This is a genomic window from Methylocystis silviterrae (assembly GCF_013350005.1).
Classification (GTDB): domain Bacteria; phylum Pseudomonadota; class Alphaproteobacteria; order Rhizobiales; family Beijerinckiaceae; genus Methylocystis; species Methylocystis silviterrae.
Genome location: NZ_JABVWW010000004.1, coordinates 282465 through 340135, shown reverse-complemented (window position 1 = coordinate 340135; position 57671 = coordinate 282465). Strand labels below are relative to the sequence as shown.

Annotated in this window: 46 protein-coding genes (2 of these 46 cut by a window edge); 18 read left to right on the top strand and 28 right to left on the bottom strand. The window is 62.6% G+C overall.

Translation table 11 applies throughout. The features are described 5' to 3' along the window. A protein-coding gene (locus HUN39_RS06900) for a nickel/cobalt transporter (RefSeq protein ID WP_175093715.1) crosses the window boundary here: on the bottom strand, positions 1–723 show its 5' portion. 282 nt of this gene lie to the left of the window's left edge; 723 of the gene's 1005 nt are visible here — the first part of the coding sequence; its start codon is at positions 721–723; the stop codon falls past the left edge of the window. After that, complete coding sequence (locus HUN39_RS06895) at positions 720–1433, bottom strand: DUF1007 family protein (RefSeq protein WP_175093714.1); 714 nt, start codon at positions 1431–1433, stop codon at positions 720–722. The genes HUN39_RS06900 and HUN39_RS06895 overlap by 4 nt, the downstream gene beginning before the upstream one ends. Positions 1434–1638: 205 nt before the next feature. On the opposite strand from HUN39_RS06895, the gene HUN39_RS06890 reads away from it, so the two are divergent. The 6 genes from HUN39_RS06890 (at position 1639) to HUN39_RS06865 (ending at position 9782) form a co-directional block, all read left to right on the top strand. Further along, complete coding sequence (locus tag HUN39_RS06890; RefSeq protein ID WP_175093713.1) at positions 1639–5154, top strand: indolepyruvate ferredoxin oxidoreductase family protein; 3516 nt, start codon at positions 1639–1641, stop codon at positions 5152–5154. A 206-nt stretch (positions 5155–5360) separates the two neighbouring features. Beyond that, positions 5361–6155 (top strand): cobalt-precorrin-6A reductase, encoded by a 795-nt coding sequence (locus HUN39_RS06885; protein ID WP_175093712.1) that lies wholly within the window; start codon positions 5361–5363, stop codon positions 6153–6155. Then, on the top strand, positions 6152–7609 hold the full coding sequence (locus tag HUN39_RS06880) for a cobyric acid synthase (protein ID WP_175093711.1): 1458 nt from the start codon (positions 6152–6154) through the stop codon (positions 7607–7609). Before HUN39_RS06885 ends, HUN39_RS06880 begins: the two co-directional genes overlap by 4 nt. Then, a complete protein-coding gene (gene cobD / locus HUN39_RS06875) occupies positions 7606–8631 on the top strand; it encodes a threonine-phosphate decarboxylase CobD (RefSeq protein WP_175093710.1) in 1026 nt (341 codons plus the stop codon). The genes HUN39_RS06880 and cobD overlap by 4 nt, the downstream gene beginning before the upstream one ends. Next, entirely contained in the window at positions 8621–9352 is a 732-nt protein-coding gene (bluB, locus tag HUN39_RS06870; protein ID WP_175093709.1) for a 5,6-dimethylbenzimidazole synthase, read from the top strand. The genes cobD and bluB overlap by 11 nt, the downstream gene beginning before the upstream one ends. A 142-nt stretch (positions 9353–9494) precedes the next feature. Then, complete coding sequence (locus HUN39_RS06865) at positions 9495–9782, top strand: hypothetical protein (RefSeq protein WP_175093708.1); 288 nt, start codon at positions 9495–9497, stop codon at positions 9780–9782. A 116-nt stretch (positions 9783–9898) separates the two neighbouring features. On the opposite strand, the gene HUN39_RS06860 is transcribed toward HUN39_RS06865, so the two are convergent. The 9 genes from HUN39_RS06860 to HUN39_RS06820 form a co-directional block, all read right to left on the bottom strand. Beyond that, entirely contained in the window at positions 9899–13009 is a 3111-nt protein-coding gene (locus tag HUN39_RS06860) for an efflux RND transporter permease subunit (protein ID WP_175093707.1), read from the bottom strand. Next, a complete protein-coding gene (locus HUN39_RS06855; RefSeq protein WP_175093706.1) occupies positions 13006–16143 on the bottom strand; it encodes an efflux RND transporter permease subunit in 3138 nt (1045 codons plus the stop codon). The genes HUN39_RS06860 and HUN39_RS06855 overlap by 4 nt, the downstream gene beginning before the upstream one ends. Continuing rightward, positions 16140–17408 (bottom strand): efflux RND transporter periplasmic adaptor subunit, encoded by a 1269-nt coding sequence (locus tag HUN39_RS06850; protein ID WP_175093705.1) that lies wholly within the window; start codon positions 17406–17408, stop codon positions 16140–16142. The genes HUN39_RS06855 and HUN39_RS06850 overlap by 4 nt, the downstream gene beginning before the upstream one ends. Further along, positions 17405–18970 (bottom strand): efflux transporter outer membrane subunit, encoded by a 1566-nt coding sequence (locus HUN39_RS06845; protein ID WP_175093704.1) that lies wholly within the window; start codon positions 18968–18970, stop codon positions 17405–17407. Before HUN39_RS06845 ends, HUN39_RS06850 begins: the two co-directional genes overlap by 4 nt. Before the next feature lie 289 nt (positions 18971–19259). Next, on the bottom strand, positions 19260–19832 hold the full coding sequence (locus tag HUN39_RS19465) for a DUF2147 domain-containing protein (RefSeq protein WP_175093703.1): 573 nt from the start codon (positions 19830–19832) through the stop codon (positions 19260–19262). 72 nt (positions 19833–19904) lie between these two features. Beyond that, a complete protein-coding gene (locus HUN39_RS06835; protein WP_175093702.1) occupies positions 19905–22499 on the bottom strand; it encodes an MMPL family transporter in 2595 nt (864 codons plus the stop codon). 154 nt (positions 22500–22653) lie between these two features. Continuing rightward, the gene (locus HUN39_RS06830; protein WP_232365957.1) at positions 22654–23871 is read right to left on the bottom strand and encodes a DUF1624 domain-containing protein; all 1218 of its coding nucleotides are present in this window, start codon (positions 23869–23871) and stop codon (positions 22654–22656) included. Beyond that, complete coding sequence (locus tag HUN39_RS06825) at positions 23829–24557, bottom strand: cytochrome c biogenesis CcdA family protein (RefSeq protein WP_175093701.1); 729 nt, start codon at positions 24555–24557, stop codon at positions 23829–23831. The genes HUN39_RS06830 and HUN39_RS06825 overlap by 43 nt, the downstream gene beginning before the upstream one ends. Positions 24558–24674: 117 nt before the next feature. Further along, entirely contained in the window at positions 24675–25442 is a 768-nt protein-coding gene (locus HUN39_RS06820) for a Bax inhibitor-1/YccA family protein (protein ID WP_175093700.1), read from the bottom strand. A gap of 460 nt (positions 25443–25902) precedes the next feature. Here HUN39_RS06820 and HUN39_RS06815 point away from each other — a divergent pair, with 460 nt between their 5' ends. Continuing rightward, on the top strand, positions 25903–26652 hold the full coding sequence (locus tag HUN39_RS06815) for a hypothetical protein (protein ID WP_175093699.1): 750 nt from the start codon (positions 25903–25905) through the stop codon (positions 26650–26652). A gap of 73 nt (positions 26653–26725) precedes the next feature. Here HUN39_RS06815 and HUN39_RS06810 read toward each other — a convergent pair whose 3' ends face one another. Beyond that, positions 26726–27523 carry a lytic murein transglycosylase gene (locus tag HUN39_RS06810; protein ID WP_175093698.1) on the bottom strand — a complete coding sequence of 266 codons (798 nt, stop codon included), beginning with the start codon at positions 27521–27523 and terminating at the stop codon, positions 26726–26728. A gap of 414 nt (positions 27524–27937) precedes the next feature. Between HUN39_RS06810 and HUN39_RS06805 the strand changes: the two genes are divergently transcribed. Together HUN39_RS06805 and HUN39_RS06800 are read left to right on the top strand one after the other, a co-directional pair. Further along, positions 27938–29260: a hypothetical protein gene (locus HUN39_RS06805; protein ID WP_175093697.1), complete on the top strand. Its 1323-nt coding sequence runs from the start codon at positions 27938–27940 to the stop codon at positions 29258–29260. Positions 29261–29536: 276 nt separating this feature from the next. Next, positions 29537–30913, top strand: a complete 1377-nt coding sequence (locus HUN39_RS06800; protein ID WP_175093696.1) for a tryptophanase — start codon at positions 29537–29539, stop codon at positions 30911–30913. 482 nt (positions 30914–31395) lie between these two features. Here HUN39_RS06800 and HUN39_RS06795 read toward each other — a convergent pair whose 3' ends face one another. Beyond that, positions 31396–32226: a class I SAM-dependent methyltransferase gene (locus HUN39_RS06795; protein WP_175093695.1), complete on the bottom strand. Its 831-nt coding sequence runs from the start codon at positions 32224–32226 to the stop codon at positions 31396–31398. 91 nt (positions 32227–32317) lie between these two features. After that, a complete protein-coding gene (locus HUN39_RS06790) occupies positions 32318–33088 on the bottom strand; it encodes a bestrophin-like domain (protein ID WP_175093694.1) in 771 nt (256 codons plus the stop codon). Between the two features lie 165 nt (positions 33089–33253). On the opposite strand from HUN39_RS06790, the gene HUN39_RS06785 reads away from it, so the two are divergent. From HUN39_RS06785 to HUN39_RS06775, 3 genes are all read left to right on the top strand, one after another. Continuing rightward, the gene (locus HUN39_RS06785) at positions 33254–35512 is read left to right on the top strand and encodes an HWE histidine kinase domain-containing protein (protein WP_175093693.1); all 2259 of its coding nucleotides are present in this window, start codon (positions 33254–33256) and stop codon (positions 35510–35512) included. Positions 35513–35792: 280 nt separating this feature from the next. Further along, positions 35793–36041 carry a hypothetical protein gene (locus HUN39_RS06780; protein WP_175093692.1) on the top strand — a complete coding sequence of 83 codons (249 nt, stop codon included), beginning with the start codon at positions 35793–35795 and terminating at the stop codon, positions 36039–36041. A gap of 207 nt (positions 36042–36248) precedes the next feature. Next, positions 36249–37274 carry an HAD family hydrolase gene (locus HUN39_RS06775; RefSeq protein WP_175093691.1) on the top strand — a complete coding sequence of 342 codons (1026 nt, stop codon included), beginning with the start codon at positions 36249–36251 and terminating at the stop codon, positions 37272–37274. Positions 37275–37374: 100 nt separating this feature from the next. Here HUN39_RS06775 and HUN39_RS06770 read toward each other — a convergent pair whose 3' ends face one another. The 8 genes from HUN39_RS06770 to HUN39_RS06735 form a co-directional block, all read right to left on the bottom strand. Beyond that, positions 37375–39123 carry a porin gene (locus tag HUN39_RS06770; RefSeq protein WP_175093690.1) on the bottom strand — a complete coding sequence of 583 codons (1749 nt, stop codon included), beginning with the start codon at positions 39121–39123 and terminating at the stop codon, positions 37375–37377. A 257-nt stretch (positions 39124–39380) separates the two neighbouring features. After that, complete coding sequence (locus HUN39_RS06765; RefSeq protein ID WP_175093689.1) at positions 39381–39896, bottom strand: NADH-quinone oxidoreductase subunit B family protein; 516 nt, start codon at positions 39894–39896, stop codon at positions 39381–39383. A 12-nt stretch (positions 39897–39908) separates the two neighbouring features. Next, entirely contained in the window at positions 39909–41426 is a 1518-nt protein-coding gene (locus HUN39_RS06760) for a hydrogenase large subunit (protein ID WP_232365956.1), read from the bottom strand. Between the two features lie 17 nt (positions 41427–41443). After that, positions 41444–42892 carry a hydrogenase 4 subunit F gene (locus HUN39_RS06755; RefSeq protein ID WP_175093688.1) on the bottom strand — a complete coding sequence of 483 codons (1449 nt, stop codon included), beginning with the start codon at positions 42890–42892 and terminating at the stop codon, positions 41444–41446. Next, the gene (locus HUN39_RS06750; protein ID WP_175093687.1) at positions 42889–43551 is read right to left on the bottom strand and encodes a hydrogenase-4 component E; all 663 of its coding nucleotides are present in this window, start codon (positions 43549–43551) and stop codon (positions 42889–42891) included. The genes HUN39_RS06755 and HUN39_RS06750 overlap by 4 nt, the downstream gene beginning before the upstream one ends. After that, positions 43551–44504 (bottom strand): respiratory chain complex I subunit 1 family protein, encoded by a 954-nt coding sequence (locus HUN39_RS06745; RefSeq protein ID WP_175093686.1) that lies wholly within the window; start codon positions 44502–44504, stop codon positions 43551–43553. The genes HUN39_RS06750 and HUN39_RS06745 overlap by 1 nt, the downstream gene beginning before the upstream one ends. Beyond that, positions 44501–46498 (bottom strand): hydrogenase 4 subunit B, encoded by a 1998-nt coding sequence (hyfB, locus tag HUN39_RS06740; protein ID WP_175093685.1) that lies wholly within the window; start codon positions 46496–46498, stop codon positions 44501–44503. Before hyfB ends, HUN39_RS06745 begins: the two co-directional genes overlap by 4 nt. A 57-nt stretch (positions 46499–46555) precedes the next feature. Continuing rightward, positions 46556–48346 (bottom strand): SulP family inorganic anion transporter, encoded by a 1791-nt coding sequence (locus HUN39_RS06735; RefSeq protein ID WP_210266868.1) that lies wholly within the window; start codon positions 48344–48346, stop codon positions 46556–46558. 263 nt (positions 48347–48609) lie between these two features. On the opposite strand from HUN39_RS06735, the gene HUN39_RS06730 reads away from it, so the two are divergent. Both HUN39_RS06730 and HUN39_RS06725 read left to right on the top strand, forming a co-directional pair. Continuing rightward, entirely contained in the window at positions 48610–49329 is a 720-nt protein-coding gene (locus HUN39_RS06730) for a response regulator (protein WP_175093684.1), read from the top strand. Then, positions 49326–50762, top strand: coding sequence for an ATP-binding protein (locus HUN39_RS06725; RefSeq protein WP_175093683.1), 1437 nt, complete (start codon positions 49326–49328; stop codon positions 50760–50762). The genes HUN39_RS06730 and HUN39_RS06725 overlap by 4 nt, the downstream gene beginning before the upstream one ends. Before the next feature lie 98 nt (positions 50763–50860). Here the strand turns inward: HUN39_RS06725 and HUN39_RS06720 are convergent, their stop codons facing one another. Continuing rightward, entirely contained in the window at positions 50861–51277 is a 417-nt protein-coding gene (locus HUN39_RS06720) for an Lrp/AsnC family transcriptional regulator (protein WP_018407344.1), read from the bottom strand. 133 nt (positions 51278–51410) lie between these two features. Between HUN39_RS06720 and HUN39_RS06715 the strand changes: the two genes are divergently transcribed. Continuing rightward, entirely contained in the window at positions 51411–52475 is a 1065-nt protein-coding gene (locus HUN39_RS06715) for an ornithine cyclodeaminase (protein WP_175093682.1), read from the top strand. Then, the gene (locus tag HUN39_RS06710) at positions 52472–53428 is read left to right on the top strand and encodes a dimethylarginine dimethylaminohydrolase family protein (protein ID WP_175093681.1); all 957 of its coding nucleotides are present in this window, start codon (positions 52472–52474) and stop codon (positions 53426–53428) included. Before HUN39_RS06715 ends, HUN39_RS06710 begins: the two co-directional genes overlap by 4 nt. Here the strand turns inward: HUN39_RS06710 and HUN39_RS06705 are convergent. The 3 genes from HUN39_RS06705 to HUN39_RS06695 are packed head-to-tail and all read right to left on the bottom strand — an operon-like array spanning position 53412 to position 54576. Continuing rightward, positions 53412–53969, bottom strand: a complete 558-nt coding sequence (locus tag HUN39_RS06705; protein WP_175093680.1) for a peroxiredoxin — start codon at positions 53967–53969, stop codon at positions 53412–53414. The two genes, HUN39_RS06710 and HUN39_RS06705, sit on opposite strands and share 17 nt — an antisense overlap. A gap of 29 nt (positions 53970–53998) precedes the next feature. Then, complete coding sequence (locus tag HUN39_RS06700; RefSeq protein WP_175093679.1) at positions 53999–54340, bottom strand: antibiotic biosynthesis monooxygenase family protein; 342 nt, start codon at positions 54338–54340, stop codon at positions 53999–54001. Further along, positions 54337–54576: a hypothetical protein gene (locus tag HUN39_RS06695; protein ID WP_232365955.1), complete on the bottom strand. Its 240-nt coding sequence runs from the start codon at positions 54574–54576 to the stop codon at positions 54337–54339. The genes HUN39_RS06700 and HUN39_RS06695 overlap by 4 nt, the downstream gene beginning before the upstream one ends. Before the next feature lie 400 nt (positions 54577–54976). Here HUN39_RS06695 and HUN39_RS06690 point away from each other — a divergent pair, with 400 nt between their 5' ends. Next, positions 54977–55267, top strand: a complete 291-nt coding sequence (locus HUN39_RS06690; RefSeq protein ID WP_175093677.1) for a hypothetical protein — start codon at positions 54977–54979, stop codon at positions 55265–55267. A gap of 19 nt (positions 55268–55286) precedes the next feature. Next, entirely contained in the window at positions 55287–56030 is a 744-nt protein-coding gene (locus HUN39_RS06685) for an SOS response-associated peptidase (protein WP_175093676.1), read from the top strand. Here the strand turns inward: HUN39_RS06685 and HUN39_RS06680 are convergent. Next, a complete protein-coding gene (locus HUN39_RS06680) occupies positions 56000–56842 on the bottom strand; it encodes a GNAT family N-acetyltransferase (protein ID WP_175093675.1) in 843 nt (280 codons plus the stop codon). The two genes, HUN39_RS06685 and HUN39_RS06680, sit on opposite strands and share 31 nt — an antisense overlap. Before the next feature lie 53 nt (positions 56843–56895). Then, positions 56896–57671: the 3' portion of a ribose-phosphate diphosphokinase gene (gene prs / locus HUN39_RS06675; protein WP_175093674.1), read on the bottom strand. It continues 745 nt past the right edge of the window; the window shows 776 of its 1521 coding nt (coding positions 746–1521); the start codon falls outside the window, past its right edge — the gene reads right to left on this strand; it ends in the stop codon at positions 56896–56898.

Below are 57671 nucleotides of genomic sequence, written 5' to 3'. Positions count from 1 at the left end.
GCAGGGGCGCAGGCCGGCGGCGACGATAGTCGCGGCGGCGTCGGCGAGGCGAAACTTCGGTCCTCCCAATGTCGAAGGGTCCGGCGCGTGGCGGCAGGTCGCGTCATGCACATGCGTCGGGTCGTCGATGGCCTCGCAAACGAAGCCGCGCGCCGTCGGGGCGATTGCGGGCATGCGGAGGGCGGCCGATAGCGCGTGGCCTTTCACCCAGGCGAGGCGCGCGCCGAGCGCCGCGACCGCCGCATAGCTTGCAAGCTCGATGAAGTGGGTCGCGTCGCTCATCTGATTCGCGGTCGCCCGGAACAACGCCGCCGCCGCGCCGACGACGGCGATGGCGACCAGTCCTTGCAGCAGCGCGGCGAGCGCCGCGAGCAGCAGACCGCGGCGCAGCGCCGTTTCATTGGCAAGCATGTAGGATGCAAGCACCGCTTTGCCGTGGCCGGGTCCGGCGGCGTGAAAAGCGCCATAGGCGAAACTCGCCGCAGCGAGCGCGAAGAACGCGGAAGGATCGGTCTTCAGCGCGCGCACGGCTGCGTGCAGCTCAGCGTGGAACTTGCTTTGCCATGCCAGGATAAGCCCGGCGACGCCTGTCGCCGCCGCGGTCGATTCTTGCGCGCCGACCGCAAATGGATGGCGCGGCGCGCCCCAGGCCGATGCGGCGGCGATCACGGCCAGCGCCGCGGCGGTCACGCCGAGCCAAACCGCCCTCTGTCCAATCTTCACGGACAGGCCACGATCGCGCGCGTCGCCAGCTTCATGCCGAAATCGGCGCCTGGCGACAGGTTCTGAAAAAACGCTTCGCTCAGTTTCTGGTTTTCAGTCGCCACGAGCGGCGCAGGTTCGACGAGACTGAGCGAGCATCCGCCCGGCGCTCCGGCGAGCGTCACGGGATCTTTCTTCTCGAGTCCGAAGGAGACGAAATAGGTGGGGTCATAGACCTGAAAGGAGAACGGCTTCTTCGCCGCGATCGGCGTCTCCAGCGGCAGGAAGAAGCGCAGGGTGACGATCTTCTTGTCATTGGCTTCGAGCGCCACATTTTCCGGCTGCTTGAACGCGAGCTTGGCGCTGTTCTGCTTGGCGAAGGTGAAAAACTCGAATTCGGCCAGCGACTCGACGTTCGTCCTGGCGAGCGGCGCAAGTTCTTCCCGGGTGGGCGGCTTGCCGTCCTTGCCCAGCCCCTGCACCGCATAGGCCGAATACATCTCGTCGAATTCCCAGGCGTGCCGAACGCCCGCGATCTTGCCGTCTGGCGCGAATACGACTTCGCTGCGCACCGCGACCCAGACATGCGGATGGGCCGAGGCCGCGCCAATCCCCGTCGCCATGGTCAAAAGGATGAGAACCGAGTTGATTTTCAGCTTCATGCGAGTCTCGCGCTTAGGCGGCGAAGGCGGCGAAAACGCGGCGCAGGCTCCCGCTTCGAGCCTGTGCATGCTAGCAGATCCGTCCTTGAAAAGGCGCTTCCGTGTGGCATAAGGTGGCGGATATAGAATCGGCGCTACTGGGCGCCTCTGCGGCGGAAGGCCGCGACCAGCTGGGTCTTTAAACCGGATTCGTTCACGGGTTGATCCTTGCTTTAGCGTGTGAGCGCAAGAGTCCCAAGCGCGCTTCGCCCCGATTTCTCGCAGGAGAGCAGTAATGGCAGACATAGCCGCCGGCGACGCAAAGACCGGCTCCGCCTTCGCCGAGGCGTCGCTCTCCGATCGATTTGATCTCGACAGGTCGCGCGTTCTAATCACCGGCACCCAGGCGATCGTGCGTATGCTCCTTATGCAGAAGGAGGCGGACCGCCGCGCCGGACTGAACACCGCGGGCTTCGTCACCGGCTACCGCGGCTCGCCGCTCGGCGGCGTCGACGCGCAGATGCACAAGGCCAAGGCGCTCTTCGACGCCAATAATATCTTGTATATGCCCGGGCTCAACGAGGATCTCGCCGCGACCGCCATCTGGGGCGCGCAGCAGGCCGAGATGCGCGGCGAAGGCAGATACGACGGCGTCTTCTCGCTCTGGTACGGCAAAGGTCCAGGCATCGACCGCAGCGGCGACGCCTTCCGCCACGTCAATCTTGCCGGCACGTCGCGCCATGGCGGCGCGCTGGCCCTCATGGGCGACGATCACACCGCCGAATCCTCAACCACCGCGCATCAGTCCGACTACCATTTCGTCGATGTGATGATCCCCATCCTGTCGCCGGCCGGCGTGCAGGAAATTCTCGATTACGGGCTTTACGGCTTCGCCCTGTCGCGTTTCGCGGGCGTGTGGGTCGGTTTGAAGCTCCTCAAGGATACGGTCGAGTCGACGGCCTCGATCGACGGTTCGCTCGACCGCATCCGCCCGATCGTCCCCCCATCTTTCTTCTTGCCGCCGGGCGGCCTCAACATCCGCCCCGGCGATCCGGTTCTCGCGCAGGAAGAGCGGATGCAGGAGAGCAAGCGCGACGCGATGCTCGCTTTCATTCGCGCCAATCGGTTGAACCGCATTATTACGTCCGGCGGCGCCAATCCGAAGATCGGCGTCATCACCGTCGGCAAGTCCTATCTCGACGTGCGCCAGGCGATGGACGATCTTGGCCTCGACGAGGTGAAGGCGAACGATCTCGGTCTGCGCCTTTACAAGATCGCCGCGCCCTGGCCGCTGGAGCCGCAGGGTCTGCGTGAATTCGCCCGCGGCCTCGACCTCATCATCGTCGTCGAGGAAAAACGCTCGCTCATTGAGGTGCAGCTGCGCGAGGAACTGTACGGCGCGCCGCATCAGCCGCTCTGCATCGGCAAGAAGGATGAGCGCGGCGAATGGCTGTTCCCGGTCAAAGGCGCGCTCGACTCCAATGACGTCGCCATCGCCATCGGCCGACGGCTTTTGAAATATCATTCGCTCGATGAGCTGGAGGCGCGCGTGCGCCGGCTCGAGAAGCTGCAGGATCGCCGCCGGACGATGACTGACGTCACCGTTCGCGTGCCGCATTTCTGCGCCGGCTGTCCGCATTCGACCTCGACCCATGTGCCCGAGGGCTCGCGCGCCTACACCGGCATCGGCTGCCATTACATGGCGCAGTGGATGGACCGCTCGACGGAAGGCTACACCCATATGGGCGGCGAAGGCGCGAACTGGATCGGCGAAGCGCCGTTCTCGACGCGCAAGCATATGTTCCAAAATCTCGGCGACGGCACCTATAATCATTCGGGATCGCTCGCCATCCGCTTTGCCGTCGCGACCAACACCAACATCACCTTCAAGATTCTCTTCAACGGCGTCGTCGCGATGACCGGCGGCCAGAAGCATGAAGGCGAGCTGACCGTCGAAACGATCGCGCGGCAGGTCGCGGCCGAAGGCGTGCAGAAGATCGCCCTTGTCTCCGATGAGCCTGGCAAATATGCGCCGACGATCGGCTGGCCGCCGGGCCTGACGATCCATCATCGCAATGTCCTCAACGAAGTGCAGCGCGATCTGGCGCAAACGGACGGCGTCACCGTACTGATCTATGATCAGACCTGCGCGACGGAAAAGCGTCGCCTGCGCAAGCGCGGGTTGATGAACGATCCGGATTCGCGCGTCATCATCAACGAACTCGTGTGCGAGGGCTGCGGCGACTGCGGCACGGCGTCGAACTGCGTCGCGGTGCAGCCGGTCGAAACCGAATTCGGCCGCAAGCGGCGCATCGACCAGTCCGCCTGCAACAAGGACTTTTCCTGTCTCGAGGGGTTCTGCCCGAGCTTCGTCACCGTACATGGCGGGCGCATGAAAAAGGCGCCGCTGCCCTCGACGCAGGACGACGGCGGACTGCCGGCGTTGCCGGAGCCTGCGATCGCCGAGATCGGCGCCGTGCCCTACGGCGTTCTCATCGCCGGGCTTGGCGGCACGGGCGTCGTCACTGTATCCGCCATTCTCGGCATGGCTGCGCATCTCGAGGGCAAAGGCGTCGGCGTCATTGACATGGCCGGCCTCGCGCAGAAGGGCGGGGCGGTCTATTGCCACGTGAAGATCGGCCGCGCGCCGGCGGACGTTCACGCCATCCGCATCGCTGCGGGCGAAGCCGATCTTCTGCTGGGCTGCGACCTCGTCGTCGCCGGCGCGAAACAGGTGCTCGCCGCCGTCGAGCAGGGCAAGACGGCGGTGCTCGTCAACAGCGCCGAAGTGTTCCCTGGCGATATCGAGCGCAATCCCGACTTCGTGCTGCCTTCGGAAGAGATCAAGCAGGCGATCCGCCGGGCCGCAGGGCCGGAGTCGACCTTCATCGACACCACGGCGCTGGCGCAGGCGCTGCTCGGCGACTCGATCGCCGCAAATATTTTCATCCTCGGCTACGCTTGGCAGAAAGGCTATCTGCCGCTGTCGGAGGCGGCGATCCTGCGCGCCATCGAACTGAACGGCGAATCCGTGCCGATGAATCAATCGGCCTTCTTGTGGGGGCGGCGCGCCGCGCATGATCTGAGCAGCGTGCTCGCCACCGTTAAGTCGCTGCGCCAGCCCAATGGCGATCGCGAGAAAGCGAAGACGCTCGAGGAAATCATCGAACGTCGCGCGGCTTTTCTCGTCGGTTACCAGAACGAAGCCTACGCCGCCCGCTTTCGCGCGCGCGTCGAAAAGATCGCGAGGCTGGAAGCTTTGCGCGCGCCAGGCTCGCGCGAACTCACCGAGGCGGTCGCCCGCTATCTCTTCAAGCTGATGGCGGCGAAAGACTATTATGAGGTTGCGCGGCTATACACAGACGGCGCTTTCCAACGTCAGCTCGAGGACACTTTCGAGGGGGATCTGCGCCTCGAACTGCATCTTGCGCCCAACTTCCCGTCCCTTCAGCGCAAGACCGACTTCGGCGGCTCGCGCAAGATCACCTTCGGTCCCTGGATGTTCAAGGTGCTGCGCGTGTTGGCGAGGATGAAGACCTTGCGCAACACATGGTTCGACGTCTTCCGTTTCGACCACGACCGGGTGGTCGAGGGCAGGTTGCTGAAGGATTACGAAGCGCTGCTCGATGAATTTTCTGCTTCGCTGACGCGGGAAAACCACGCGGGCGCCGTGGCGCTGGCGCGCCTGCCGGAATACATCCGCGGATTTGGCCACATCAAGGCCCGCCACATCGCGGCGGCGGACGCCGAGCGCGAGCGGCTCATGGCCGAATATCGCCAGCCAAGCGCGGTGAAACTCGCTGCCGAGTGAGTCCGCCGGGATTAAGCGGTGATATAAATCCGACCGCCAGCGCCTCGGGATTGTCATTCCCGACAGGCCAAAGGCCTGATCGGGAATCCAAAAGCGACAAGACCAGGCTCGGATTTGGCCCTGGATTCCCGATCGCGCTTCCGCGCGTCGGGAATGACATCTGCGAAGCGGTAATCAGTTCTTCTACGATGTGAGTGAATGGATCGATGGAATTCGGCGTGAGACAGGCGGATTCAACGCCATCTCTTTTCTCCGCAGCGATCGAGCATCGCCGCGCGCTTGTGCTCGGCGGCTCGAGCGAAGCGCGCGCGCTTGCGACGCGTATCGCCGCCGACCCGCGTCTCGACGGCGTCATTTCGCTTGCCGGACGCACCAGCGCGCCGATCGCGCATGATCTGCCGGTTCGCGTGGGCGGCTTCGGCGGCGTCGAAGGATTGACGCGCTATCTCGTCGAGGAGCGCATTTCGCATGTCGTCGACGCGACGCATCCCTTCGCCGCGCGCATCTCCGCCAACGCCCGGGCCGCCTGCGCCGTCGCCGGCGCGCCGCTGCTCGTCCTGACGCGCCCGCCATGGATCTGTGCGCAGGGCGATCGCTGGATCGATGTCGACGACAACGCCGCGGCGGCGCGCGCGCTCGGCGCGGCGCCACGCCGGGTCTTTCTCGCGATCGGCCGGCAGGGCGTCGCCGATTTTCGCGCCGCGCCGCAGCACGACTACTTGCTGCGGGTGATCGAGCCGCCGCAGGCCGGCGATCTGCCGCCGTCCTGCGAGGTGATCTTCGGCCGCGGTCCCTTTGCGCTCGAGGATGAGATCGCGCTGATGCGCGACAGGCGCATCGAGATCGTCGTCACCAAGAATAGCGGCGGCGCGCTCGCCTACGCGAAGATCGAAGCGGCGCGGACGCTCGGGCTTGACGTCGTCATGATCGCGCGTCCGGCAAGCGCGGACGCCGCAACGACGCATAGCATCGACGCGGCGATGGCTTTCCTCGCTTCATGAGCCGCACGCTGATGATTCAAGGCACGGGTTCAGACGTCGGCAAGTCGCTGCTCGTCGCCGGGCTCGCGCGCGCCTTCGCTAATCGCGGCGTCAGGGTCGCGCCCTTTAAACCACAGAACATGTCGAACAACGCCGCGGTGACGAGCGACGGCGGCGAGATCGGCCGGGCTCAGGCCTTGCAGGCGCGCGCCGCGCGGCTTACGCCTCGCATCGACATGAATCCCGTGCTGCTCAAACCGCAAGGCGCCTCGGGCGCGCAAATCATCGTGCAGGGACGCGTCGTCGGCCAGGCGAAGGCGCGCGACTATCAGGATTTGAAGCCGCGCCTGATGCGGCCTGTGCTCGAGAGCTACGCGCGGCTGAAAGCTGAAGCCGAGCTTGTCATCGTCGAAGGCGCCGGCAGCGCCGCCGAAATCAATCTACGCCAGAACGACATCGCGAATATGGGCTTCGCCCGCGAAGCCGACGTTCCGGTCGTGCTGGTCGGCGACATCGACCGCGGCGGCGTCATCGCGCAACTCGTCGGCTGCAAGGCGGCGCTCGGCGATGACGACGCGGCGATGATCGAAGGGTTTATCGTCAACAAGTTTCGCGGCGACGCCTCGCTGTTCGACGATGGCCTGCGTTTCGTCGAAGCGCGGACCGGCTGGCGTTCGCTCGGCCTCGTGCCTTTTTTCGAGGCCGCCGCGAGGCTTCCGGCGGAGGACGCATTCGGGTTGCGTATGCGAGGCCACGATCAGCGCGATGGCGTGACGATCGCCGCTCCGCTGCTCCCGCATATCGCCAATTTCGACGATCTCGATCCGCTGAAAGCCGAGCCCGGCGTGCGCGTGGTCTTCCTCAAGGATGGAGAGCCGCTGCCGCCGGAAACGCAGCTCGTCATCCTGCCGGGATCGAAAGCGACGATCGCAGATCTCGCGGCGCTGCGCGCCAATGGCTGGGACATCGACATTCTCGCGCATGTGCGCCGCGGCGGCCGCGTTTTCGGCATTTGCGGCGGCTATCAGATGCTCGGCCGCGTGATCCGCGATCCGCTCGGCGTCGAAGGCGCCGCCGGCGAAGCGCAGGGATTGGGTCTCCTCGATATTGAAACGACGCTGACGGGAGAAAAAGCGCTGGACCCGGTCAGCGGCCATGCGCCGCTTTTCGACGCGCCGTTCTGCGGCTACGAAATGCATGTTGGCGCAACCACCGGTTCCGACTGCGTGCGGCCGACGCTGCAACTGGCGGATGGTCGCGCGGATGGCGCGATCTCGCGCGACGGCCGTGTGGCGGGCGCCTATGCGCATGGGATTTTCGCGGACGATTGCTTGCGCGCGTCGCTGCTGCGAACGCTCTGCGCGCCGCAATCGTCGCTGCGTTACGAGGAGTCGATCGAAGAGACGCTCGACGCGCTTGCGGCGCATTGCGCGCGCCATATCGATCTCGACGCGCTGTGGGAGATGGCGCGATGACGGCGCATTCCGCAATCGGCGCGCCGCCGCTCGTCGCGCATGGCGGGCGACTCGACGCCGCGCGCCGACTCTATCCGAACGCGCCGCAACCCTGGATCGATCTGTCGACGGGCGTCAATCCGCGCGCCTATCCGCTGCCGCCGCTGGCCGATGAGGTTTTCACGCGCCTTCCCGACGATGACGCGTTCGCTGCGCTCGACAGCGCCGCGCGGCGCGCTTATGGCGCGCCCTCTGGCGTGGAAATCGTCGCGGGCGGCGGCGCGCAAGCTTTCATTCAGCTGCTTCCGCGCGTTTTCCCGGCCAAACGCGTCGCGATCCTCGGCTTCACCTATGCCGAGCACGCCGCCTGTTGGGCCGCAATGGGCGCGCGGGTCGATACGGTGGAAACATTAGATGCGCTTGCAGGCGCCGATGTCGGCGTGATCGTCGCTCCCAATAATCCGGACGGACGCGTGGTCGGGCCGCAGGACATTTTGTCCGCCGCCACGCAAATGTCGCAAGGCGGTCTGCTGATCGTCGATGAATCCTTCATGGATTTTACGCCGGAAGGGAGCGTCGCGGGTTTCGCGCAGAATGAGAGCCTCGTCGTGTTGCGCTCCTTCGGCAAGGCTTATGGGCTTCCCGGATTGCGGCTCGGCTTCGCGCTCTGTTCGCGCCTGCGCGGGGCGAAGCTGCGCGCGGCGCTCGGACCCTGGGCGGTTTCGGGGCCGGCGCTCGCCATCGGCGCCCACGCGCTTGCGGATGACGTATGGCGCGCGAACGCCGCGCGAGCCAGCGCGGGCGACGCTGCGCGCCTCGACGCGCTACTGACGCAAGCCGGTTTTCACATCATGGGCGGAACGACGCTGTTTCGGCTGGCGGCGAATCCGCAAGCCCCCCGCCGGTTTGCGCGTCTCGCCGCGCGCGGCATATTGACCCGAGCCTTCGCCGGAAAGCCAGACTGGCTGCGGTTCGGTCCGCCGCCAAACGAGTCCGCCTGGGCGCGGCTTGCCGCGGCGCTGGAGAGCGTCGATGGCGGCTGAAGCGCCGAAGAAGACGGACGAGAAGCCAGCGGATCTGGCGCCCGCCGCAGCCTTCAGCGAGGCCGAGCGCGCCGCGATCTACCGCGTCATCTACACGCGCCGCGACGTGCGTGACGAGTTCCTGCCTGACGACGTGCCGCGCGAAGTTTTGCTGCGCATCCTTGACGCAGCGCACCATGCGCCCTCCGTCGGTTTCATGCAGCCATGGAACTTCATCATTATCAGGGACGTCGAGAAGCGACGCGCCGCCTATGCGGCCTTTCAACGCGCCTGTGAAGCCGAGGAGCAGGCGCTGGAGCCGGAGCGTCGCTCGCTGTATCGCAGCCTCAAGCTGCAGGGCATCGTGAAGGCGCCGCTCAACATCTGCGTCACCTGCGATCGCGCGCGGTTCGGCGCGACCGGGCTCGGGCGCACGCAGCAGCCGGACACCGATATCCTCAGCACCGCCTGCGCTGTTCAAAATCTATGGCTGGCGGCGCGCGCCGAAGGCGTCGGCGTCGGCTGGGTAAGCATCGTCAGGGAGGCCGATCTGCGCCAGATCTTCAGGATTCCCAATGAGATAGCCATCGTGGCCTATCTCTGCGTCGGCTATGTCGCGCAGGCCTACAAGCTGCCGGAGCTCGAAGCGAAACGCTGGGCTTCGCGTCTGCCGTTGGAGAATCTGATCTTCGAGGACAGCTGGGGAGAATTGGCCGTCCACAAACCCGCCTTAAATAACTGAAAGGCTAAGTCCGGCTTTCCTGTGGACTTCGATCGACAACCTGTTAGCGTAGTTCGCTTTTTAGCGTGACGCGTGAAAGGGTTGGAGCGTAGGAACCGCCTGATAGTCGAAGCTCCAATTAGGGGGCGTCGGAGACGCGAACATGGCGCTGGTTAATTTGGAACAGCTGTTCGAGAAAGACTTCCCCCTCGCCAACAACATCATTCTCACCGTCACGGAAGTGCCAGACTGCGAAGAGCAGCTGCTGAAACTGTTCGAACGCGCCATGCTGCGCGGCTTCGACAATCACGCGCGGCTGACGCAGATTCAGTTGCCGATGGAGCGCTTCCCCGATCTCGATTCGAAATTCTGGCACATTCCGATCGAGGATTGCGGCGCGGCCCAGGTGTTGCGCTTCTTCTTCGAAACCCCGCAAACGCCGGCGCACTAGATCACGCTGCGTTTAGGCGGAATCGCCTAAACGCAGATGACGTGATCGATTCCAAAAACTTAGAGCGCGCTTTACGCGAAAAACCGGCGTCCACTTTTTCGCGGCGCGCTCTAACTTCAAGCGCCATGGGCTTTTAGCGGCGTGATGCGCTGGTGCGCCGGCGTCGCCGGTTTTTTGCGCCTAAGCCTGCTCATCAGCAGATAGATCACCGGCGTCGTGTAGAGCGTCAGCGCCTGGCTGAGCAGCAATCCGCCGACGATGGTGATGCCGAGCGGACGCCGGAGTTCGGCGCCGATCCCGGTCGCGAAGGCGAGCGGTAGCGCGCCGAAAATCGCGGCGAGCGTCGTCATCAGAATGGGACGGAAGCGTTCGCGCGCCGCCGCGAGCGCCGCGTCATGCACGGACATGCCGCCGTCGCGCTCCGCTTGCAAGGCAAAGTCGACGAGCATGATGCCATTCTTCTTGACGATGCCGATCAGCAGCAAAATGCCGATGAAGGCGATGATGGTGAATTCGACGCCGAACAGTTCGAGCGACAGTAGCGCGCCGAGGCCGGCGGACGGCAGCGTCGAGATGATCGTGATCGGATGGATGAGGCTTTCGTACAGAATGCCGAGAATGATGTAGACCGAAAGCAGAGCGGCAAGGATCAGCGCCGCCATTCCCGCCGCCACCTTGCGGAAATCCGCGACGTCGCCTGCGAATTCGGCGCGTAGGCCGCCCGGCGGATTGAGTTCCGCAATCGCCTTTTCGATCGCCGCGACGGTCGCGTCGAGACTGTAGCCGGGCGCGACATTGTAGGAAATGGTCGTCGCCGGCACCACGCCGTGATGATTGACGACGAGCGGCGTTGAGCTGCGCTCGATATGGGCGAGCGCGGTCAGCGGAATCTGCTCGCCGGTCGTCGACGTCACGTAGACTCCGGCGAGGTCGCGAATGTCTCGCTGCCGTTCGGGCGGCGTTTCGTAGATCACGCGATATTGGTTGCGCTGAGTATAGATGATCGCGTCCTGCCGCTGGCCGAACGCGCTATTCAGCGCCGCGTCGATGGCGGCGATCTGCACATTCATACGGGAGGCGTCGTTGCGATCGATGACGATTTTGGCGCGAAGGCCGCCGCGCTCCTGATCGGTGGTCACGTCGACAAGCTCGGGCGCTTGCTTTAGGCGCGCCACCACCTTGTCGCGCCACGCCTCGAGGATTTCCACCGAGGGGCTCGACAGCGTGAACTGATATTGCGCCTTGCTGAGCCGCCCGCCCCGCCGCAAATCCTGGGAAGGCACCATATACACGCTAAGGCCGGGAATTTTAGCGAATTGGCCGCGCAGGCGCGCGATCACCTCCTTGCTCGACGCACGCCGTTCGTCCGCCGGCTTCAAGGCGACGAACAGCCGGCCCTGATTCATCGAGGCGGTCAAGCTTTTCGCGCCGATGAACGAGCCGACATTGGCCACATCCGGATCAGCGAGCAGCGTTTCAGACGCGAGCCTTTGCAGCCGCTCCATCTCGGCGAAAGACACGTCGCCAGACGCCTCGGTGGTTCCATTGATCAGGCCGATATCGTCTTGGGGCAGCGTGCCCTTAGGAATCGTCTGGTAGAGACGCACCGTCCAGCCGATCGAGACGACCACGACAATAAGGGTGGCCCACGGATGATCGATCACCGGCCGCAGGCTGCGCGCATACAAATCGACGACCGTGTCGAGAGCGCCTTCGACGATCCGATCGAAGCGCGATGGCGGCTTCTCGCGATGCGCAGGCAAGCGCGCGCAGATCATCGGCGTCACTGTCAGGGAGATGACGGTTGAAATCGCAATCGCGAACGTCAGCGTCCAGGAGAATTCGCGCAGCAGCCGGCCCATCACGCCTTCCATGAAGAGCAGCGGTATAAAAACGGCGACGAGCGAGAGGCTGATCGAAAGGACGGTGAAGCCGATCTGCTTCGCGCCCACCAGCGCCGCTTCCATGCGGTTCAGACCGCGCTCGGCGTTGCTTTGGATGTTTTCGATCATGACGATAGCGTCGTCGACGACGAAGCCGACCGAGACCGTCAGGGCCATCAGCGATAGATTATCGAGCGAGAAACCGGCGACCCACATCGCCGCGCAAGTGCCGACCAGAGAAAGGGGCACGGTGACGCCGGCGGCTATGACCGGCGTCGAACGGCGCAGAAATACGTAGACGACCATCATCACCAGCAGGACGGAGATCGCCAGCGTGCGCTGAATGTCATGAATGCTGGCGCGAATCGTTTGCGTGCGGTCGGCGAGCACGTCGATCTTGATGCCGCTCGGTATCCATTCCTGAAGCCGCGGCAACAGCGCCTTAATCTGATCGACCGTTTCGATCACATTGGCGTTGGCCTGCTTGGTGACGATAAGCAGCACGGCGGGCTTGCCGTTGAACCAGCCGGCGGCGTTGCGGTTTTTGACGCCGCGCTCGACCGTGGCGACGTCGCCGAGCTTGACCACAGCCCCGTTGCGCGATGCGATGACGATGTTGCGATAATCGTCAGGCGTCGACAGCTGATCGGTCGTGGCGAGCGTGATCTCCCTCGTATCGCCGCCGAGCGCCCCTACGGAGGAGTGGGCGTTGGCGGCGTTGAGCGCGTTGGCGACGGCGTCGACGCCGAGCCCCATGGCGGCGAGCCGCGCGCTGTCGACCTGGACGCGGATCGCTGGCTGCTCGGCGCCGGCGAGGCGGGCCTCGCCGACGCCCGGAACCTGCGAAACGCGCTGCAACATCACGGAGTCGACGGCATCGAAAATGGCGCTCGTCGGCAAGGTGTCGGAGGTCATCGCCAGCACGAGCACGGGCATGCTGGATTGGCTTGCCTTTCGATAGGTCGGCATCGTTGGCAGATCGGTCGGCAGGTCGGTGAGCGCGGCGTTAAGCGCCGCCTGTACGTCGCGCGCCGCGGCGTCGATCGGCCGCGAGATGTCGAACTGGGCGATGATCTGAGTCGAACCGAGCGAATTGGTTGAAGTCAATTCATTCAGGCCGGAGATGGTGGACAGGCGACGTTCGAGCGGCGCCGCGACCGACGCCGCCATCGTCCGCGGATCAGCGCCCGGGCGCTGGGCGGAGATGCCGATGATCGGAAAATCCACCTCCGGCAGGCTCGCGACGGGCAGGAAAAAATAGGCGACGGCTCCCAGCAGAAACAACGCGCCGGCAAGCAGCGTCGTCGCGACCGGCCGCTTGATGAAGGGCGCGGAGACGTTCACTCGGCGGCCTCGCGGGTTGGCGGCTTCGGCAGTGCGCCGATCGGTTCAAACTCCTCGGCGACTGGCGGCTCGGCCGGCGGCGAGAGCCGGACGCGCAGCCGCTCCACGGCGAGATAGATGACCGGCGTCGTGTAAAGCGTCAGCGCCTGCGAGAGCAGCAGGCCGCCGATGATCGCGACGCCCAGCGGAATGCGCAACTCGCTGCCCGGCCCATGCGAGAGCGCGAGCGGCAGCGCGCCGAAGAGCGCGGCAAGCGTCGTCATCATGATGGGACGGAAGCGCAGATGGCAGGCGCGCACGATTGCGTCACGCGCCGAGAGTCCCTCATCGCGCTCGGCGTCCAGCGCGAAGTCGATCATCATGATCGCGTTCTTCTTGACGATGCCCATCAGCAGAACGACTCCGATCAGCGCGACAATGGACATTTCGATGTGGAAGGCGAGCAGAGCGAGCAGCGCGCCAACGCCCGCCGACGGCAGGGTCGTCAGGACGGTGAAGGGATGGGCGAAGCTTTCGTAAAGAACGCCGAGCACAATATAGATCGACACGATCGCCGCGAGAATGAGCCAGGGTTGGCTCGCCAGCGACTTGTTGAATTCGGCGGCGTCGGCGCTGAATACGCCGACGATTGACGACGGCATGCCGATTGCGGCTTCCGCGTTGGCGATCATTTTCACAGCGTCGCCAAGCGAATAGCCCTCGGCAAGATCGAAACTGATTGTCGAGGCTGGAAACTGATCCTGATGCGCAACGGAAAGCGGCGCGGAGAGATTTTCCAGGCGCGCAAAAGCCGCAAGCGGCGTCTGCGGTCCGCCGCCAGGCGGCGCGACATAAAGCTTCTCCAAAGCCGACGGGTCGCGCAGATATTGAGGCGCAGCTTCAAGAATGACGCGATATTGATTCGACTGGGTGTAAATCATCGAAATCTGCCGCTGCCCAAAGGCGTCGTTCAGCGCGTCGTCGACATTTTGCGCCGTAATGCCGAGCCGCCCCATTTTATCGCGGTCGATTCGCATGAGCGTGCGCAACCCGCCCTCCTGCGTTTCGGCGGCGACGTTACGCAAGCCTGGGGTCGTGCGCAGTCGATCGAGCAATCGGCCGGACCATGTCAGCAATTCGCCGCCGTCAGCGGCGGTCAGCGTATATTGAAATTGGGACCGGCTTGGCCGCGTCGTAATCTGGATGTCTTGAACCGGCTGGACGTAAAGCGTGACGCCCGGCGTTTGTTCGCCCGCCGCCTTCAGACGGTCGGCGATCTTTTCGGCGTTCTCCCGGCGCTCCTCATGCGGACGCAGCATCACGGTGAGCCGCGCGACATTGGTCGTCGCATTGAGGGGGCCGACGCCCAGCACCGATGTCACGCCGCTCACGTCCGGGTCGCGGCGAAACTCTTCGGCGATCTTCGCCTGCAGCGCCGTCATCTTGTCGAAGGACGCGTCCGACGAGGCCTCTAAAACCACCGACAGCACGCCGGTGTCCTGTCGCGGCAGGAAGCCTTTGGGAATAACGGCGTAGAGCGCGACGGTGAGCGCCAGAGTCGCGACGGTGAGCGCAAGCATGAATCTCTCGCGCTTGAGCGCCCAATCGAGCGAGACGTGATAAGCGCGATCGAGCGCCAGCGAAAGCGTCTCCCATCGCGATTGTCCCCGCGGCGGCGCCATCCGCAGCAGCGCCGCACAAAGCATTGGCGTCAGCGTGAGCGAGATCACCGCCGAAATGACGACGGCGATCGTCAACGTCAGCGCGAATTCGCGGAACATCCGTCCGACGATGCCGGTCATGAACAGCAGCGGTATAAAGACGGCGATAAGCGAGACGGTGAGCGATACGACCGTGAATGCGATTTGGCGCGCGCCGTCCAGCGCGGCCTGGCGGGGCGCTTTGCCTTCCTCGATGTTGCGCACGATGTTCTCGATCATCACGATCGCGTCGTCGACGATGAAGCCCGTGCCGATGGTCAGCGCCATCAGCGACAGATTGTCGAGCGAGAAGCCGGCGGCCCACATGATCGCGAATGTGGCGATGATCGAGAGCGGCAGGCTGACGCCGGCGATGACCGTCGCCCGCCAACTCCGCAGGAACATCAACACGACGAGCACGACGAGCGCCGAGGCGATGACAAGCGTCAGCTGCACCTCGAAAATCGAGGCGCGGATCGTTACGGTGCGGTCGTTGACGATCTCCAGAGACATGCCGGCGGGAAGCGCCCGCTGTATCTGCGGCAGTTCGCTCTTGACCAACTCGACCGTGTTGATGATGTTGGCGCCGGGCTGGCGCAACACGTCGAGAACGACCGTCTGCTCGCCATTGTGCCAGCCGCCGACGCGCGCGTTCTCCAGTCCGTCGATGACCTGAGCCACGTCGCGAAGCATCACCGGCGCGCCGTTGCGCCAGGCGACGATGATGTCGTTGTACTGACTCGCGTGCAGAATCTGGTCGTTAGCGTCCAGCATGTAGGACTGTCGCCTGCCGTCAAGCGAGCCCTTGGCGCCGGAGATGTTTGCCGCGGCGATGGCGAGGCGCAAATCCTCCATGCCGATGCGATTGGCCGCCAGGCGCGCAAGATCGGCCTGAATGCGCACGGCCGGCCGGACGCCGCCCTGCACCGACACGCGGCCGACTCCGGAGACCTGCGAGAGCTGCGGCGCGATCAGCGTATCGGCGCGATCGCTCAAATCGCGGAGGGTGGCGGTCTTTGAACGCAGCGTCAGCGTCAGGATTGGCGTGTCGGCGGGATTAACCTTGGCGTAAACTGGCGGATAGGGGAGATTGCGCGGCAGCGTCGAGGCGGCGGCGTTGATCGCCGCCTGAACGTCTTGCGCGGCCGCGTCGATGTTGCGATCGAGATCGAATTGCAGCGTGATCTGCGAAAGCCCGAAAGAGCTCTGCGACGACATGCTGGTCAGCGACGGGATTTGGCCGAATTGCCGTTCGAGCGACGCCGTCACCAGCGATGCGATCGTATCGGGATTGCCGCCGGGGAGCTGCGTCGTCACCTGAATGGTCGGAAAATCGACCTGCGGAAGCGGCGAGACTGGAAGTCGCAAATACCCCATCATACCGAACAGCAGCACGGCGAACGCCAAGAGCGACGTCGCCACCGGCCGGCGGATGAAGGGCGCAGATACGTTCATCTTTGCGTTCGATTGCCTCGCGTGCGTCGGGGCGGCGCGCCGCGCGCCGCGTTTGAGCGCTGGTCTTCGCCGCCGGCGCCGACATCTTCGGCGCCGGCAGCCGAAGGCGCATTCATGATCTGAATTTTTGCGCCGTCCGTCAGCCGAGAGAAGCCGCTTGTGATGACGACCTCGCCGGGCTGAAGCCCCGAAGCGATGACTGCGATTTTCTCGTCCTGGCGACCCGTCGTCACCTCGCGCATTGTCGCGATATCGTCAGGGCCCGCCACATAGACGAAAGCCCCGTTCGGCCCACGCTGCACCGCTGGACTCGGGGTCACGATAACATTCTTCAGCGTGTCGAGCATCAGACGCACATTGACGAATTGGCCGGGCCAGAGCGACAGCGTTTGATTCGCAAAGGTCGCTTTAATACGCACCGTTCCCGTCTGCTGGTCGATCTGGTTATCGATGACGCTTAGCTCTCCGATTTCGATCGGCGTCGCATTGTCCGGACCGAGCGCCGAGACCTTGGCTCTTCCCTGAGCCTGCGCCTTCTGCACCGCAGGCAGCGCCTGCTGAGGCAGGGTGAATACGACATAGATCGGCTTGAGCTGCGTGATGACGACAATGCCGGTCTGGTCCGAGGCATGCAGAATATTGCCGACGTCGACGAGGCGGATGCCGGCGCGTCCGTCGATCGGCGAGCGGATGGTGGCGAAATCGAGCGTCGTCTTGGTGTTGTCGATCGCCGCCTTGTCGGCCCGCACCTGCGCTTCGAGCTGAGCGACGGTCGCCTTCTGGGTGGCGTGTTGCTGCTTGGACGCAAAATTGCCGACGATGAGCCTTTCATAGCGGGCGAGATCGACGCGGGCGTTGGCGAGATTGGCCTCGTCCTGCGCCTTCTTGGCGAGCGCCTGATCATATTGCGCCTGATAGAGCGCCGGATCGATTTCGGCCAATATGTCGCCCTTGCGGACGTCCTGTCCCTCGGTGAAGGTGAGGCGCAGCAGCCGCCCGTCGACCTGCGTGCGGATCGTCACCGTGTTGAGCGCCTGCACGGTGCCGACGGCGTCAATGGTCACGGGAACGTCGTCGAGACGTGTCTTCGCAGCCGTCACCGTAACGATGCGGTCGCCGCGCGGACCGCCGGAACGCGCCGCGCCGGGACCCTGGTCCCTGGCGCCGAATCCGGGAATCTTTCCGGCCTGATACGCCCAGCCCAGGGCGACGGCGAGCGCGAGCGCGCCGATCGCGAGCAGCGTCCTTCGGCTGACGCGGGTCATGGCCATGGTCCCCTGTCGGCTTCATAGGCCGCGTTGGAGCGGGCGATCTCGATTTCGCGGGTCGTCGGCCCCCAGCCGCCGCCGAGCGCTTGATAGAGGCTCGTCGCCGCTTGAAAATGAGAGAGCCGCGCGATGGCGAGCTGTTCCTGCGTCTGGAAATAACTCGTTTGCGTCTGCGCCAGCGTCACGATGTCGATTGTCCCTTCCCGCAGAGTCATTTCCGCCGCCTCCAATGCGCGGCGGGCGGCCGTCACCGCGACGCTCAGGAACTTCATCTGGCGGTCCGTCTCGCGTATTGCAATCAGCGCGTTCTCGGTATCGGACAACGCCGTCAGAATTTGCTTGCGGTAAAGCGCCGCGAGTTCCGAGTAGCGGCCTTTCTGCAGGTCATATTGCCCCTGCAGATTCCATCCGTCGAACACCGGCTGCGTGATCGTCCCGGCGAGCTGTATGGCGATGGCGTCCGGCCGCAAAAGCAGCGTCGAGAGCAGCGCGCTCTGGAAGCCATAGAGGCTGGTCAAGGTTAGAGACGGGAAAAAGGCGGCCCGCGCCTGCAACACTGAAAATTCCTGCGATGCGAGTCGCGCTTCCGCCTCGGCCACGTCGGGGCGGCGTAGCAGCACTTCCGACGGCAGACCCGGCGCAATCCGAGGAAAGCTCAACCGAGTCAGCGAACCGCCCTTGATGGTCATGCTTTCGGGCGTCTGTCCCAGCAGCACTGCAAGATTGTTGCGGGTCTGGCGCAGGGTCTGTTCGAGCGGCGGAATGGTCGCCTGTTGCTGGGCAAGGATGGTTAGCTGTTGCGACGTGTCGAGCACGGTCGCCACCCCCACTTCGAGCCTTGCGTTGATGGCGTCCATGACCTGCTGGGCGATCGTGACGTTCTGGCGGGCGATGCGCAGACGATCCTGGGCCGTGAGCACCTGGAAATAGGCGTTCAGCACGGCGGCGACGGTCGAGATTTCGACGACGTCGCGGTCGAAGCGCGAGACGTTGGCGAGGATGCGCCCGGCCATGGAGGCGTCCTCGTTCTTGCCCCAGAAGTCCACTTCATAGCTCGCGGTCAGGCCAAGCTGGAAAAAGCCGAAGTTGCGCGCGCGGAACCCGGAGCTCGAGGTAGAGGTAGAGGTCGAACTCGAACTCGACGTGGTGGCCGGATTAAATCCGCCGCTTGCGGAGCCGACGTTGATCGTCGTGCCGGGAGTCCGCGTCGTGCGGGCGATATTCGTCATGGAGACCGACGGCCATTGCGCGGCGCTTGAAATGCGCGCCTGAGCGTCGGCTTGGGTGATGCGGGCGATCGCCGCCGCGAGGTCGAGGTTGTCGTCGAGCGCGCGCTCGACGAGCCCGGTCAGCTCCTTCGAGCCGAATTTGACAGCGAAATCCCGACCCCCGGAAATCGGCGGCTGCGGATGCGGCTTCGCCTCTATGAACCGCGCCGGCGGCGGCGCCGACAGATCGGGCTTGTCCCACTCAAGATCGCAGCCGGCGAGCGCCGCCGCGAGCGTCGCGGCGGCCGCCAGCGCTGGTCGAAAAGAGCGAGACAGAGCGGGCGCGGTCAAGTAGCAGACGTCTCCAGAGGAACCGCGGGAACGGCCAGAGCGTCCCCTTCCTTAAGCGCCAGTGGAGGCGTGGGGAAGGCCCGTCGCTCGTCTCTGCAACTCGCGAACGCGCTGCCGCTGGTCCGAAGACCTGACGAGCGACGAGTTGCGGGCCTCTAAGCGGCGGCGGGGAGGCGCGCGATGGCCGTCAACGCGCGAAAAGCTGTGCATTCTAAGCTCGCGCGGCGCGCTGCGACGGTCAAGTTACCTATCGGTAAGGACCGTCCCCGCCGCGCGCCGGAGCGCCCCGCTATTCCGTTTGGGCTGGAGGGGCTGTCGTCTTGCCCTTTCCCGGCTTTGTCGCCTTGACGGCGGGCTTCGCCGTTTCCTTGGCCGCGGGTTCGTGGGCTGAGGGTTTCGCCGCGGGCTCCTTCGCGTCCGGCGCGGGCGCGGCCGCTTTGGCGGCAGGATCGTGTCCAGCAGGCTTTGCGTCGGCCGCCGGCTTGGTCGGTCCGGAAACCTTGGTCCAGGTCTCGCTTTGGCAGAGGAAGGCGACGAGGCAGCCGGTCATCGTCAGCGATGTCGGCGAATCCAGCGTGATCTTGCCGATGTAGGTCTTGCCGCTCTCGGGATCATTGATCTCGCCCTCCCAGTGGTTGAGCGTTGTTTTGGCGGCGTTGCGCAAGACCTGCGGGGCTGGTGAGCCATCTGGCATCGCCTCGATCCCCTTGGCGCAAAGCTTGCCCGAGCAGTCGTAAAATTCCAGCTTGTCGTTCGGATGTCCTTCGCGAACCCAGACGCCGTTAACGGCGTCGACGGCGTACGCCGCCGTGGGGGCGCAGAGGGCCGTCGCCATCGCGATGCGTAGAAGTGTTTTTCTCATGACGCCGGACCTCTGTTCGGTTGCGATGAATATGATTCGCTCAAAGTAGCGAACGGCGGAACGCCGACTCCGTCAAGCCACGTCCCTCGCATCCTTTGCTGGCGCGCGTGGCGGGCCAAGAAACGCCGGCACGATAATGAAGGCGGCGAGCAATGTGAAGAACAGCGCAATGGCGAGAAGTTGGCCCATGCTCGCCGTTCCGGGATGGCTCGACAGGATCAAGCTGCCAAAAGCGGTGCCCGTCGTCAGAGAACTGAAAAAGATGGCGCGGGTTAGGCTCGACGCCAGCATGTCGACGACGCCCTTTCGCCAAGCGATCACATAATAGATGTGGAAAGCGACGCCGACGCCGAACATCAGCGGCAGCGCAATGATGTTGGCGAAATTAAGCGACATGCCGAGTAAGTCGGCGGCCTGAAGGCTCATGATGCCGGCGAGCACCAGCGGGCCCAGCGTCAAGGCGACGTCGAGCGGATTGCGCAGCGCCACCGCCAAGATGATGAAGATCGCGATAAAGGCGTAGAGTCCAGCTTCGAGAAACGCGCGCGTAATGGTTTTTTGCGCTTCCGACACAATCACCGGCGGACCGCTCGCGTCCGGCGCGATGGCTTGCATCGCTTGTGCGAATTCGGTCATGACGACACGGTCGTTGCTGTCGCCTTTGGGCGTCACCTCGACGCGCACCAGGCCGGTGTTGGAAATCCAGTCGCGACGCAAATCCTCGGGCAGCGTGTCGATCGTCACGCGCTGCGCTTGCAGCGCCTGACGGATTTCGCCGAGCATCTTGTCGAAGCCGCCGAACACCGCCTGGCGCGCCGCCGCACGCGTCTCCGGGCTCGTCTTGGCGAGAGCCTCGAGGTCGTCGGCGAAGCGCGTCACGGCCGGGATGGGCTTCTTCGCCGTCGCGCGGCGCAGCGCCTTGGCGGCGTTCGTCAGCGCTTTGACGGTCTGGGCGTCGCTTGGCGGCGATTTCATCTTGGGATTCAGCACGCCGCGCAATTGCGAAACCGCCATGTCGACGAGGGCGAGCTTGTCGTCCTGATCCTTGGGGACCAAGGAGTCGATCGAGTCGACGTGGTCGACTTCAGGCAGCGCCTCGATCTTCTTTTCCAGTTCGCGCGCGGCTTCGAGCGACGGCGCGAGCACCTCGATCTTGTTAGGCGCCGTCTTGGGGTCCTTGGAGAGATCGAGAAAAGTCGCGACCGATTCGACCTTCTGATCGCGCAGATTCATCGGATTGGAGTCGAAGGTCAGATGCATCAGCGCCGGCATGCCGGCGAGCACGACGATCGCCGTGGCGATCAGCACGAAGGCCCGGTGATGCGCGATCCAGTGGTCAACGGCGGCAAGCGACGTGGTCGCGATCGGCACATGCTCCGCGCGCGGGCGCAGCAATTTGATCGCCGCCGGCAGGAACGTGAGAGTTGCGACGTAGGCGACAATCATGCCGACGCCCGCGATGAGTCCAAGTTCCGACACGCCGCTGAACGACGTCGGCAGAAAGCAGAAAAAGCCCGCGAGCAGCGACACCGCGGCGAGCGTAAGCGAGCTGCCGATGCCCCGGGTCGCGGAAAGCAGAGAGCGCTCGAGATCGTTGTCGTTGTGCCGTTCTTCGCGATAACGGGTTGCGAACTGAATGCCGAAGTCGACTCCAAGCCCGATGAACAGCGCGGCGAAGGCGACAGAGATCAGGTTGAAGCGGCCGATCATCAAGATCCCCAGCCCCGACGTGATGGCGAGACCTGCGAGCAGGGTGATGAGGACCGCGAGAATGAGCTTTGGCGAACGCAGCGCGGCGAACAGAATGAGCGTCACCACGGCGAGCGTGCCAGTGGTGTTGAGAGTCATGTTTTCCGAGATGGTGGCGAATTCGTCGTCCGCGAGCGGCACCTGACCCGTCAAGCGCAGCTTGACTCCATGTTCTTCGTCGAGATGCAGGTCGGCCGCCGTCTTTCGCACCAGCCTGATCGCGTCGGCGCCCGGCTGAAGGTCGGAATAGTCGACGACCGGCTTGGCGATCACGATGCGTCGCTTGTCCATTTCAGGCGCGGCGGGCGCGCTTCCCCCCGACGCCAGCAGCTTGCCCCAGTCGACCTCCGCCTGTTTTCCAGCGAGCGCCTGTTCGATCCCGGCGGAAAACTCCTCGACGCCGTTGATGTAAAGTTTCATGGCGCGTTCGCTGCCCGAGGCGGACTTGAAGTTGTCCACGAGCACGCTCGACAGGCCGCGCAAACTTGGATCTTCGGCGAGCGGTTCGAGAACGTCGCGCTGGCCGATCATCACGCCGACATGTTTTTCGATGTCGGGGACCGGCAGGAACAACAGGCCGTTCTTGCGGAAATATTCGTGCTCGTCCGGGCGCCATACGCGCGACAGGAGGGGCTGGCCCTGCAGCGCCGCGTTGAGACGTTTCGCGGCGTCGTCGGCCTCTTCGCTGGTCTTGCCGTCGATGACGACGACGATGACGTCGAGGAGGTCCGGGAAGGCTTTGTAGAGCGCCGCTTCATTCTTGCGCCAGGGGATATCTGGCGAGAAAAGATTTCCGGTCTCCGTATCGATGGCGAACCGTTCAGCGGTGACATATACGCCCCCCGCCGTCAGACAGAGAGTGAGCAGAACCACTGTCCAAGGCCAGCGGAGGCAAAAGGCGACCAGCTTTTCAAGCATTCCGTTTTTCCCGCCTTTTGGCGTAAGACCTCATATGAGCGAGAATCGGCGCTCTTGGGTCGGGTTCCTCTATACAAGCGCGCTGCGCGACCACCAAGGCGGCTTACGCCGAAACCTTAATGGCGACGCCGTGCGCCAATTTAACGCCACCTCGTCACAAATACGTCAGCCACCAGAGATCGCGGCGTCGGCGCTTCACCTGTGCAAACCAGCGGCACAGCGGGTACAGCGCCAATACAATCAATATCCACGCGACGTAAGCGCCCGCGAGCCCCGCGCCGAATTCCGGCGGCGGGCCCCCGCCTTTTGCCCAGGCCGCGACGTCTTCCAGGGAATAGCCGCGCGCCAGGCTCAGCGCCAGCGCCGCGAAGGCGCCGACGTAAAGGTGCAGGACGTAAAAGAACAACGGGGTGCGGCCGAAGACCGTCAGCGCCTCGCCGATTCTTTTTCCGGCGCGCGCCAACGCGGGCAGCGTCAACGCCGCGCCGCCAAGCGTCACCAGAAGATAGAGAAGCGAGGGCGGATATTTCGTGACGTTGAGAAAGGAGAGCAGGGTGAACAGGGAGTCGCGCTGGACGCTCCAGGGATGCGGATCGCCATAGAGATTCGAGAAGCGCAGCGCGACGAAAAGCGCCAGCCCGACGCCGCCGGCGACATAAAGCGCGCGGTCGCGCAGCTCAGCGGGTTCGAGGAACAGCGGACCGATTCCATAACCGAGCGTCGCGACGCCGATCCAGGGGAGCGCGGGATAAATGACGCCGCCGGGCGTGTCGAACGGCAGTTTGCCGGGTTCGTGCAGCAGATTCCACCACGGTCCGAAAGCGCCGAGGTCGGCGGCGTGAACGCCATCGAGCAGATTATGGCCGAAGATGATCGAGACGCCGATGACAAGGACGGTTCTCGTCGACAGTCGCGATAGCGCGGAGAGCGCCAGCAAGCCGCAGCCGATCGCCCAGAGCGTCCCGAGTTCGATGCGCCCCGAACCCATGCTCCAGATCGGACTGACGACGACGGCGTCGAGAAAAATCAGCCACAGGCCGCGCGCCGCAAGAAATTTCGAAAGCGCCGCGGGGTCTTTCACCTTCACGCCATAGAGACAGGCGCCGACGCCGGCGAGCACGGTGAAGGTCGGCGCGCAGAAATGCGTGATGAAGCGCGTGAAGAACAGAAACGGATAGGTGTGATCGAGATCCGTCGGCGAGAAGCGCATGACGTCCGCGTCGAAGAAGTCGCGCATATGGTCGAGCGCCATGAGGACCATGACGAGGCCGCGCAGCCGGTCGATCTCCGGCAGCCGGTGTTCGTCATAGAGCGGGTTTTGCGTTCCGCCTATCCGAGCTTGGCGAGGCCGGGAAACAGCTCCAGTAGCCAATAGGACATCTCCTGCACGCCGCCTGTGAGAAATGCGACGCCGGTAAAGACGAGCAGCACGCCGACGATCTTTTCGACTTTGCCGAAATGCCGGCGGAAACGCGCGACGAAGGCGAGGAAGCGGCCGAGCGCCAAGCCGGCCAGGATGAAAGGCAGACCGAGGCCGAGCGAATAGGTTGCGAGCAGAGCGGCGCCGAGCGGCACCGTCTCCTGCGTCCCGGCGACGGCGAGGATCGCGGCGAGGATGGGTCCGATGCAGGGCGTCCAGCCGAAGGCGAAAGCGAGGCCCATGACATAGGAGCCGAAAAGCCCTATCGGCTTCGTGATCTCGGCGCGCTTCTCGCGATACAAGAGGCTGACCTTCAGCAGGCCGATAAAGTGCAAGCCCATCAGAATGATAATCCCGCCCGCGACCCAGGACAGGATATGCAGATTGGCGCGCAGCACGCCGCCGAAGGCGCTGGCCGTTGCGCCAAGCGCGACGAAGACCGTCGTAAAGCCAAGAACGAACAGAATCGACGACAGCAGAATGTCGCGCCGTGCGCGGGAGCGGGTCTCGAGTTCGAGATCCTCCATGCTGACGCCGGCGAGATAGGTCAGGTAGGGCGGGACCAGAGGCAGCACGCAGGGAGAGAGAAAGGACAATAGTCCCGCCGCCGCAGCAGCCGGGAATGTGACGTCCGCCATTAAGGGTCCTCGTTAGGTCGCTCGGCGCGTATCTGCCACGGGGCGGGCCGGACCGCAAAGGCGTACGCAAGAAGAAGCCCCGCCGAAGCGGGGCTCTTAATCGGTCCGGTCGACCGTTTAGTTGTTGCGCTGGCCGAACAGGAACAGCAGCGACTGGAACATGTTGATGAAGTCCAGATAGAGCGAGAGCGCGCCAAAAACGCTCTTCTTCTGCGCGACTTCATAGCTGTCGCTGCTGTAATACATGTCCTTGATGTTCTGCGTGTCCCAGGCCGTCAGGCCGGCGAACACCAGAACCGCGATGATCGACAGCGCGAATTGCAGGCCGGTCGACTGCAGGAACAGATTGACGAGGCCGGCGATCACGAGCCCCCAGACGCCCATCACCAGGAAAGAGCCGAAGGCCGACAGATCCCGCTGCGTCATGTAGCCATATAGGCTCAGCCCGCCGAACGCCGCGGCGGTGATGAAGAAGACCCGAGCGACCGATACGCCCGTGAAGACGAGCAAAAGCGAGGACATCGACAATCCCATTACCGCCGCGAAGGCGATGAAGAGATTGCGGGCCGTCGCCGCCGAAATAGTGTTCGCGCGCGCGCCCATGAAGAAGATGAACGCCAGCGGCGACAGAATCACTACCCATCGCAGCGGCGTCGTGTAGAGCACCTGGCCGAAGGACGTCAGTTCAATCGCGCCGGGCGCCACCTTGGCGACAGCAAGCATATAAACGCCGAGCGCGACGAGCCCCGTCACGCCGAGGCCGAGCGTCATATAATTATAGACGCCAAGCATATAGGCGCGCAGGCCCTGGTCGATCTCAGCCGTTGTCGGCCGCGCGACCCCGCGCCCGTAGCCGAAGCTGGTGTTGCGGTCGAAGTTGGACATGTGATCCTCTTGGTCTGGTTGGCTGTTCCGCGCTTCGCAATATGGAGAGCGCACCCCAGCCTCGCGCTGAATATGGCTCCGCCTTAATTGAGTGGCAAGCGTTCCACGAATGAACTCTTGTTAAGGTGGTTTCACGACAGCGAGCAGACTTACGATATTTTTTCTGATTTCAGTCAATTTTATTTCGCGCTGCAAAATCGATCCCCCGGCGCGGGGTCCGTTCGAGCGTCGGCGATCCCGACGGAGCCGCGCGCGGAAAGGTCCCGCCAAGTTGCGCAGCGCGGAAACAGCGACTGATCGTCGCACCCTTGCTGATGCGGCGAAATCCGCTAACATCAAGCCTCAGGCGTTGTTAGAGCGGCTCCCTGGAGCGTAAGCTTCACGGGGGCGGCGGTGCGGCGCGAAGGCAACATTTCTGAGAGTCGCGTGTTCTTGTCACACGAAGACCCAGGAGGTCATCATGCGTGATGGTGGAAATCCGGAAGCGCATCGCGCGCCGGACGCGGGTGAAGATCGCTTCACGCCGCGGGGCGCTTGCCGTTTCGCGAGAGGCGTTCGCCTCGCGATTTTTTTGGCCGCGGCCGCTGTCGTGGCGATGGTCGTCGGCGCGCCCGCTCCGGCCGAGGCGCATGGGCGCTTGGGGGCGGCCGAAGGCCGGTGCCGGCTCTTCATTGGCCCCGACATCATGAATTTCACCGGCTATCTGCCGGAAGCCTCCAAGAATGAATTCTGCGAGGACATTCCGGCCACCGGGCCGATTATCATGGTTTTCGACGCGGAGCAGGAAGAACTGCGCGACATGAAGGTCGAACTGCGCATCGTCAAGGATGTCGGCGGGGAGGAGAAGGAAAACGAGGATCTCCAGGCCGTCACTGTCGCCTACCGGGAACCCAAGAGCTATCCGACGGGCACCATCAATTTCGAACATACGTTCAATGAACCCGGGTATTTCGTCGGCATCGTCACCGTCACAGGCGACCACGGAGAGCGTTGGGTGTCGCGCTTCCCCTTCTCGGTGGGAAAGAGCTTCATGCGAGACCTGCCAATCTATCTTACGCTCGGCCTCGGCACGGTCGCCGCCTTCGCGATCTATCTCGTCCATCGCCGTCGTGAGACGACGGCTGCGGCCAAGGCTCATAAACCTCCGCCGCCGCCGCCGCCGACTGCGCCAGACGAGGATCACGGACCCGAGGCGACTCCGGCTGAGTGAGAGCGCCTCGCCTTAAGCGTTTTTGGAATGAGCGCCGGCGCCATTCGCGCCGGCGTTTTTTTGGCTTGGCGCGTCACTGGTAGGCGCCGCCGCCGTCGATCTGTCGGCCAATCTGCGCAATCGCCTGTTGATAGACCGAAGCTGCATTCCACGCCTGGATCGCGCTGAAATTGCTTTCGCCTGGCTGATAGCCGCCGCCGGCGCGCCAGCCATGGGCGTGAAGGAAATTCGCCGTGGCGTTGAGCGCGGGCGCCGCGGCGTCGAGGTTGCCGCCTCCGCCGTAATTCAAGATGTTTTTCGGCAGGAACTGAGTCTGGCCGATCTCGCCATGCATGGAGCCGCGGGCGCTCGGCGACAGCGCGCCCCGATCGACCAAGGTCAGCGCGGCATAGAGCTGATCGGTGAAATAGTCGGAGCGGCGGCAGTCATAAGCCAGCGTCGCCACGGCCGACAGCGCGTGCTGGTTGCCATGCACCGCGCCAAAGCCGGTCTCCATTCCCCAGATCGCGAGAAGAGGTCCCGGCGGCACGCCGTAGCGCTGCTCGATCTGGGCGAAGAGTCCGCCGTAGGACCGCTTGAGCGCGCGGCCGCGCGACACGATGGCCGAGCCGCCGCGCTTGGCGAGGAACTGGTCGAGCGAAAGGCGGAAGCTCTTCTGGCCGCGATCGGCGGAAATCGTCGCCGCGTTGTAATGGGTGCCCATCAGCGCGCTGATGCCAGCCTGACCTATGCCGTGGCCGCGCGCTTCCTGGGCAAATTCCTGCTTCCAATTGTCGAAGCCCGCCGCCGAGCGTCCACACTGGGCCGCCAGTGCGGGATGGGAGATTCCAACAAACGCGAGCGCAATCGAAAATTTGAGGACAGTCCGCATAGTCTGTTTCCTTTTGTTTAAATTTCTGAACTCGCTTCCGTCGTGGCCGTCAGGCGCGGCCGCCGCGGCGTTCCAGCTCTCTTGTATCTCTTCCCGCTTCAGCGAGAGCTTACCTCGAATGGCCGTTTCCGCGCCACCGTCACATGGCGCATCCACATGGCGCCACATGGCGGCTCCACATGGCGCGTCGTAAGCTCGGCATTGAACGGCCGACCGCGGCTGCTCTCGTTCAAGTGACGCTTGCGTTAGGGGGTTGTTCGAGCCCACATTTGGCGCGCCTCCAACTTGACCAAGTCGGAGTCTAGCCCAGGATCATTGACGCACGCCCTCAGTCAGCTAGCATCGATCATTCGTGTAGACCTCATGCGTTCCCGGATGATCGTCGCTGCAGCCTTGAGCGCAGGAGCGGAGCCGGTGAGTGGGGATAAGATTTTGCAAGAAATTCTCGAAAGCGATTGGACGCTCGGCGCCTTTAAACGCCGCGAAGACGCGCGGCGAAGCAGCGAGAGCGGCGCTTCCCCAGGCGATGCCGACATTGGCGAAACGCGCCGAGCTCACGACGGATCAGGCAATAATTGGATCGCTGAAGCCTTCAGGCGCCGGCAAGAGGACGAGCGCGAAAAAGCGGCGAGGCATCAATCCCGTAGCGCGCATACGCATGCGGCAAGCAAGGAAGTTCCCGTCGATAACTGGCTCATCGAGGGCTTCAAGCGTCACCAGCAAGAAGAACGGCGACAAGAAACGATCGCCAGATCTGATGAAGGAGCGCCGGGCGGTGGCGACGACAATTCCATTTCAGATCTGGACTCGTCGCCGTCGGATGGCGGCGTCGCGGTGGAGCGCATCAGCCTGTCCGAGGATCGCGGATCTGCGAACCAAGACGCGGCGACAGGCGCCAATGATGAAGCTTCAGCAACAGCCCTTGTGCCTCTTGTAAGCCGCCACGACGGAACGGTTCTCGACAAGCCGCCGCGCCGCGCCGGCCGAACCATCATGATCGCCGGCCTCATCGTTGTTGGCGGTTTGGTTTCCGTCATCGGCGTCACAACAGCGCTGTGGGGCCCTGTCGGCTCGACCAATGACGCCAATGCGCCCGGCGCGCCGCAGAAAAAAACGGAAAAGACTAATCGCAGCCAGAGCGCATTGCCCAAGGCGGAGACGTCCGACGCCCCGGCGCTAAAGCCCATGGAGAATGGAAGCGCGCCGAAAAACGACGCGACGACACATTCGAGCGGCGCCGCGCCGGCAGGGCCGAGCGACGCCGCAATCATTGCCGCGCCTCCGGCCGCAACGCCGGAAAACTCGAAGCCGAGTCCGGTTGCGCCGGGCGCCGGGCAGGGCAGCAAAGCGCCGTCTCCCTTCCAAGAGCGTGAGCAGGGAGACAAGGCTCTCCATGGCAATGAGGCTGCGCCAGCGGCGACTCTGCCGGCGCCGGTTCCGCGGGCCGCTCCGGAAGCCGCCGCGCCTGCAAAGCCGGACAAGAATTCAAATGCGGAGCCTGCGGCCGTGGCGCCGGAAAGATCGCGTGAGCAGATCAGGCCCGAACAAGAGCAAAACGCCTCTGAGTCAAAGCGCGGAGCAGTCAATGCCGGCGTGGACGCCAAACCCAAGCATCAAGCCAAGGACAGGAACGCCAGCCGTCACGCCTCTCGGAAAGCCGACGGCCTCTCCACCTTTCTGAAGCGCACCGCGAATTCGCTTCGCAAGTTTTTCGGGCGTCTCGGGGAGAGGCAGTAACGATCGCCGTTGATCGACGCTTTCGCCCACAATTGATCGTCGCCGCCGGCGCGATGCACTTGCCGCGTCAAACGCGCGAACGCCTGGCGGCGCACAAACTGCCCGATGATCCCCGCTGAATAATCTACGAGGGAGCAGAAGCTCGCGCGCCGCTCTGAAGGAGGCGTCGATGCCTGCCGTTCGCGTTTGGAAGTGGACCAGCGTGCGATGAGGCCCATTTGAAGTGCACGTGGCCGACAGCCCGGTCGGTTTCGGTTTTCAAACGCGAGCATTCCCGTGAGAACGATCATCGAGCCGTTTCGCATCAAGATGACGGAGGCGCTGCCCATCACCACGCGCAGCGAGCGCGAAGTCCTTCTTGCAAGGGCGTTCAACAACGTCTTCCTTTTGGACGCCGACCACGTCACCATCGACTTGCTGACCGACAGCGGCACGGGGGCCATGTCCGACCGCCAATGGGCGGCTCTCATGCTCGGCGACGAAAGCTATGCCGGCAGTCGCTCCTGGCGACGATTCGAGCGAACCGTGCGCGAGATTACCGGTTTCAAACACATTTTCCCGACGCATCAGGGACGCGCCGCTGAGCGCATTCTGGCTGCGACGCGTTTGAAAAAGGGGAACGTCGTTCCCAACAACGGTCACTTCGATACGACGCGCGCGAACATCGAATATGTCGACGCCGTCGCGACGGATCTGCCGTCGGCCGAAGCGCGCGATCTGCAATCTGAAAAACGGTTCAAGGGAAATATGGACCTCGCGCGACTCGAACAGTTGATCGAGATCGAAGGCGCCGGAAATATTCCTTTCTGCATGCTGACAGTGACCAACAACACCGGCGGAGGCCAGCCGGTGTCGATGGAGAACGTCCGGAGCGTCAAGCAAATCCTGGAAAGGCGTAACATCCCGCTGATAATTGACGCATGCCGCTTTGCGGAAAACGCATTCTTCATCAAAGAACGCGAGCAGGGCTTCGCCGATCGGAGCCTGTTGGAAATTGCGCGGGAAATGTTTTCATTCGCCGATGGGGCGACGATGAGCGCAAAGAAGGACGGGCTCGCAAATATCGGAGGATTTCTGGCCTGCAACAATGATTCTTGGGCCGATGACTTCCGTAACCTGCTCATCCTGACGGAAGGATTTCCGACATACGGCGGTCTCGCCGGCCGTGATCTGGAGGCAATCTCCGTCGGCTTGTTGGAAGCGTTGGAATACGACTATCAGCGCTATCGGCATGCGACCGTCGAATATGTGGCGTCGGCGCTGATCTCCCGCGACATCCCCATCGTGCGCCCCGCCGGCGGCCACGCCATATTCATCGACGCCGCCGCGTTTTGCCCGCATCTGAGGGCCAGCGACTATCCCGGCATCGGGCTCGTCAATGCGCTTTATCTTGAAGGCGGCGTTCGCGCCGTCGAGCTCGGCAGCGTCATGTTCGGAAAGCCTGCGTCAGAGGGGGGAGAGGAAATCGCAGCGTCGCACGAATTGGTGCGGTTGGCGTTCCCTCGCCGGGTCTATACGCAGAGCCATTTCGACTATCTGATTGAAGTGCTGGACGCCATCGGCCGCCAGCGCGAATCAATCGCAGCCTACCGGATCACCGAACAGGCGCCATTTCTGCGGCACTTCACCGCCCATTACGAACGAGTCGGTTGAGCCGCGAGCGCTGCGGCGGCAAGTGAGGTTACGTGAGGGCGGCGTAACTCGCCTTAGAGGCGGCCCTTATCGATCACATGATTCGATGTGATCGATAAGCGCTCTAGGCGGTCGACGATGGGCCACCCTGAGCGGCCTGAAACTGTACGACCTCGGTGGCCGAATATTCTCCGCGCGCTCCGCAGTTCGGGCACGTCACCTTAAATGTGGCGGGCCCGGATATCTCCAGAGCGCCCGTGCCTGTCAGCTCGCTCAGAAAAGCAAAGCGTTGTCGGCACTGTTTGCACGCAAATCCAATATACCAGCTGCCAGGAATGAGCGCGGGCATCGCAGATACCTCAAAATCGCCGGTGAACAGAATGCCTTTTGGCATGGGGGTCTCCTGTCTTACGACTTTGATATTCATGTAGCGCTGGGCCGTCTCCCTGACGATCTTTACGGCGTTTACGCTCGTTCCCCCGGCGCGGGCCGCGACGCGCGTATTACGACGCCACCGCGTTCTGCAGCGTGCAAAGCGAATATCGCCCGTAAAGGGGCGACGCCAACGGCTGATCCGGCCAGTAGGTCCGATGAAGGTCGGCGACTGTGCAACGATCGAGCACGCTCGCCCCGCACCGCGCGGCTTGCTCCGCAAGATTCTCGATCCCGTACGTCCAGGGGGCGCCCATTGCGGCGAATCTTTCAACGACGCTGGTGATTTCAGGATCGCCGGTTGCGTTCTGGATCACATCCTCGGCGAAGTAGTCGAAGGACACCGAGCAGCTCTCGATATGGCGCATGAGGTCCGTCAAGATCTGACAGACCGCCGCTTCATCCAAATACATTGTGTTCCCTTCCCATATGACATGCGTGGGACGTTTGAAATCAAATCCGTTTCGACGAAGGAGACCGATCATTCCATCCGTCACATAATCCGCCCCAATATATTTCGTATTGGGATCAACATCGCTTGCTTCGAGCTTTGCCTTCTTGAACGCCTGGGTTTCTGGAGCGTCGATTTCAAAATAGGCGACGCCTTCGGCCGCGATCCGCTGCGGCCTTGTGTCGAGACCGGCGCCAAGTATGAGGATCTGTCGGCGCCCTCGGTCGATCTGATGACGAAGCCGGTCGTCGAAGTAGCGCGTCCTCAGTCGCACATTATTTCGTATCGGCGGGAACGACTGGGAAATGCGATCCGCCGCCTCTTTCGATTCCCGATTGAGGAACAGGTGGACGAAGGGATCGCGGTAGAGCGGATGAGCTTGCTTGTTTTCGTCATTGCGGAATTCCGCCACGACAAAAGCGGTTCCCACCACCTTTTGAATTTCGACCATTGGCTGTCTCGGCGCAGAAACGCGTTCCGGCGTTCGTTGAAGGTTAACTCTTAGCTGCGTTTGCAGGGCGCTCTCACAGAGGGCGGCCCGGTCACTTTTGCGGATAGCGCTCCAGCAGTTGCGCAAGCGGCTCCGAACTCACCGCACTGGGCGGCGAATAAGGATCGTCCACGGATGCCACCAGCGATATCGGGACGATCGCCGCCAAAGCGAAAATCGCCTGCGCGAGAAGCTGAGGCCTCGGGCGGTCGAGATGCACGATGGCAAGGGCGATTTGCGTGATGAAAGCGATGATGATCACCGCCGCCCATTTGCGATCGTCGGGAAAGGCCCCCGCAATCGCGAGTCGTTGTTCCCGCGCCGATCGCAAACGCATCACCGTATCGACGAGCGCGCGCTGGAAGGCCGGCTCGATTCTGGCGCTGGCGACCGCGCGCGTGAGTCTGTTCAGAGCGGCCTCGGTTTCCGGCGATTCTTTGCCGTCTTCCATGGTCTTCCATTCGAGGCCAACGGCGGTTTCCACATAGTCACGCACGGCGCGCGGAATATCGTCCGCGTTGAGTCCATGATTGCCCGAAAGCGCCGCGAGCGTCGCCAATTGCTCGCGCTCCATGGCGATGGCGCGATAGGCGCTGCGATTTGCTTCCCAGACGTCCTGCGAGAGGAAGGTCATCAGCAGGCCAAACAGGGTTGCCGGAACGGCGACGAAGGGCGGCACGACGCCTTTCCAGTTCTGCACATAGGCGGCAAAGCGCGAGGCGAAGCTAAGCCAGCACAGGAAAAGCGCGACTGCGGCCATGGCGAATGTGAGCATGAGCGCCATGACGAGCGTCGTCTGCGACATCCAGAATTTTAAAAGCACGGTTCCCCTCGAATCGACAGTTAATGGCGATTGAAGGACATCATAATCGAGATTCGCCAGACGATCGCACCCCCTTGCCCGCCTACCTTTCGCATTACGGGGTTCCTCTCACGTCAAAACGCGTTACCTTTCGCGAGGGCGATCGTCGATCTGAGTTCGGTAGGCATGTCAACCGAGACGGACATTTCCGCCTATGCGAGCTCGATCCTTGAGACCGTGGGCTTGCCGCTGCTGGCGCTTGATTCACAGCTCACGGTCGAGGTCGCCAATGACGCGTTCCTCAGTCAGTTTCAGATGACGCGCGAGGAGACAGTCGGCCGGCCGGTTTATGAGCTTTGCGACGGGCTGTGGGACATCCCGGAGCTGCGCCGGCTGCTAGAGCAAATTGTTGAGCGAAGCAGTACGGTCGAGGATTGCCGCGTCGAACATGACTTCGAACGTGTCGGCCGTCGCATCATGCGGCTCAACGCCAAGCGCATCCGCAGGCCAGATGAAAAAGATTGCATCCTGCTTGCGATATCCGACGAGAGCGAGTGTGAGCGGCTTCGTCGTGAACTCGAAGGCCAGATCGAATTTTCAAAGAAACTGATCGACAGCGTGCGTGAAGCGCTGCTGGTTCTCCACGCGGACCTCACGGTTCACTCGGCGAATCGGCCCTTCTATCGACTCTTCGGGGGAGATCCCAAGGAGACGGAAGGACGTCTCGTTTACGAGCTGGACAATGGCCAGTGGGACACCCCGGAGCTGCGACGGCTGCTTGAGGACATTCTCCCTCGCCGCCAGAGTTTCGACGACTACCAGATCGAACATGTGGTCCAAGGGTTCGGTCCTCGGGTGATGCTGGTGAACGGCCGTCGGCTCGACCAGCTTAACCTGATCGTTCTCGCCATAAGTGACACGATGGAGCAACTGACGTGCGAGGTGAACCGTCGGGACCGCGAGGTTCGGCAAAATCTCCTCATCGATCTGAATGACCGATTGCGCCCGTTGGCGGATCCCGTGGCGATTCAGGCTGCGGCCAGCGAGGTCCTGGGCCGACATCTCAAGGCCACCCAAGCGGCCTATGCGGAGATCGACGAGACCGGCGACTACGCAACTGTTGAGCACGACTGGAACGACGGCGCGGCGCCAAGCAACGCCGGGCGCCATCGTCTCGAGAGTTGGGGAGAGGCCCTGATCGCGGACCTCAAGCGCGGCAGAACAATCGTCGTCAGCGACGTTCGCAACGACCCGCGCACGGCGGCGCCTGAGACCCTAAGGTCATTCGAAAGCCGTTCGATTTCCGCTTTTCTGGCCGCGCCGCTGGTCAAGGACGACCGGCTGGTCGCGGTGGTTACCGTTCACTCGCGGCGACCGCGGACGTGGAGCGCCGCTCAGGCGGCGGTCGCCGAAGATGTCGCCGAGCGAACGTGGTCGGCGATTGAGCGGGCGCGCGCGGAGGAGGCGCTGCGCGCCAGCGAGTCGCGCTATCGCCTGCTGTTCGAATCCATTGACGAAAGCTTCACGGTGGTCGAGCCGCTCTATGACCATGCGGTCGACTACCGCTTCCTTGAAGTCAATCCAGCATTTGTGGCTATTACCGGGCTGAAGAACGTTGAAGGGCGGAGCGGTCGCGAGCTTGCGCCCAGCCTGGAAAAGGACTGGATCGATACGATCGGCAGAGTCGGGGTGTCCGGGAACGCCGAACGCGTCCGCAGAGCGCGCGCGCTCGGCAAGATCTACGACGCCTTTGTCTTCCGCGTCGAGGAAGCGGAAAGCCCAAGAGTCGCCGTGCTGTCGAGGGACGTGACTGAGCGCGTGCGCGCGGAGGAACAGCGCGCTCTTCTCATGCGCGAGCTCAATCATCGCTCGAAAAACATGTTGAGCATCGTGCTGGCCATCGCACGAGCGACCGCGGGCAATCCAGGACGCGACTTCGAGGAGACGTTTCAAGAGCGCATTTTGTCTCTCGCCGCGAACCAGGACCTGCTGGTCGCCAGCGATTGGCAAGGCGTCCCGCTAAGCGATCTCGTGCGCTCGCAGCTCGCTCATCTGGAGGATTTGATCGGCGATCGCATCGGGCTAAACGGCCCGCCGCTGATCATCTTGGCCGCGGCGTCGCAATCTTTCAGCATGGCGCTGCATGAGCTGGCGACCAACGCCGTCAAATATGGCGCTCTGTCCAACTCGGATGGCCGCGTTGACATCGAATGGGGCGTCCGCGAGCACGATGGCGAAGGCCGGCGTTTCACGATGCGCTGGCGTGAGACGGAGGGTCCCACGGTCGTTCCGCCCGCGCGTAACGGCTTCGGGTCCATAGTCATTCGTGACATGATCAGACTGAACCTCAGAGGGGATGCAAGGCTCCAATACGACAGCGCAGGCGTCGTCTGGGACTTCGACTGCCCGATTGAGAATGTGCTGGAGGCCCCGGAATCCCCCTGAGCCGAAAAGTAGCGCCGCAGCAACAGCTGCTGCCGCCTCCAAGGCCCCTCTATCGAGGCTGCATGCGACCTTTGCCGCTCTACGCAGAACGCCCCGCCGTTACATCGACGGTCGGGGCGTTCGTTTGCGGAACGCTCTCCGCGTCCAATGCTGGCGCGGCTGAGACGCTCACAAGCGCCGCGGCAAATATCTATCGGCGATCGCCTTGGCTGCCGACGCTGGATGAGCCGCGCGACAGCTTCGGCCGAGGCTGGCTCAGCCATCCGCCGGAGTGCGGCAAATGATCTTCGCAGAATGGACGCGTTTCGAGGTTCTGGAGAAGCGATCTGATCGCGCTTCGCCTTCGCTGAAGCTTCCTGGCGGTCATTGGAAATCTCCTTCTTTAAGAGACGGACCACTGAACAACCTATTTAGGAGCGTCATCCTAACAACGAATGAAATCAAGCTCTGTTCCGATCTTCTCGCGTCTTTCATCGACGAATTGCGCCAAGCGTTGCAAATTTGTCGCGGCGCTTATGGCTCTCAATAGATCTTCGGGCGAAGCAACTGCTCCAAAAGACGCGGCGCCGGGCTCGAAGGCGATTCATGTTTCGCGATGGGGATGACGACCACAATCGACCACGCAAATCGCTTGTAAATGGCCCCGCCCATCGTCTATCGCCAACCATTGGTTAGCGCGGACATGCGACCTCGCGAGAGGCGCTCTTTGGACGACTTTCGGCTTAAGGGAGGAATGATGAAAGCGCTGGTTAGATTAGGCTTCCTGTTTGCTGTGATGGCCACAGCATTCCTGTTGGCGGGATCGTCTGTCAGGGCGGGAAGCGATCCGCTTCCGTCATGGAACGAAGGTCCGACCAAACATGCAATCGTTGAATTCATTCGAGCGACGACCGATCCATCCAGTACAAAATTCGCCCCGCCCGAGGAGCGCATCGCGGTCTTCGATCAGGATGGCACGCTATGGGCGTCTCATCCGATATATCCGCAGTTGATGTATTGCCTGGATCGCCTGCCCGCCGTCGTAAAGGCGAAACCGGCGCTAGCGAAGGTCGAGCCCTTCAAGACGGCGCTCTCACGCAACATGGAGGCGATATCGAAGCTTTCGACGAAGGACCTCATCAAGATCATGACCGCGCCGCTCAGCGGCATGAGCGTAGAGCAGTTTAGAGCCGACGCGGAAAAATGGCTCGAGACAGCGAGACACCCGCGCTGGGGTCGCCGCTACACCGAACTGACGTATCTGCCGATGCTCGAGCTGATGAAGCATCTGCGCGCCAACGGCTATAAGACCTACATCGTCACCGGAGGCGGGCAAGATTTCGTGCGAGTCTATGCAGAGCAGACCTATGGCGTTCCGCCCGAGCAGGTTGTCGGGACTCTCGAGAGCGTAAGCTACCGTTATGACAAGCGCGGGCGTCCCGTTCTGATCGAGAGCCCCGAAACGCTGCTCAGCGACGTCGGAGTCGGCAAGCCGGAGGCCATCCATTTGATGATCGGTCGTCGGCCGCGCGCCGCATTCGGGAACTCAACGGGCGACCGGCAGATGCTTGAATACACGACGTCGGGGGACGGCGCGCGATTCGGAATGTTGGTTTTGCACGACGACGCTCAGCGCGAATACGCCTATGGTCCGGCGCTCGGATTGCCCGACACCAGAATTGGGGCTTTTCCTCAGTCTTTGCATGATGAGGCGAAGCGGCAGGGTTGGTTCGTCATCAGCATGAAAAGCGATTGGAGCCGGATATGGGCTTTCGAACAATGAAGCGCATGGGCAAGCGCGCTCCAAAACAGCGATACGGCGCGCGTCTTGAGCGCCCGTTCCTTCTACGGGCTGAAGAGCTGTGGGGGCGTCGGCGGATCGTCTACCAATAGACCTGCGCGCGCGCTTCGAAGAGATCGGGATGGGCGCCGTTGAAATAGGGGCCTTGCCGCGTCGGAACGCCGGTTGTGAACAAGGCGTAATCATTGAGCGGCGCGGAGGCCTGCAGCACATGGACCCAGTTGAACTGAAAATGGAATCCATTGTCGGGATACCAGTTGAGTCCCAGAGTGACGTTTTGCTGGCGGCCGCCGACCACGCCAGCGTTGGCGATATAGGAGGCCGCGGCTGGATTGGGCGCGATGAGCGTCGTATAGGCGAGCATGTTGTAGAGGCTTGAGCCGCTATAGGGTCCGCTGTTGAGATTGAGCGCGCTGTAGCGCGCGGCGAGCCCAAGTGCGCCAAAGCCGCCGGCGCTCATCGGATGCTTGATCGTGATCTGATTGAAGTTCGCGCCGATTTTGTTCGTCACGTCATATGCGGCGGCGCGCTCCTCGCCGGTCAGGTACCATTGCCCGTAGAGATAAAAGCCGCTGAAATAATGCGAGGCGCCGCCCGGCGCGAAAGCGCCCGCGAGGCGCGCGAGCGCGATATTGGTCGTGTTGCGATTGACCTGCTGCCCCAGATACTCGGCCTGCAGCGAGAACGGCCCATGCGCCGCGGACAGCTCCACGCCGAAGGACTCGACGCTATTGACGCAATGCGCCGCGGCGGCCGACGTCCATCCCGGCAGAGCGACGGAGCCACACGAGAGATCCGGCGTGCCGAGCAGCCCTTGATTGAGGATATAGGCTTCCGAGCGAATGCGGTTGCCGATCCGCAGCACGCGATCGTCGGATAATCCCGTGGCGCTGTTTGGCTGGTGATAGCGGCCCGACACGCCGACATGCAGCAGATCATGTTCAGTCATGATCGGCGCGTAGGTCAATCGGCCTGTCAGATCGAAATATTGGCCGCCGCCTGTGGGGACCCAACCGGCGCGCGCCGGAATGCCGATTAACGGCGGCGCGCCGACTGCGGGGTTTGTGTTCAAATCTTCGAAGCTCGTGGTGAAGATGCCGCCCTTGGCGGTCCAATTGTCGCCATAAGCGCCGATCGCCGCGCCAAGGTGGCGGCTGGGCGCGATGGCTTCGACCGCCATGGCGCGTTCGATGAAGTCGCGGAACCGCGAGGACGCGGTGAATTCGAGGCTGAAGGGTTCGAAATAGCTGCCGATATGGATGAAGGCTGGCTCCTTCGTGAATGGCAGCGCGAGAATGGGATGTTGTACGCCAAGATAGAAGTCGCGAATGCCTCCCTGAACTGGCGCATTGAAGGGCGTGCCATATTGCGAGCCGGCGAAATCATATTGCAGTTTGTAGAACCAGTATTTTGCAGCCTTGCCCTCCACTTCGAGACGCACCTGGCGCACGCCGGCCTGGCCTGACCAGCCATTGAGCGGCTGCGCCGCGCCGCCGCCATCGAACTGCATGCGCCCGCCAATCTTGAAGCTGTAGGCTTTGTCCGCGCTTTCGACGAACAGGCCGTTCTTGAATGCGACAAAAACCGGCGGCATGAGCGGCGTCGCGGTTTGCGCCGCCTCGGCCTTCGCCACGCTTCGTTGAGCGGACTGAGTCGCCTGCTGGGCTTCTGCTTTGGCCTGGCGAGCCTCTCGCCGCAGTTTTGCAATCTCCGCCTCCAGCACTCGCAGCCTCGCCTCAATCGCGTCGCTTGAGGCGGCATGCGCCGCCGTTGTCGAGAAAACCGCGACAAGCCCGCTTGCCGCGACATGCTTCCAGCCTGGGAGATTCATGACTAGCCCCGATTGCGTCTTTATTCGCGTGAACGGCGTGCGCTTCGCCGCGGATCAAGACAGCAAGTTCATCGCGTGGAACGCCGCGACTCGCATATGCGAAGCGCGAAGCGCGCTCTCGTTCTAGCCAAGTTTTCGTACGTAGGTTTTTCCCGAGTTTTTCTCGTGCGAGGAAATATTGCTCGCGCATTTCGAGAATCGGCCGGGGGACAGCACATCGCCACATTCGCGGCCGAAGCGGGTCTCGGCGGAGTCGTTCAGCTCATCGTTTCAACGAAGGCGATCAGCCCCTTGAGCAGCGTCGTCGGATCAGGCGGACAGCCGCGAATATGAAGATCGACGGGGACGACTTTCGCGACGGCGCCGACGCATGCGTAGCTCTCGCAATAAACGCCGCCGTCAAAGGCGCAGTCGCCGACGGCGATCACCCATTTTGGATCCGGCGTCGCCGCATAGGTTCGCTCAAGCGCTTCGCGCATGTTTTTCGTCACCGGTCCGGTGACGAGCAAGACGTCGGCGTGACGTGGCGACGCCACGAAGCGCATGCCGAATCTCTCGAGATCGTAATAGGCGTTGTTGAGCGCGTGGATCTCCAGCTCGCAACCATTGCAGGAGCCCGCGTCGACTTCGCGGATCGACAGACTTCGGCCCAGTTTTTGGCGCGCGGTGCGTCCCAGCGTGTAGCCAAGTTCCGCGATCGACGTCGGATTCGGAATGGGGGCCTGTTCGGTCAGAGCGCGGCGGAGCAGGCCCTGAAGCAAGAATTTCTGCATCGCGCGCGTGTCCTAGAGATCATGCCCCGAGTAGGAACAGTTGAAAGATTTGTTGCAGAGGGGGAAGTCGGCGACGATGTTGTCCTTGATCGCCGCTTCGAGCAGCGGCCACTGGAACCAGGACGGATCGCGCAAATGACAGCGCTGGACCACGCCGTCAGCGCGAATGCGCAGCCAGACAAATATATCGCCGCGAAATCCTTCGACGAGCGCGGCGCCTTCGCGCGTCCAGTCTTCGGGCAGCGTCCATGCGGCGATGATCGGACCCTCCGGCGCCTCGTCGAGAATCTGTCTGACGATTCGCAGCGAGGCTCGGATTTCATCGAACCGGACCCAGACGCGCGCGTCGACGTCGCCTCCCTTCGCGGCGCCGATCTCGAACGTCAGCTGCGGGTAGGGGGCGTAACCGATCGCCTTGCGCGCGTCGAATGTCCGGCCGGAGGCGCGTCCGACATAGCCCCCGCACGCATATTGCTTTGCGAGCGCCTCACTGACGACGCCGGTTCCGACGGTTCGATCCTGCAGCGACGTCGTGTCGCCGAAGAGCGCGATCAGGCGCGGAGTCATGAGCTCGATCCACTCGATCAGCGTGAAAAGCGCCGCGACGTTCTCTTGCTCCAAATCGACGACAACGCCTCCCGGCGCGATGCGATCCATCATCAGGCGGTGCCCGAAGCAACTTGCCGCTTTTCTCAAGATGCGTTCGCGGACGATGCCGCACTGCGCATGCATCAATGCGAAGGCCGCGTCGTTACAGATGGCGCCGATATCGCCGAAATGATTGGCGAGCCGTTCGAGTTCAGCCATCAGCGCGCGCAGATATGTCGCGCGCGGCGGAACATTGACGTCGAACGCCGCTTCGATCGCCTGCGAAAAGGCGAGGCTATAGGCGACCGTGCTGTCGCCGGACACGCGCGCCGCGAGACGCGCGGCGCGCTCGATCGAGGCGCCGGCCATCAGTTGATCGACGCCCTTGTGCACGAAGCCAAACCGCTCCTCAAGCCGCACGACGGTTTCGCCATTGGCTGAGAAGCGGAAATGGCCCGGCTCGATAATGCCGGCGTGCACGGGTCCGACCGGTATCTGGTGGAGCGGTTCGCCTTCTGCGGGAAGGAACGCGTAGCTGTCACTGGCGGAGTCGATCTTTTCGGGGTCGTTGCAAGGATGACGCACGCCCCAACGGCCATGATCGAGCCAGGGCCGCTCGTCGGGCGCGTTTTCGGCTCGCAGGCCATAAAGATCGCGGATCGCGCGCTCGAGCCTCGACGCCGGCGGATGCAATCGCCCGACGGATGGAAAGGAGCCCTTGGGGCAGTCCAACGTGACAATGCGCAGGCGCGGCTCCCGCTCTTCGAGCACCGCCATGTGAACGCTCGAACTCTCGCCCCAGAGGCTGAGGAGTTCGCGCTCGCCTCTCGCAAGACTTTCGGCGAAAGCGAGCCAACCAGCTCTGTCGACGATCTCACGCGGCCAGGGCAGACACGTCGGCGGCGATGGCTGGGCCGGTATTTGTTTGCTGGCGAAGTTCATCTTTTCATCCTTCGAACTCAGCCTAACAGTCGCGCGACGTTCTGGAACCAGGTCACGACGTGAGACGGGAGATAGATTCCGGCCAGCAGCACAAGGGATAGATGGGCGTAGACAGGCCACATCGACGCCTTCACCTCGCCTTGGTCGCGGCTTGGCTCACCGAACGCCATCCCGGTGAGCCGCAACAGCAAGGCGCCAAAGGCGAGAAGGAGGCCGAAAACCAGCGGGATAGCGAGGAGCGGCTGGCGTGCGAAGGTCGAGCTCACGACGAGAAATTCGCTCATGAAGATGCCCAGCGGCGGCAGACCGATAATTGCGACGACGCCAGCGACGAGGGACCAGCCGAGCGCCGGCTGGCTCTGCGTCAGTCCTCTGATGTCGGCGATTCTCTGCGTGCCCTTGACCTGCGCGATGTGACCAACCGAGAAGAAGATCGCGGACTTCGTCAGGCTGTGCATCGTCATGTGCAGCAGACCGGCGAAGTTGGCGAGCGGTCCGCCCATGCCGAAAGCGAAGGCGATAATGCCCATGTGCTCGATGGAGGAGTAGGCGAACAGCCGCTTGATGTCGCCACGGCGGTAAAGCATGAAGGCCGCCATGATGAGAGATGCAAGGCCGAGCGTGATCATCAGCGGGCCGGGCGTAATCGCCGCCGCATTGGCCGTCAGCAGCATCTTGAACCGCAGCACCGCGTAAAGCGCGACATTGAGCAGGAGGCCGGACAAGACCGCCGAGATCGGCGTCGGGCCCTCCGCGTGCGCATCCGGAAGCCAGGCGTGCATCGGCGCCAACCCAACCTTCGTGCCGTAGCCGAGCATCAGGAACACGAAGGCGACGTTGAGCATCCGCGGATTGAACTGCGGCGCTTTCTGCATCAGCGTCGTCCAGACCATGGCGTCGTAGCCCTGTCCCAGAACCGGCTCGGCCGCCATGTAAATGAGGATCGTGCCGAAGAGCGCCAGCGCGATCCCGACGCTGCCGAGGATAAAATATTTCCAAGCGGCCTCGAGAGCGTGCGGCGTGCGGTACATGCCGACCATCAACACGGTTGTCAGGGTCGCGACTTCGACCGCGACCCACATGAGGCCGATGTTGCTGGCGAGCAGCGCCAGATTCATCGCGCACATCAGCGACTGATACATCGCGTGATAGAAGCGGACGTTTCTCGTGGTCAGTCGGCCAGTTTCGATCTCATGGTCGATATAGCTCGCGCTATAGACGCTCGTGGTGAAGCCGATGAAGGTCGAGAGCACAACAAAGACGATGTTGAGGTCGTCGACAAAGAGATAGCCGCCGCTTTCGGGCTCGACGACGAGAAGCACAAGCGCGAAGAGAAACGTCGCGCCGGAGGCGCAGAGGTTGATGATCGCCGAGCGTCGGTAGGCCGGTTCAAGCGCAACGGCAATGGCCGCGACGGCGGGAATGCCGACAAGCGCGTTCGAGACCAGGAAGAGATCGGAACTCATGAACGTCCTCCGCGCACGCGATCGAGTTCAGAAAGCTCAACGTTGTCGAATCGCTCACGGATGCGAAACAGGAAGATGCCGATCACGATGAAGGCGATGAGAATGGAAAAGGCGACGCTGATCTCGACGACGAGTGGCATGCCGTTCGCCCCTGCCGCCGCCAAAACCAGACCATTTTCCAGCGACATGAAACCGATAATCTGGCTCACGACGTTGCGTCGCGTCACCATCATCAACAGCCCCAGCAGCACGATCGCCAAGGCGAATGCGATGTCTTCGCGCGACAGCGGATCAGCGGAGGCGGTCGCCGGCAGCATGACGACGAGCGACAGCGCCACGAGAAATATGCCGATGAGCATGGTGATGCCGACGCCGCCAACGACCTCCACGGTGCGATGGATGCGCAAACGCTTGATGATGTGGCGAAGGCTGAAGGGAATGATCAGCGCCTTGAAGATCGCCGCGATGGCAGCCGTTAGATAGAGATGATGTGCGTCCTGGTAATAGGCCTGCCAGGCGACCGACAGCGACAGGATGACGGCGTGGAGCGTGTAGATATTGATCAGCCCCGACAGTCGATCCTGATACAGCAGCATGAAGCTCGTCAGCAGGAGCGCGCCCGCGAGCACATGGGCGATGTCGATTGTCAAAAGCTCCATCAGAGGCTCCGTGTCACGAAAACGAGCAGCGTCGCAAGGAGGCCAAGCATCAGCCCCGCGCCGAGAAAGTCGGGAACGCGGAAGATGCGCATCTTGGCTGTGGTTGTCTCAAACAGCGCGAGCGCGCCGCCGCCGATCGCCAGCTTCAGGACGTAAGCGCAAAGCCCAATCATCATCGCCTCCGCGCCCGCATCATGCGAGGCGAGCCCGACGGGGAAAAAGACGCAGGCGATGAGCGAGAGATAAAGGAGCAGCTTGAGCGCCGCGGCGAGTTCAATGAGCGCGAGATAGCGCCCGGAATATTCGAGAACCATCGCCTCATGCACCATCGTCAACTCAAGATGGGTCGCGGGATTATCGACGGGAATCCGTCCATTCTCTGCGATGGCGACGATGAGGAGCGCGACGAGCGCCATCCCGACCGAGGCGCGCAATTCCATATTCGCGACCATGTAGGCTGCAATTTCAGACAGCTGCGTCGTTCCGGCGACGAAGGAGACGGTGAAGACGATCATCATCATCGCCGGCTCCGCGAGCGAGCCGAACATCGCCTCGCGACTCGAGCCGATGCCGCCGAAACTCGTTCCAATGTCCATGCCCGCGAGAGCAAGGAAGAAACGGGCGCTGCCGAGCAGGGCGATGATGGCGATGAGATCGGCCGACCAGCTGAACGTCAGTCCCGTGGCGAACGTCGGCACGAGCGATGCGGCGACCCAGATCATCGCAAAGATCAGATAGGGCGCCCAGCGATACAGCCACGACGCGTTTTCCGCGAGGACGACCTCCTTGCGCAGCAGGCGAATGAGATCGAGCCAGGGTTGAATGATCGGCGGCCCTTTGCGGCGCAGGAGGCGCGCCTTCAGCTTTCGAACAAAGCCGATGAGCAGCGGCGCCAGCGCAAGCACCAAAAGCATTTGGACGCCTTGCGCCAGGATGTTGAAAAGAAGCGTCATATCGCCACCAGGACCAGGAGGAAGACGAGCGCCGCGAAAACCAGCGCGAGATATTCCTGGATCGTCAGGAGACTGAGGATGTTCAGCCCGGCGGCGCAGGATTCCACCGCCCGCGTGAGGGGCGCATAAAGATAGTCGAAGATCCGATCCTTGATGTCGACGCTCAAGCGCGCGGGCCGCGTATCGCCCGGCGCCGGCATGTCGAGGCGGTCCCGCACCGAAAAGGCGATGACGCCAAGGGTGCGCCGGATCGGCTGCGCGAAGCTGCTGGCGGTGTATTGCGTCATGGGACTGGTTTCGATGTAGCCACAGTCCCAGGCCGGCGCGCGCCGCGACCGCGCCGTGCCAAATTTGTGGATGACCCATCTCGCCGAATAGGCGGAGAAGAGAATGAACGCGAAGACCAGAAGTCCATTGTAGGAGCTGCGGCTTTCGGCCACGGGCGCGATCGAGAGCCAGGAGAGTTCAGCCTGCGTCGGCATGCGGCCGCCGACAAAATCTTTCGCCACGGGTGAAATCATGTCGATGAGGAGGCTCGGCAGCAGACCGGCCATGAGGCACAGCGTCAGCAAAACCGCCATGGTCCCAAGCGACCAGCGATCCGGATCATGCGCCGCGCGCGCCGCTTCGCTGCGGGGGCGCCCCAGAAAGGCGACGCCATAGGCGCGTATGTAGCAGCCGGCGCCGAGCGCCGCGCTCAGCGCCAGCGCCACGCCGACCGCCGGAACGAGGAGCTTCACGGTCCATTGCGGCAGCGACGGGCTCAGCAAGATCGCCTGGAAGACCAGCCATTCCGACACAAAGCCGTTCAGCGGCGGCAGGGCGGCGATGGCGACGCAGCCGCCGAGAAAAAGGAACGCCGTTTTCGGCATGGAGTGAATAAGACCGCCGAGCCGTTCGATGCTTCTTTCGCCGCTCGCGTTCAATACCGCGCCGGCGCCAAAGAACAGCAGGCTCTTGAACAGCGAATGATTGAAAACGTGAAAGAGCGCCGCGGTGAAGGCGAGCGCGGCCGGCAGCGCCATGCCATTGGCCTTGAACGCCAAGGCAAGACCGAGCGCGATGAAGATGATGCCGATGTTTTCGATGGTGCTGTAGGCGAGCAGCTTCTTCAGATCGCTCTGAATCGTCGCGAAGAGAACGCCGATGAGGGCGCTCGCTGCGCCAAAGGTCATCGGCTCGACCGACCACCAGAAGGCCGGCGGCCCAAGCAAATCGAACACAACCCGAATGAAGCCGTAGATGGCGACCTTCGTCATGACGCCGCTCATCAGCGCCGAGACGTGGCTTGGCGCCGCCGGATGGGCGAGCGGCAGCCAGATATGCAAGGGCGCGAGTCCCGCTTTGGACCCCATTCCGACTAACGCGAGGGCCAGGACGAGGCCCGTCTTCCATCCCTCCTTGGTCGACTCGCGAATCGAGGCGAAGTCGTAGGCGCCGGCGACGCCACCGAGAACGCCAAACGCCATCAACAGCGCAAACCCGCCGAAGCTCGCCATCAATAAATAGACGAAGCCGGCCCGCCTGTTCTCCTCCTCATGATGATGCGTCAGCACGAGCGCCCAAGAAGTAAGCGACATGAACTCCCAAGCGACGAGGAAAGTGAAGGCGTCGTCGGCCAGCACGACGAGGTTCATGCCAGCGAGAAAAGCTGGATAGAACGGCAGCACGCGCATCGGCTCTTTCTCATGCGCGCCATAGCCGATCGCATAGGCGCTCGCCGCCGCGCCGCCCAGATTGACGACGGCGAGAAAAAAGGCGGTCAGGACGTCGATGCGAAAATGCATGCCGATCCACGGCAGTCCGAGCGGCAAAGCCGTCGAAACGACATGAGCGCCCCTTGGCATGACCGCCGCGAGGAAGAGGACGCCGCAGAGGCCGATGCAAAGGCGATAGACGTTACGGCTGACGTCGTGGTTCCGCCTGTCGACGATGGCGTAGACGCTGACGGCGAGCAGCGCGCTGACACAGGTCAGCGCCAGGTAGAGCGGCATACGTGTCACCTTCGAATCGGCGCGGCGGTCGGTCGCGCCTTGCGTGAACTTTACAGGCTAGACGCTGCGCTTGCGTGGGGCGAGAGGATGCTTTGACGTCGCAACGTGTTGATCCAGTCCGCAAATCTCTGCGTGGCCGCCGTTTGCTTCATAGTCCTCGCAAAAGTGATGAAGGTTCTCCATCACCGTATGATCGACGCACCAGGAGTCTGAGAGATCAAAGATGACCGTCTTGCCCTTTGGGAGCTTGGCGAGATCGCCCTTGAGCGCGAGGTAGTTGGCGAAAAAGGCCGCGCCGCCGATCTTGACCTGATAAACGCCGGGCGCGCGCTCCACGACGTCGCGATGCAGCTTAAACACCTGTCCCCAGTTAACGCTACGCCAGAAGTGGAACAGGAACTCGGCGGCGATGCCGATGGCGACGCCGATCAAGAGATCGGTCCCCAGCACGCCGATGATCGTAATCACGAAAACGGTGAGCTGGTCCCAGCCGATCGCCAGCGTCTTCTTGAACTCGAGCGGCGATGCAAGTCGGTAGCCGGTGAACACCAGCAGCGCCGCGAGCGAGGCAAGCGGGATCTCGTGAATGACCCTCGGGAAAAGCGCGACGAAGGTCAGCAGGAACAATCCGTGGAAGAAATTCGCCCACCCCGTGCGCGCGCCATTATTCACATTGGCGGAGCTGCGGACGATTTCTGCGATCATCGGCATACCGCCAATCAGGCCGCATATAATATTGCCGAAGCCGACCGCCGCGAGGTCGCGGTTGAGATCTGAGGTGCGCCTATAGGGATCGAGCTTATCGACCGCCGCCGAGCTGAGCAAGCTTTCCAGGCTGCCAACGAGACAGATGGCGAAGACTTGCTGCCAGAACATGCTGGAGCCGATCAGCGAGAAATCCGGGAAGGCGAAGCCGGACAGGAAGTTCTGCGGAATCGAGACAAGGAATTTCGGACCGATCGTGAATTCGTGATGCGGCAGAAACGGATAGTCCGGCAGGAAGAGATAGATATGTTCATCGTCGAGATCATAATATTGCGCGAGCGCCATGCCGATGATGACGACGACGAGCGGCGCCGGGATCATTTTTAGTCGGCGACTCTTCACCAACGACCAGGCGATCAGGATCAAAAGCCCAATGAAGCCAATAATGGCGACCTCCGGATTCATGTCGCGCAGGCTAGCGGGGATGGCGCCGATTGTCTCAAACAGAGACTGCGCATCCGGCTTCACGCCGAGCATGACGTGAATCTGCTTGGCCATAATGATGATGCCGATCGCCGCCAACATGCCATGCACGGCCGAGGACGGAAAAAAGGCGCTCATCTTGCCGGCTTTCATGATGCCCATCAGCATCTGAATGACGCTGGCGCATACAATCGCCGCCAAGGTGTAGTGGTAGCCGGCTTTGGCGTCGCCGTCGCCGAGCGCCTGCACCGAGTCCAGAATGACCACGATGAGGCCCGCCGCCGGGCCGGTGATGGTGACGAAGGAGCCATTGATTCGTGACACCAGCAGGCCGCCGACGACGGCGGTGATGATGCCCGCCTGGGGCGGAAAACCCGACGCCATCGCAATGCCAAGGCATAGCGGCAGCGCGATAAGAAACACCAGAAAGCCGGACAGAACGTCGGCGCGCCAATTTTCGGCCAATCCGGCGAGGCCGGTCTTCGGCGTGAACCGGGCTGGAATCGTCCCTGTGAAATTTGGGCGATTCTCATCCGCGGCGGGTCCGCCCAGGTCCTCGCCCAGCCATTCTTGCGACGACGAACTGGGACGCTGAGAGGCGCTCGTCTCTGCCGCGACCGCTTCCAGGTCGTGGGTGACAGCCTGAGCTTTGCTTTTCATAGGGTGTCCTCGCCATCGCGCTCAGTCGAAACCTTGGCGCCGACAGGTTAGCGCGGCCGCAACATAGGACAGGCCAGTGGCTGTGGTGTTTCTCCAGTTTTTCAGGCCACAGAGATTGTTTCTGATTCATTTCCCAAATCCGACGAGATCAGACCAGAGCTACTGAAGCGTCGCGGTGCGGAGGTTTTTTTGTGCTGGAAACACTCTAGAAACATTGCATTATTACGTTCCGGCGAGCTCCAACGAAAGCGATTGCGCCTCCTTTGACCCCTCCCATTTCAATACTGATCGTCGAGGATGACGCCGAAATCGGCGAGTTCGTCTCCCTCTATCTCGCGGCGCATGATATTCAGACAAAGGTGGCCGCAAACGCCCAGGCAATGGACGCTGCGTTCAGCGCCGGGGCTTATGACCTGCTGATCCTCGATCTTAATCTTCCCGGCGAAGACGGCTTGTCGATCTGCCGGCGGGTGCGATCCGAGAGACGCATCCCTATAATCATACTGACGGCGCAGTCGGAGGATATCGATAAAATATTGGGTCTGGAGCTCGGGGCCGACGATTACATCGTCAAGCCGTTCAATTCGCGCGAACTGCTGGCGCGCATCCGCGCCGTACTGAGACGAACTGAAAACCCGAACGCCGTCGACGGGCGCGCCGTACGGCAAGCGTATCTTTTCTCGGGCTGGCGCGTCGATGTGCTGGCGCGGGAGGTCGTCGCGCCATGCGGCATAAAGGTGGCCATGACCGGCGCCGAATTCGATCTGTTGCATGCTTTGTGCGAAAATCCCCATCGGGTGTTGACGCGCGAGCAACTGATCAACATGACGCATGGACCGACGACTGGGCCCTTCGAGCGCAGCATCGACGTTCTGATCAGCCGGCTTCGACAGAAGATAGAAGCGGATCCAAAAAAGCCCGCGTTCATCCAGACGGTTCGCTCCGAGGGCTATATTTTCTCCACTCACGTGGCGCGCGCATGAACCCTGCTCGCCTTCCCTGGCGTTTCCGGCTCAACAAACTGGCCGTTCAAATCACGCTGCTGATTTTCGTGTCGATCGTGGCGTTCCAAACGATCGTCATCGGCATGTTCCATGTGTTCGGTAGGCGGCACATCGTCGACCAAGGAGATTTCATCGCGAGCATAATCCTCGCTTTGGACGTCGCTCCGCTCTCAGAGAGAGCCAATGTCATTTCAGCGCTCTCTCACGCCGTACCCTACGCCAGTATCGAGATTCAGGAGTCGCGCCCTCCGTCGGCGACATCTTCGACCGGCGGCGGCGATCTCGCCTTTGAAAACGAAATTCGTCACATCGACTCGCTGTTGTGGGGCGGCGCAGATGTGTTCGAGGTCGAAAGTTCAACGCCCGGAGATTACGGCGTCCTCGCCGTCGAATTGCATAAGGGCGGCTATGCGACGGTCTCAATCGCCGAGCATCAAAAATCTCCCGGTTCGATATGGCGATGGCTTTGGCAGCATGCCGATGACGAACCGTTCATCCTGACTCAGGGCGCGCGAACGGCCCTGTCCTTCATCATATTCACTGCGATCTTCGTGTTCTGGGCGCTGAACGCGATCATGGCGCCGCTGCGACGACTGGCAAAATATGCTGAGCAGATTCCGAGCGATGTCGATACGAAAGCGCAGCTCCCGGAGCGAGGTCCTCAGGAAGTTCGCGAATTGACCCGCTCGCTGAATCGCATGCAGGCGCGCATCAGCAAGATGATCGCCGCGCGCGCCCATGTGCTCGCGGCGGTCAGTCATGACTTGCGAACGATCATCACGCGGTTGAAGCTGAAAACAGAATTTGTGTCAGATCAAAGCCTTCAGCAGCGGATAATGCGCGACGTCGATCTCATGGACGCAATGCTGTTCAAGAATTTGCAGTATTTGCGCGCTGAAGGAGACGACAAATCCGACTGTTCCCTGGTCGATCTCGACAGCGTTCTGCAAACGGTCGCCGACGAGTTCTGCGACCTCGGGCATCATGTGACCTACCATGGCGACGGTCACCAAATGGTCTTCGGATCGCTTTGCGACGTGCAACGCATTTTCACCAATCTCGTCGAAAACGCGACGCATCACGCGAAGACCGTGGACATCTACATCGCGGAAGGCCCGGGAGCGCTCATCGAGGTCGACGTCGTTGACGACGGACCGGGAATGTCAGCGGAGGGCAAGAACACCGCATTTGAGCCCTTCGTTCGCGGTCAGCCGGGACGAACGCTTGACGAGCACAGCGGATTTGGACTCGGCCTATCGATTGTGCGTTCGCTTGTCGAGAACCACGGCGGATCCGTGTCGCTGCTCGATCGGGAGCCCAACGGGCTGATCGCGCGTGTCTGTCTGCCCCGCGCGGTGGAAGGGGACGATAAGCTGTTTCCGACGGACAAGGCCGCGCCGGCGCTCTTCTGAACGATATCGAACGGTCCTCATGCGCCGCTGATGCATGCGCGAGGAGGGCGCTCTGCTGAGCAGTCTCGAAGCGCGCCCGAACTACAGCCAGGGCGCGTTCATGCGGGCGCAAGCAGCAGGCTCGTCTCGCTTCTGGCGATGCCCTCGATCATCCTCACGCCCGACAGCACCCGATCGAATTCCTCGAGATTGGCGCACTCGATTTCCGCGATGAGGTCGAAAGGCCCGTTGGTGCTGTAAAGCGTGTGGATCTGCGGGAGTCCACGCAGCGCCTGAGCGACGCGGCGGGAATTCTTGCCGGAGACTTCGACCATCATGATCGCCCGGATGCGATCGGATGCGGCGGGATTTTTCAGCCGAACCGTAAAGCCCAGGATCACGTCGGACGCGATCAGCTTATCGAGGCGGTTCTGGACCGTCCCGCGCGAGACGCCGAGCGCCTTGGCGAGCTGGGACAAGGAGGCGCGCGCGTCGGTCCGCAGCAGCGCGATCAGTCGGTGGTCGAGATCGTCCATGACCTATGTCTCTGTGGAAACGGTCAATATCTATGACCGAAATTACAAAAATACAGTCATTTCGATAGTTTATGGCGATTTTGATTAGCGTTGCCGCGTTCTAGTCTCCCGACATGGATCGATGGGAGAAGGCATGGTGACGTTTCTCAGCGCGCGAGACATCGCCCGCATCGTTGGAGAAGTGGGCGCGCGACGCTTTTGGTCGCGGCTCGTCGACTATCTGCGTCACGACTTTATGCGCTGGGAGGCATTCGAGAAGTCGCCGCGTTACGCGAGCCATTCGCCGCGCGGCGTCATCGAACTGATGCCGACGAGCGACGGCGAGGCTTTCGCCTTTAAATTCGTCAACGGTCATCCCGGCAACACGCACTTCAACCTGCAGACCGTCGTCGCCTTCGGAGCCCTCGCCGACGTCGAGACCGGCTATCCGACGCTCATCGCCGACATGACGCTCGCCACCGCCTTTCGCACCGGCGCGACCTCGGCTCTGGCGGCGGCGCATCTTGCGCGGCCCGACAGCAAGACGATGGCGCTGATTGGCCTTGGCGCCCAGTCGGAGTTTCAGGCCTGCGCCTTTCACGCCGTTCTTGGCGTCGACCGGCTTCGCGTCTTCGATGTCGACCCTTACGCCGTCGAGAAGTTCGAGCGCAACATGGCCGACTTCGGCCTGACGATCATTCGGTGCGCCAACGCGCGCAGCGCCGCATCCGGCGCAGACATCATTACGACGATCACGGCGGATAAGAAATTCGCCACGATACTTGCCGACGACATGGTTCAGCCTGGAACCCATATCAATGCGGTCGGCGGCGATTGCCCGGGCAAGACCGAACTTGCGCGCGAACTGCTGCTGCGTTCCGAGATATGTGTCGAATATGCGCCGCAGACGCGCAGCGAGGGCGAAATTCAGCAACTCGACCCGGATCATCCGGTGACGGAGCTGCGGGAGGTTCTTGCGGGTCATCGACCAGGGCGCACCTCTAAAGACGCGATCACCATCTTCGATAGCGTCGGCTTCGCCATCGAGGATTTTTCGGTGTTGCGCCTGTTGCGGGATCTCGCGCGGGAGACCGGCGTCGGCCGCACGATCGAGCTGATCGCGGAACCCGCGGACCCCAAGGATCTGTTCTCACTGCTGCATCCGCTCGACGCGGAGCAGGACGTCGCAACTCTCGTAAGGACGGAACAGCCCGCATGATCGACGGTCGCTCGACGCCAGAGGTGACGCTGATGAACTTCGACGCTGATGCCGCTGTATTGAACGATACGCCGCGAGGCGACGCGCGCGAGGCTGCGCCGCCACGGCCTGCGCCTGCGCGTCGCGCGCTACTGATGTGCGCGCCGGACTATTTCGGCGTCGATTACATCATCAACCCGTGGATGGAAAATCAGATCGGGCAAGCAGCGCTGCCGCGCGCGCAGGCGCAGTGGAAGAACTTGCGCAGCAAGCTGGCGGCGCATAGCGATATTGCTTTCGTCGCGCCGACGCCCGGCCTGCCGGACATGGTCTTCACCGCTAATGCGGGGCTTGCGATCGGCGACATGGCCGTCGTGAGTCGATTCCACGCCAAGGAGCGGCGGCCCGAGGAGCGTCTGTTTTGCGAATGGTTCGAAGCGCAAGGCTATTCAATCGCGCCCTGGCCGGAGAACGTTCCGTTTGAGGGCGCCGGCGACGCGCTCCTCGATCACGCGCGGGGTATTGTCTGGTGCGGATACGGCTGGCGCTCAGGCGAGGAAGCGCCCAAGCATCTTCAAAAGATCTTCGGTCTGCGCGCCGTCGCGCTGAAGCTCGTCGATCCGCGCTTCTATCATCTCGACACTTGCTTCTGCCCGCTGAGGGGCGGCTGGCTGATGTATTACCCGGCGGCCTTCGATATCGCGTCACGGGAAGCGATCCGAGCCATCGCGCCAGCGGAGAAGCGGATCGAAGTCGGCGAGAAAGACGCGCTCTCTTTCGCCTGCAATGCTGTCGAAGTCGCCGGGCGCGTTTTCCTCAACGCCTGTTCCGACGATCTTCGATCGCGCCTGATCGACGCGGGCTTCACGCCCGTCGTCACGCCGCTCTCGGAATTCATGAAGGCGGGCGGCGCCGCGAAATGTCTGACGCTGCAGTTGCCGGGCGCCGCGTCCGCGGTCATGCCGCGGGGATAAGCGTTTCTCCGCCGACCGGCCGGCTACAGGGGCAAAGCGCGCCGGTCCGCAAGGCGTCGAGCACGCGCAGCGTATCGTCCGGCGCGCGGCCGACGTCGAGATTCGTCGCATAGACATGTTGAATGACATTGTCGGGATCGACGACGAAGGTGGCGCGATAGGCGACGCCTGAAGGCGCGCGCACGCCGAGGCCATCGATCAGATCGCCCCTCGAGTCGGCGAACTGCCAGATCGGCAGGCTCTTCAGGTCACGGTGGTCGCGCCGCCAAGCAAGCTTCACGAACTCATTGTCGGTCGAGCCGCCGAGAACGACGGCGTCGCGCTCGGCGAAATCCTTCGACAAGCGCGCGAAGGCCGCGATTTCCGTCGGACAAACGAAAGTAAAGTCCTTCGGATAGAAGAAGATGATTTTCCACATGCCCGGAAAGCTCGTCTCGCTGAGCGTTTCGAAGGCTGTCTCGCCGTTTTCTTCGATCTCGTTAAATCCCGGCTTAACGCCGGTAACAACGAAAGGCGGTATGCTGTCCCCAATTCCCAACATGTCTTTCTCCTAGAAAACGCCGTCGGCGCTTATTGCGGATTGCTTCTGGAGACGGTCGCATCGAACTCCTCCAGCCTCGAGGCGCAGCGCGGTCCAGTGTCGCCGCTCGGCAGGCCATAGAGTTCGGCGCGTCGCCAATCGATGAAGCGCTCTTCCGTCTCCCACATGGTCACCGAGAAATAGAGCACGTGCGGACCGCACTCCTTTCCCCTATGGAATTGAAAGCCGATGAGACCGGCCGCTTCCCGCAGCCGGACGCTTGTCTCTCGCCAAGCCGCTTCGAATGTTTCTTCGCAGCCCTTGACGACCTTGAACTGGTTCGAGGCCATGAACATCGCGCGTTCCTTCTTTCCTGTTGCCGAATATTTCATGGCGTCTGCCACGCATGCTGCTGCGCACGACGCGACAGCGCGACGAGCGCGGCGAATTCGTCACATCTCTTGCGCATGCATTCATCAGAACAGGAAAGCGCATAGTGGCTGCGCAGCGCCGCGAGCCCATAGCCGGCGAGTTCGACTTCATTGATCGACAGTCGAACCGAGTTTTGGTTCATCGCTTCGGCGAGAATCGAGTCAATGCGTTTTCTCTCGCGCGCCAGTTCGCACATCATTATCTCCTTGAGGGTCCGACACGTCACGCGTGGGGTTGCGCGCCCTGATCCTTTGCTTGAGGGTTCGATGCCGAAAGTCTCAGCGGCGCCGCGTGTATGCTCGAAAGATTTAGCAGGCGACTTCCTGCGTCAATACAATTGATCCCTTATCGGAAGTCTTTCAGAAAGCGCCGTCCGAAGCGTTCTTATTTGCGAAATATTCCAATTAGAAGGAACACAAGACATCAGCGTTGCACGTCGTCATCGGCGCCGCCGACCGGGGCCTTCTCGAGGCCATCGTTCTGGCCTGTGGCCTTCACGACGGGGCCATCGTTCCGGCGCAAATCTGGGTTCATTCGACAATACGCCGCGAAGGCCTGGCTTCAGCCCCAACGCGGCGCGACCAATGAATAAGGGAATGAAAATGCACAGCATCGCCACGCCCCGCCGGGTCAAGAAAGCCCTCGTCCTTGCGACGCTTCTGACGGCCTCAATGCCGCTTTATGGCTGCTACACGCCCGCGGAGCGCGCTCTCGGCGGCGGCGTCATCGGCGGTCTGGGCGGCGCCGGCATTGGCGCGCTTGCTTCGGGCGGACTCGCCGGTCCGACGCTCGCCACTGCGGCGGTCGGCGCAGCGGGCGGCGCGATCATTGGCGCCGCGACGGCGCCGCGCCCATATTACCGCCGTCACAGGCACTACTACTACTGAGACAGGACGGTCTCGCTTAATGTGCGGGCGCTTCACGCAGCATCTTTCCTGGGAGGAGCTCCAGCGGCTTGCCGATTTGATCGGCCAGCCGCGCAATCTGCAGCCGCGCTACAATGTGGCGCCGACGACGATGATCGAGGTCATCAGACCGACGCCGGCGGGACATGAGCTTGTCCAGATGCGCTGGGGCTTTGCGCCCTCCTGGTGGAAGAAGCCCCTGCGCGAACTGCCTGCAACCTTCAACGCGCGCGCCGAGACGGTCGCCGAAAAACCGATGTTTCGCTCGGCCTTCGCATCTCGGCGCTGCATCATCCCCGCGTCGGGCTTCTATGAATGGACCGGGGCGAAAGGCGCCAAGACTCCGCATTATTTCACGGCGCCCGACGGCGCCCCGCTCGCATTCGCCGGCTTGTGCGAGAGCTGTCGCGATATTGAAAGCGATGCGAAGATCGAGTCCGCGACGATCATCGTCGGTCCAGCGAATGGCTGGATGCGCCGCTTCCATGATCGCATGCCGGTCATCCTCGACTGGCGCGACGCGAATGCATGGATGTCGGGCGAGGATCCCGGGGCGTTGCTTCGCGCGCCGTCCGACGAGGCTCTGCAGGAATGGATCGTGTCGCCGCGCGTCAACCGTTCGGGCGACGCCGACGACGATCCGACGTTGATCGCCCCGAGCCTCACGGCCTCTGATCTTATCGATCGCCTAGGCGCCCTGTCCGGCGAAGCGAATCACCCGAGTTCGAAGGTCGTGACGCCGTAGCAGCGGTCGATGCGTCCCGGCGGCGGTCCTTCCGTATACATGCGCGCCGTGTCGAACACGGCGGTCATCTGGCGTCGCTGCGCCAGCGCGATGGCGGCGGAGTTCGCTTCGGGCGTATCGAGAAACACCGGCGCACCCGCGGCTCGCGCGCATAAGCCTTGAAACAGAGCGTCGGCGATTTGTAAATCATCCGCGAACAGCGGCCCGATCTTGTAGCCGTCGCGACACGTGCGCAGCACGCCATAGCCGGCGAGCCGGCCTTGCTTCACCACGGCGAGCGCCGCGCTCTGCTGCTGAGCGATCCAGCGCGAAAGAAAATTTGGTCGCGATGTGGCAAAGACCGTTTGGTCATAACGCACAATCTCGTCGAAGGGGACTTCGGCCAATTCAGTCACGTCGGGAGGCGCTTCGCCGCCGCCCACGCATCGATGACGTATGTTGCGATAGGCGAATGTGAATCCGTATCGCGCATATGTCTGCTGAAGGTCGATCGCGGCGTCGAGCCCGACATTGCGACCCTGCACATGCCGCAGCGCGACGTTCAAGAGCCGAAGGCCGACGCCCTGTCCACGATGAGCCGGCCGAACGATGAATAGCCCGACATAGCCGAAGGACTCGTCATAGGCGACGGCGGAGACGCAGCCCAGTGGCTCGCCCGCGCGCTCGGCGATGAAGAACCCTTTCGGATCGACGGCGTAGAAACACTCCGCGTCATAAAGTCCGGGATTCCAGCCCTCGGCCGCGGCCCAATCGAGCGCGCGATCAACTTCGCTCACGGACATTCGGCGAATGACGATGTCTTCCAAGTTCATGCGAGGCTTGTGGCGCGAGTCGCTGCAGGACGCAACCAAAGCGCGCCCGGCGGCTAGGGTCCGTCCTCCAGAAGCTGCGTGATCGAACCATTTGCGTGCAGGCGTCTGATCGCTTCGGCCAGGAGACCGGCGACGCTGACCACAATCAAACGATCGCCAAGCGCGGCGGCCATAGACGGTTGCAGCCGCACGGAATCGGTGATGATGAGCTGGTCGATCGGCGCGTTCTTTAGCGCGGACGCAGCCTTTTCGGAAAAGACGCCGTGAGTCGCCGCGACCCAGACGTGCGCCGCGCCATTGGCGCGGCAGGCCGCAGCGGTGCGCGCCACCGTGCCGCCGCCGGCGATCAGGTCGTCGATGATGATCGCGGTGCGATCCTTGACGTCGCCCGCGAAAATATCGCCAACGACGTGGCCCTCGCTTCGGTATTTATCCATGAAGGCTTTGGCCACGGGCCGCTTCAGCATGCGTTCAAGCCGCAGCCGAAAAAGCTCCGCGCGCTTCTCGCCGCCAAGATCGGGAGAGACGACGGCGACAGGCCTGTCCCCGATGTTGGCCAGGACATGACGCGCAAACAACGCCTGAGCGTCAAGGTGAACCGTCTCGCAACGAAAGGCGTTCTGAAAAGCGGCGATGTTATGTACGTCGACGCAGACCACACGATCTGTTCCAAGCGCTTCAAACAGCTGCGCGACATAGCGCGTGGTGACCGGATCGCGGGGCTTGGTGCGCCGGTCCTTGCGCGCGAAGCACAGATAGGGCGTGACGGCCGTGACGCACTGAGCGCCTGCGTCCTTCAGCGCGCCGACGAAGAACAGCAGTTTGCAGA

Bases quoted from the DNA above. Each gene is read 5' to 3' on its own strand.
- HUN39_RS06895 (WP_175093714.1), bottom strand. From the start codon at position 1,433: ATGCACAGGCTCGAAGCGGGAGCCTGCGCCGCGTTTTCGCCGCCTTCG.
- HUN39_RS06890 (WP_175093713.1), top strand. From the start codon at position 1,639: ATGGCAGACATAGCCGCCGGCGACGCAAAGACCGGCTCCGCCTTCGCC.
- HUN39_RS06885 (WP_175093712.1), top strand. From the start codon at position 5,361: ATGGAATTCGGCGTGAGACAGGCGGATTCAACGCCATCTCTTTTCTCC.
- HUN39_RS06880 (WP_175093711.1), top strand. From the start codon at position 6,152: ATGAGCCGCACGCTGATGATTCAAGGCACGGGTTCAGACGTCGGCAAG.
- cobD (WP_175093710.1), top strand. From the start codon at position 7,606: ATGACGGCGCATTCCGCAATCGGCGCGCCGCCGCTCGTCGCGCATGGC.
- bluB (WP_175093709.1), top strand. From the start codon at position 8,621: ATGGCGGCTGAAGCGCCGAAGAAGACGGACGAGAAGCCAGCGGATCTG.
- HUN39_RS06865 (WP_175093708.1), top strand. From the start codon at position 9,495: ATGGCGCTGGTTAATTTGGAACAGCTGTTCGAGAAAGACTTCCCCCTC.
- HUN39_RS06855 (WP_175093706.1), bottom strand. From the start codon at position 16,143: ATGAACGTATCTGCGCCCTTCATCCGCCGGCCGGTGGCGACGTCGCTC.
- HUN39_RS06850 (WP_175093705.1), bottom strand. From the start codon at position 17,408: ATGACCCGCGTCAGCCGAAGGACGCTGCTCGCGATCGGCGCGCTCGCG.
- HUN39_RS19465 (WP_175093703.1), bottom strand. From the start codon at position 19,832: ATGAGAAAAACACTTCTACGCATCGCGATGGCGACGGCCCTCTGCGCC.
- HUN39_RS06835 (WP_175093702.1), bottom strand. From the start codon at position 22,499: ATGCTTGAAAAGCTGGTCGCCTTTTGCCTCCGCTGGCCTTGGACAGTG.
- HUN39_RS06825 (WP_175093701.1), bottom strand. From the start codon at position 24,557: ATGGCGGACGTCACATTCCCGGCTGCTGCGGCGGCGGGACTATTGTCC.
- HUN39_RS06820 (WP_175093700.1), bottom strand. From the start codon at position 25,442: ATGTCCAACTTCGACCGCAACACCAGCTTCGGCTACGGGCGCGGGGTC.
- HUN39_RS06815 (WP_175093699.1), top strand. From the start codon at position 25,903: ATGCGTGATGGTGGAAATCCGGAAGCGCATCGCGCGCCGGACGCGGGT.
- HUN39_RS06810 (WP_175093698.1), bottom strand. From the start codon at position 27,523: ATGCGGACTGTCCTCAAATTTTCGATTGCGCTCGCGTTTGTTGGAATC.
- HUN39_RS06795 (WP_175093695.1), bottom strand. From the start codon at position 32,226: ATGGTCGAAATTCAAAAGGTGGTGGGAACCGCTTTTGTCGTGGCGGAA.
- HUN39_RS06785 (WP_175093693.1), top strand. From the start codon at position 33,254: ATGTCAACCGAGACGGACATTTCCGCCTATGCGAGCTCGATCCTTGAG.
- HUN39_RS06780 (WP_175093692.1), top strand. From the start codon at position 35,793: ATGATCTTCGCAGAATGGACGCGTTTCGAGGTTCTGGAGAAGCGATCT.
- HUN39_RS06775 (WP_175093691.1), top strand. From the start codon at position 36,249: ATGAAAGCGCTGGTTAGATTAGGCTTCCTGTTTGCTGTGATGGCCACA.
- HUN39_RS06770 (WP_175093690.1), bottom strand. From the start codon at position 39,123: ATGAATCTCCCAGGCTGGAAGCATGTCGCGGCAAGCGGGCTTGTCGCG.
- HUN39_RS06765 (WP_175093689.1), bottom strand. From the start codon at position 39,896: ATGCAGAAATTCTTGCTTCAGGGCCTGCTCCGCCGCGCTCTGACCGAA.
- HUN39_RS06760 (WP_232365956.1), bottom strand. From the start codon at position 41,426: ATGAACTTCGCCAGCAAACAAATACCGGCCCAGCCATCGCCGCCGACG.
- HUN39_RS06755 (WP_175093688.1), bottom strand. From the start codon at position 42,892: ATGAGTTCCGATCTCTTCCTGGTCTCGAACGCGCTTGTCGGCATTCCC.
- HUN39_RS06750 (WP_175093687.1), bottom strand. From the start codon at position 43,551: ATGGAGCTTTTGACAATCGACATCGCCCATGTGCTCGCGGGCGCGCTC.
- HUN39_RS06745 (WP_175093686.1), bottom strand. From the start codon at position 44,504: ATGACGCTTCTTTTCAACATCCTGGCGCAAGGCGTCCAAATGCTTTTG.
- hyfB (WP_175093685.1), bottom strand. From the start codon at position 46,498: ATGCCGCTCTACCTGGCGCTGACCTGTGTCAGCGCGCTGCTCGCCGTC.
- HUN39_RS06735 (WP_210266868.1), bottom strand. From the start codon at position 48,346: ATGAAAAGCAAAGCTCAGGCTGTCACCCACGACCTGGAAGCGGTCGCG.
- HUN39_RS06725 (WP_175093683.1), top strand. From the start codon at position 49,326: ATGAACCCTGCTCGCCTTCCCTGGCGTTTCCGGCTCAACAAACTGGCC.
- HUN39_RS06720 (WP_018407344.1), bottom strand. From the start codon at position 51,277: ATGGACGATCTCGACCACCGACTGATCGCGCTGCTGCGGACCGACGCG.
- HUN39_RS06715 (WP_175093682.1), top strand. From the start codon at position 51,411: ATGGTGACGTTTCTCAGCGCGCGAGACATCGCCCGCATCGTTGGAGAA.
- HUN39_RS06710 (WP_175093681.1), top strand. From the start codon at position 52,472: ATGATCGACGGTCGCTCGACGCCAGAGGTGACGCTGATGAACTTCGAC.
- HUN39_RS06705 (WP_175093680.1), bottom strand. From the start codon at position 53,969: ATGTTGGGAATTGGGGACAGCATACCGCCTTTCGTTGTTACCGGCGTT.
- HUN39_RS06700 (WP_175093679.1), bottom strand. From the start codon at position 54,340: ATGAAATATTCGGCAACAGGAAAGAAGGAACGCGCGATGTTCATGGCC.
- HUN39_RS06695 (WP_232365955.1), bottom strand. From the start codon at position 54,576: ATGTGCGAACTGGCGCGCGAGAGAAAACGCATTGACTCGATTCTCGCC.
- HUN39_RS06690 (WP_175093677.1), top strand. From the start codon at position 54,977: ATGAAAATGCACAGCATCGCCACGCCCCGCCGGGTCAAGAAAGCCCTC.
- HUN39_RS06685 (WP_175093676.1), top strand. From the start codon at position 55,287: ATGTGCGGGCGCTTCACGCAGCATCTTTCCTGGGAGGAGCTCCAGCGG.
- HUN39_RS06680 (WP_175093675.1), bottom strand. From the start codon at position 56,842: ATGAACTTGGAAGACATCGTCATTCGCCGAATGTCCGTGAGCGAAGTT.